Annotated in this window: 51 protein-coding genes, 1 pseudogene and 1 riboswitch; of the genes and pseudogenes, 37 read left to right on the forward strand and 15 right to left on the reverse strand. The window is 46.7% G+C overall.

What is annotated here, in order from left to right:
• Positions 1 to 285 precede the first annotated feature (285 nt).
• The 4 genes and pseudogenes from ACIFQM_RS17775 (at position 286) to ACIFQM_RS17790 (ending at position 4,927) form a co-directional block, all read left to right on the forward strand.
• On the forward strand, positions 286 to 1,209 hold the full coding sequence (locus ACIFQM_RS17775) for a carbohydrate ABC transporter permease (protein ID WP_430038999.1): 924 nt from the start codon (positions 286 to 288) through the stop codon (positions 1,207 to 1,209).
• A 67-nt stretch (positions 1,210 to 1,276) separates the two neighbouring features.
• Complete coding sequence (locus ACIFQM_RS17780; RefSeq protein ID WP_430038997.1) at positions 1,277 to 3,409, forward strand: endo-1,4-beta-xylanase; 2,133 nt, start codon at positions 1,277 to 1,279, stop codon at positions 3,407 to 3,409.
• A gap of 30 nt (positions 3,410 to 3,439) precedes the next feature.
• A pseudogene (locus ACIFQM_RS17785) lies at positions 3,440 to 3,610 on the forward strand (family 43 glycosylhydrolase); the annotation flags it as partial.
• A gap of 489 nt (positions 3,611 to 4,099) precedes the next feature.
• Complete coding sequence (locus tag ACIFQM_RS17790; protein ID WP_430038996.1) at positions 4,100 to 4,927, forward strand: copper amine oxidase N-terminal domain-containing protein; 828 nt, start codon at positions 4,100 to 4,102, stop codon at positions 4,925 to 4,927.
• Between the two features lie 160 nt (positions 4,928 to 5,087).
• Here ACIFQM_RS17790 and hxlB read toward each other — a convergent pair whose 3' ends face one another.
• Positions 5,088 to 5,645, reverse strand: coding sequence for a 6-phospho-3-hexuloisomerase (hxlB, locus tag ACIFQM_RS17795; RefSeq protein WP_430038994.1), 558 nt, complete (start codon positions 5,643 to 5,645; stop codon positions 5,088 to 5,090).
• Positions 5,646 to 5,650: 5 nt separating this feature from the next.
• The gene (gene hxlA / locus ACIFQM_RS17800; protein WP_430038992.1) at positions 5,651 to 6,286 is read right to left on the reverse strand and encodes a 3-hexulose-6-phosphate synthase; all 636 of its coding nucleotides are present in this window, start codon (positions 6,284 to 6,286) and stop codon (positions 5,651 to 5,653) included.
• Between the two features lie 432 nt (positions 6,287 to 6,718).
• Here hxlA and ACIFQM_RS17805 point away from each other — a divergent pair, with 432 nt between their 5' ends.
• Entirely contained in the window at positions 6,719 to 7,594 is an 876-nt protein-coding gene (locus ACIFQM_RS17805; RefSeq protein ID WP_430038990.1) for a DNA-binding protein, read from the forward strand.
• 219 nt (positions 7,595 to 7,813) lie between these two features.
• On the opposite strand, the gene ACIFQM_RS17810 is transcribed toward ACIFQM_RS17805, so the two are convergent.
• Positions 7,814 to 8,650, reverse strand: coding sequence for a methyl-accepting chemotaxis protein (locus ACIFQM_RS17810; RefSeq protein ID WP_430047626.1), 837 nt, complete (start codon positions 8,648 to 8,650; stop codon positions 7,814 to 7,816).
• Between the two features lie 198 nt (positions 8,651 to 8,848).
• On the reverse strand, positions 8,849 to 10,084 hold the full coding sequence (gene pepT / locus ACIFQM_RS17815) for a peptidase T (protein WP_430047623.1): 1,236 nt from the start codon (positions 10,082 to 10,084) through the stop codon (positions 8,849 to 8,851).
• 177 nt (positions 10,085 to 10,261) lie between these two features.
• Here pepT and ACIFQM_RS17820 point away from each other — a divergent pair, with 177 nt between their 5' ends.
• From ACIFQM_RS17820 to ACIFQM_RS17835, 4 genes are all read left to right on the forward strand, one after another.
• Positions 10,262 to 11,326, forward strand: coding sequence for a LacI family DNA-binding transcriptional regulator (locus ACIFQM_RS17820; protein WP_430038984.1), 1,065 nt, complete (start codon positions 10,262 to 10,264; stop codon positions 11,324 to 11,326).
• A gap of 211 nt (positions 11,327 to 11,537) precedes the next feature.
• Complete coding sequence (locus ACIFQM_RS17825; RefSeq protein WP_430038982.1) at positions 11,538 to 13,832, forward strand: glycoside hydrolase family 2 protein; 2,295 nt, start codon at positions 11,538 to 11,540, stop codon at positions 13,830 to 13,832.
• A gap of 236 nt (positions 13,833 to 14,068) precedes the next feature.
• A complete protein-coding gene (locus tag ACIFQM_RS17830; RefSeq protein ID WP_430038980.1) occupies positions 14,069 to 14,356 on the forward strand; it encodes a hypothetical protein in 288 nt (95 codons plus the stop codon).
• A 151-nt stretch (positions 14,357 to 14,507) separates the two neighbouring features.
• Entirely contained in the window at positions 14,508 to 15,248 is a 741-nt protein-coding gene (locus ACIFQM_RS17835; RefSeq protein ID WP_430038979.1) for a Bax inhibitor-1/YccA family protein, read from the forward strand.
• Positions 15,249 to 15,271: 23 nt separating this feature from the next.
• Here ACIFQM_RS17835 and ACIFQM_RS17840 read toward each other — a convergent pair whose 3' ends face one another.
• Positions 15,272 to 15,442, reverse strand: a complete 171-nt coding sequence (locus ACIFQM_RS17840) for a hypothetical protein (protein ID WP_430038977.1) — start codon at positions 15,440 to 15,442, stop codon at positions 15,272 to 15,274.
• A gap of 165 nt (positions 15,443 to 15,607) precedes the next feature.
• On the opposite strand from ACIFQM_RS17840, the gene ACIFQM_RS17845 reads away from it, so the two are divergent.
• Complete coding sequence (locus ACIFQM_RS17845; protein WP_430038975.1) at positions 15,608 to 15,859, forward strand: Spo0E family sporulation regulatory protein-aspartic acid phosphatase; 252 nt, start codon at positions 15,608 to 15,610, stop codon at positions 15,857 to 15,859.
• A 132-nt stretch (positions 15,860 to 15,991) separates the two neighbouring features.
• Here ACIFQM_RS17845 and ACIFQM_RS17850 read toward each other — a convergent pair whose 3' ends face one another.
• Positions 15,992 to 16,486, reverse strand: a complete 495-nt coding sequence (locus ACIFQM_RS17850; RefSeq protein WP_430065910.1) for a hypothetical protein — start codon at positions 16,484 to 16,486, stop codon at positions 15,992 to 15,994.
• Between the two features lie 339 nt (positions 16,487 to 16,825).
• Here ACIFQM_RS17850 and gpmA point away from each other — a divergent pair, with 339 nt between their 5' ends.
• Entirely contained in the window at positions 16,826 to 17,575 is a 750-nt protein-coding gene (gpmA, locus tag ACIFQM_RS17855; RefSeq protein WP_430038971.1) for a 2,3-diphosphoglycerate-dependent phosphoglycerate mutase, read from the forward strand.
• 64 nt (positions 17,576 to 17,639) lie between these two features.
• Here the strand turns inward: gpmA and ACIFQM_RS17860 are convergent, their stop codons facing one another.
• Positions 17,640 to 19,136: an alpha-amylase gene (locus ACIFQM_RS17860; protein WP_430038969.1), complete on the reverse strand. Its 1,497-nt coding sequence runs from the start codon at positions 19,134 to 19,136 to the stop codon at positions 17,640 to 17,642.
• A gap of 261 nt (positions 19,137 to 19,397) precedes the next feature.
• Between ACIFQM_RS17860 and ACIFQM_RS17865 the strand changes: the two genes are divergently transcribed.
• From ACIFQM_RS17865 to ACIFQM_RS17890, 6 genes are all read left to right on the forward strand, one after another.
• Positions 19,398 to 20,216: an HNH endonuclease gene (locus tag ACIFQM_RS17865; RefSeq protein ID WP_430038967.1), complete on the forward strand. Its 819-nt coding sequence runs from the start codon at positions 19,398 to 19,400 to the stop codon at positions 20,214 to 20,216.
• Positions 20,217 to 20,699: 483 nt separating this feature from the next.
• Complete coding sequence (locus ACIFQM_RS17870; RefSeq protein ID WP_430038965.1) at positions 20,700 to 21,134, forward strand: DUF1641 domain-containing protein; 435 nt, start codon at positions 20,700 to 20,702, stop codon at positions 21,132 to 21,134.
• A 27-nt stretch (positions 21,135 to 21,161) separates the two neighbouring features.
• The gene (locus ACIFQM_RS17875) at positions 21,162 to 22,343 is read left to right on the forward strand and encodes an NAD(P)/FAD-dependent oxidoreductase (protein WP_430065912.1); all 1,182 of its coding nucleotides are present in this window, start codon (positions 21,162 to 21,164) and stop codon (positions 22,341 to 22,343) included.
• 211 nt (positions 22,344 to 22,554) lie between these two features.
• Positions 22,555 to 22,827, forward strand: coding sequence for a hypothetical protein (locus tag ACIFQM_RS17880; protein ID WP_430065914.1), 273 nt, complete (start codon positions 22,555 to 22,557; stop codon positions 22,825 to 22,827).
• A 67-nt stretch (positions 22,828 to 22,894) separates the two neighbouring features.
• Positions 22,895 to 23,659: a hypothetical protein gene (locus tag ACIFQM_RS17885; RefSeq protein ID WP_430065916.1), complete on the forward strand. Its 765-nt coding sequence runs from the start codon at positions 22,895 to 22,897 to the stop codon at positions 23,657 to 23,659.
• Between the two features lie 183 nt (positions 23,660 to 23,842).
• Positions 23,843 to 24,646, forward strand: coding sequence for a copper amine oxidase N-terminal domain-containing protein (locus ACIFQM_RS17890; protein WP_430065918.1), 804 nt, complete (start codon positions 23,843 to 23,845; stop codon positions 24,644 to 24,646).
• Between the two features lie 79 nt (positions 24,647 to 24,725).
• On the opposite strand, the gene ACIFQM_RS17895 is transcribed toward ACIFQM_RS17890, so the two are convergent.
• Positions 24,726 to 25,769: a stalk domain-containing protein gene (locus tag ACIFQM_RS17895; protein WP_430065920.1), complete on the reverse strand. Its 1,044-nt coding sequence runs from the start codon at positions 25,767 to 25,769 to the stop codon at positions 24,726 to 24,728.
• A gap of 405 nt (positions 25,770 to 26,174) precedes the next feature.
• Between ACIFQM_RS17895 and ACIFQM_RS17900 the strand changes: the two genes are divergently transcribed.
• From ACIFQM_RS17900 to ACIFQM_RS17910, 3 genes are all read left to right on the forward strand, one after another.
• Complete coding sequence (locus tag ACIFQM_RS17900) at positions 26,175 to 26,690, forward strand: DUF2179 domain-containing protein (protein ID WP_025683910.1); 516 nt, start codon at positions 26,175 to 26,177, stop codon at positions 26,688 to 26,690.
• A 72-nt stretch (positions 26,691 to 26,762) separates the two neighbouring features.
• Positions 26,763 to 26,963 carry a cold-shock protein gene (locus tag ACIFQM_RS17905; RefSeq protein ID WP_044644292.1) on the forward strand — a complete coding sequence of 67 codons (201 nt, stop codon included), beginning with the start codon at positions 26,763 to 26,765 and terminating at the stop codon, positions 26,961 to 26,963.
• A 105-nt stretch (positions 26,964 to 27,068) separates the two neighbouring features.
• Positions 27,069 to 27,281, forward strand: a complete 213-nt coding sequence (locus tag ACIFQM_RS17910) for a cold-shock protein (RefSeq protein ID WP_044644293.1) — start codon at positions 27,069 to 27,071, stop codon at positions 27,279 to 27,281.
• 127 nt (positions 27,282 to 27,408) lie between these two features.
• Here the strand turns inward: ACIFQM_RS17910 and ACIFQM_RS17915 are convergent, their stop codons facing one another.
• The 3 genes from ACIFQM_RS17915 to ACIFQM_RS17925 form a co-directional block, all read right to left on the reverse strand.
• On the reverse strand, positions 27,409 to 28,422 hold the full coding sequence (locus ACIFQM_RS17915; protein ID WP_430038954.1) for a substrate-binding domain-containing protein: 1,014 nt from the start codon (positions 28,420 to 28,422) through the stop codon (positions 27,409 to 27,411).
• Positions 28,423 to 28,566: 144 nt separating this feature from the next.
• Complete coding sequence (locus ACIFQM_RS17920; RefSeq protein ID WP_430065954.1) at positions 28,567 to 29,757, reverse strand: glycoside hydrolase family 130 protein; 1,191 nt, start codon at positions 29,755 to 29,757, stop codon at positions 28,567 to 28,569.
• Positions 29,754 to 30,929: an AGE family epimerase/isomerase gene (locus tag ACIFQM_RS17925; protein WP_430038952.1), complete on the reverse strand. Its 1,176-nt coding sequence runs from the start codon at positions 30,927 to 30,929 to the stop codon at positions 29,754 to 29,756. The genes ACIFQM_RS17920 and ACIFQM_RS17925 overlap by 4 nt, the downstream gene beginning before the upstream one ends.
• 319 nt (positions 30,930 to 31,248) lie before the next feature.
• Here ACIFQM_RS17925 and ACIFQM_RS17930 point away from each other — a divergent pair, with 319 nt between their 5' ends.
• From ACIFQM_RS17930 to ACIFQM_RS17995, 14 genes are all read left to right on the forward strand, one after another.
• Positions 31,249 to 32,571 carry an ABC transporter substrate-binding protein gene (locus ACIFQM_RS17930; protein WP_430038950.1) on the forward strand — a complete coding sequence of 441 codons (1,323 nt, stop codon included), beginning with the start codon at positions 31,249 to 31,251 and terminating at the stop codon, positions 32,569 to 32,571.
• 66 nt (positions 32,572 to 32,637) lie between these two features.
• Positions 32,638 to 33,522, forward strand: coding sequence for a carbohydrate ABC transporter permease (locus ACIFQM_RS17935; RefSeq protein WP_430038948.1), 885 nt, complete (start codon positions 32,638 to 32,640; stop codon positions 33,520 to 33,522).
• Between the two features lie 2 nt (positions 33,523 to 33,524).
• Positions 33,525 to 34,358 (forward strand): carbohydrate ABC transporter permease, encoded by an 834-nt coding sequence (locus ACIFQM_RS17940; RefSeq protein WP_430038946.1) that lies wholly within the window; start codon positions 33,525 to 33,527, stop codon positions 34,356 to 34,358.
• A 45-nt stretch (positions 34,359 to 34,403) separates the two neighbouring features.
• On the forward strand, positions 34,404 to 35,453 hold the full coding sequence (locus ACIFQM_RS17945) for a glycoside hydrolase family 130 protein (protein WP_430065922.1): 1,050 nt from the start codon (positions 34,404 to 34,406) through the stop codon (positions 35,451 to 35,453).
• Positions 35,454 to 35,465: 12 nt separating this feature from the next.
• On the forward strand, positions 35,466 to 36,425 hold the full coding sequence (locus ACIFQM_RS17950) for an acetylxylan esterase (protein WP_430038942.1): 960 nt from the start codon (positions 35,466 to 35,468) through the stop codon (positions 36,423 to 36,425).
• 56 nt (positions 36,426 to 36,481) lie between these two features.
• Positions 36,482 to 36,581: riboswitch (purine riboswitch) on the forward strand.
• Positions 36,582 to 36,650: 69 nt separating this feature from the next.
• The gene (locus tag ACIFQM_RS17955; RefSeq protein WP_430065924.1) at positions 36,651 to 37,835 is read left to right on the forward strand and encodes an MFS transporter; all 1,185 of its coding nucleotides are present in this window, start codon (positions 36,651 to 36,653) and stop codon (positions 37,833 to 37,835) included.
• 80 nt (positions 37,836 to 37,915) lie between these two features.
• Positions 37,916 to 38,059 (forward strand): RAxF-45 family protein, encoded by a 144-nt coding sequence (locus ACIFQM_RS17960; protein WP_430038938.1) that lies wholly within the window; start codon positions 37,916 to 37,918, stop codon positions 38,057 to 38,059.
• Positions 38,060 to 38,165: 106 nt separating this feature from the next.
• Positions 38,166 to 40,250: a ribosomal protection-like ABC-F family protein gene (abc-f, locus tag ACIFQM_RS17965; protein WP_430038936.1), complete on the forward strand. Its 2,085-nt coding sequence runs from the start codon at positions 38,166 to 38,168 to the stop codon at positions 40,248 to 40,250.
• Positions 40,251 to 40,685: 435 nt separating this feature from the next.
• Entirely contained in the window at positions 40,686 to 40,865 is a 180-nt protein-coding gene (locus ACIFQM_RS17970; RefSeq protein WP_430038934.1) for an FDLD family class I lanthipeptide, read from the forward strand.
• 170 nt (positions 40,866 to 41,035) lie between these two features.
• Positions 41,036 to 41,764 (forward strand): ABC transporter ATP-binding protein, encoded by a 729-nt coding sequence (locus tag ACIFQM_RS17975; RefSeq protein WP_430038932.1) that lies wholly within the window; start codon positions 41,036 to 41,038, stop codon positions 41,762 to 41,764.
• A complete protein-coding gene (locus tag ACIFQM_RS17980) occupies positions 41,761 to 42,561 on the forward strand; it encodes an ABC transporter permease (protein WP_430038930.1) in 801 nt (266 codons plus the stop codon). The genes ACIFQM_RS17975 and ACIFQM_RS17980 overlap by 4 nt, the downstream gene beginning before the upstream one ends.
• Positions 42,562 to 43,368: 807 nt before the next feature.
• Positions 43,369 to 46,557 (forward strand): lantibiotic dehydratase, encoded by a 3,189-nt coding sequence (locus tag ACIFQM_RS17985; RefSeq protein WP_430046913.1) that lies wholly within the window; start codon positions 43,369 to 43,371, stop codon positions 46,555 to 46,557.
• Positions 46,554 to 48,437, forward strand: a complete 1,884-nt coding sequence (locus ACIFQM_RS17990; RefSeq protein ID WP_430038926.1) for an ABC transporter ATP-binding protein — start codon at positions 46,554 to 46,556, stop codon at positions 48,435 to 48,437. The genes ACIFQM_RS17985 and ACIFQM_RS17990 overlap by 4 nt, the downstream gene beginning before the upstream one ends.
• Positions 48,434 to 49,816: a lanthionine synthetase C family protein gene (locus tag ACIFQM_RS17995; RefSeq protein ID WP_430046911.1), complete on the forward strand. Its 1,383-nt coding sequence runs from the start codon at positions 48,434 to 48,436 to the stop codon at positions 49,814 to 49,816. Before ACIFQM_RS17990 ends, ACIFQM_RS17995 begins: the two co-directional genes overlap by 4 nt.
• Before the next feature lie 107 nt (positions 49,817 to 49,923).
• Here ACIFQM_RS17995 and ACIFQM_RS18000 read toward each other — a convergent pair whose 3' ends face one another.
• Positions 49,924 to 50,928 carry a cellulase family glycosylhydrolase gene (locus ACIFQM_RS18000; protein WP_430046909.1) on the reverse strand — a complete coding sequence of 335 codons (1,005 nt, stop codon included), beginning with the start codon at positions 50,926 to 50,928 and terminating at the stop codon, positions 49,924 to 49,926.
• 166 nt (positions 50,929 to 51,094) lie between these two features.
• Between ACIFQM_RS18000 and ACIFQM_RS18005 the strand changes: the two genes are divergently transcribed.
• Genes ACIFQM_RS18005 through ACIFQM_RS18015 form a run of 3 tightly spaced genes read left to right on the forward strand, consistent with a single transcriptional unit; the run spans position 51,095 to position 54,034 of the window.
• A complete protein-coding gene (locus ACIFQM_RS18005) occupies positions 51,095 to 52,327 on the forward strand; it encodes an ABC transporter substrate-binding protein (protein WP_430038920.1) in 1,233 nt (410 codons plus the stop codon).
• A 16-nt stretch (positions 52,328 to 52,343) separates the two neighbouring features.
• The gene (locus ACIFQM_RS18010) at positions 52,344 to 53,210 is read left to right on the forward strand and encodes a carbohydrate ABC transporter permease (RefSeq protein ID WP_430038918.1); all 867 of its coding nucleotides are present in this window, start codon (positions 52,344 to 52,346) and stop codon (positions 53,208 to 53,210) included.
• On the forward strand, positions 53,210 to 54,034 hold the full coding sequence (locus ACIFQM_RS18015) for a carbohydrate ABC transporter permease (protein WP_430038916.1): 825 nt from the start codon (positions 53,210 to 53,212) through the stop codon (positions 54,032 to 54,034). The genes ACIFQM_RS18010 and ACIFQM_RS18015 overlap by 1 nt, the downstream gene beginning before the upstream one ends.
• Before the next feature lie 108 nt (positions 54,035 to 54,142).
• Here ACIFQM_RS18015 and ACIFQM_RS18020 read toward each other — a convergent pair whose 3' ends face one another.
• From ACIFQM_RS18020 to ACIFQM_RS18030, 3 genes are all read right to left on the reverse strand, one after another.
• Positions 54,143 to 55,828, reverse strand: a complete 1,686-nt coding sequence (locus tag ACIFQM_RS18020; protein WP_430038914.1) for a DUF4179 domain-containing protein — start codon at positions 55,826 to 55,828, stop codon at positions 54,143 to 54,145.
• On the reverse strand, positions 55,797 to 56,348 hold the full coding sequence (locus ACIFQM_RS18025; protein WP_430065926.1) for an RNA polymerase sigma factor: 552 nt from the start codon (positions 56,346 to 56,348) through the stop codon (positions 55,797 to 55,799). The genes ACIFQM_RS18020 and ACIFQM_RS18025 overlap by 32 nt, the downstream gene beginning before the upstream one ends.
• A 203-nt stretch (positions 56,349 to 56,551) precedes the next feature.
• Entirely contained in the window at positions 56,552 to 57,559 is a 1,008-nt protein-coding gene (locus ACIFQM_RS18030; protein ID WP_430038911.1) for an acryloyl-CoA reductase, read from the reverse strand.
• Between the last annotated feature and the right edge of the window lie 112 nt (positions 57,560 to 57,671).

Below are 57,671 nucleotides of genomic sequence, written 5' to 3' on the forward strand. Positions count from 1 at the left end.
TTTTAGGATTAAGCTAGTGGTGGTGATAGCAGAAGGTGCGTGTTCATGCATACTATAGGTGCAAGTCAGTGGATTTTTAGCAGGCCGCTTTGCTGACCTTATCAAAACCTTATGGATGAACTAAATCACAGCTTCTAATAGGGATAATAATCCACTAAATTAACATTAATTCATATAACAATACAAATATAACACTCTAAAATATAAGACCAATATCTCCACCAGCAACTGTCCTGATCATCGAACTAGAATGATTAAGCTATTTTTTAGAAAGGAGAGGGCGCTATGGGCAAAGGGAAGGCCTTGCACGGGCGGTTTCGGGCGCCATCGGATCGGATTTTTGATGCGTGCAATATTGTATTTATGCTGTGTCTGATGGTGTTCACGCTGTATCCATTTTTGAATACGCTGGCGGTTTCGCTGAATGAAGCGAATGATTCGATTCGGGGTGGGATTTATTTGTGGCCGCGTGAGTTTACGTGGAGCAATTATGAATTTGTGTTTAAGGAAGCAACGATTTTTCATGCCACGTTGATTTCTGTGCTGCGTACGGTGGTGGGTACGGTGACCTCGGTGTTTTGTTGTGCGATGGTGGCGTATACGATCAGTCGGCCGGAGTATGTGCTGCGTAAATTTGTCTCGATTGCTTTTATTTTGACGATGTATTTTAACGGTGGATTGATTCCAAATTTTCTCTTGATTCGTGAGTTGGGGATGCTGGGAAGCTTCTGGGTGTATATCGTGCCTGGGCTGATCGGGGTGTTCAATGTGATTGTGATTCGCTCCTTTATTGAAGGCTTGCCGGAAGGGATTTTGGAGTCGGCACGTATAGATGGGGCGGGGGAGTTTGCGACTTTTATGCGTATTGTTTTGCCGCTGTGTGTCCCGGTGCTGGCAACGGTGTCGCTGTTCACGGCGGTGGCGCAATGGAACTCCTGGTTCGATGTATTTTTGTACAATTCGTCGTATGAGCAGTGGAGCACCCTCCAGTATGAGCTGATGAAAATATTGCAAAATTCCAACACGTCCGTGAACGCTCAGGATTATGCCAGCCAATTCGCAGGCTCGGAAAATCTGGCGAAGTCGGTCACTCCTACTTCCATTCGTGCCACGATGACGATTGTGGCGTCTGTACCTATTATTTTGGTTTATCCTTTTTTACAAAAATATTTTGTGAAGGGCATGACTCTGGGCGGTGTCAAGGGATAAGCAAGGACCGGAAATGTGTAAAACTCACTTTCTTATATTTCAAAAATATGGGTATGGAGGGATTGCGTTGAGGTCGTTTTGGTACAAATCTTTTGGTCTGGTGCTGGTCGGGGTGCTGCTATTGCCCGTGTGGTGGTGGGGCCCGTCTGTCGCAGAGGCGATTCCAGCTGTGGAACATTCCCCGCCAGTTGCAGATACGGTTCTGGCGACTGGAGGTGTGAATAAGGCCATCGGGACGTATGGATTTGAGCAAGGCAACGGTGAGGGCTGGAAGCCTCGAGGGACTTATACCCAAATTGCATCCGTCTCGGAGGACGCATACGGGGGTACGCACAGTCTCAAGGTAACTGCCCGTACGGCTACCTGGAACGGGGCGGAGCTGGATGTGAAGCCACTATTGCAGCCGGGAGTGGAATATCAGATTAGCGGCTATGTGAAGCTGGACGGCCATTCTGCGGTTCCGAGCTTGATTAAGTTTACGGTGGAGCAGCAGCAGGCAGGCGGGGCTACGACATGGAAGACGGTTGCGCAGACGGAGACGATGGATACATTGTGGGTCAAACTTCAAGGGACATATACGTTCACCGGGGGGATGGATGCATTGAAGCTGTATGTGGAAAGCTCGAATCCCGCACAGGCCTATTATCTGGATGAGGTGCAAATCAGGCAGGTATCCGAAACGCCAACGGAGCCGACCAATGGTATCGTATCCGGTTTCGAGGACGGTACGGCTCAAGGCTGGGTATCCCGTATGGGTGCCGAGACGGTGCAGGTGTCGAATGTCGATGCACGAACCGGATCGTACAGTCTGTTGACGACAGGCAGACAACAAACATACGCCGGGCCAAAGCTGGACGTGACTGCTGCGGTGCAAAAAGGCAGCCGTTACACGGTCAGCGCTTGGGTAAAGCTGGCACCGAGCGAGCAGCAGCCTGCTAAGGTACGGCTTAGCGTACAGCGCGATCATCAAGGTGAAAGTACGTATGAAACGGTGGTAGGCAACACGGCTATCACGACTGGGGGATGGACGCATTTATCCGGAACGTATACTCTTGCGCGTGATGAGGATACCGTCTCTATGTACTTTGAAACGGCAGAAGGTACGGCTTCCTTTTACATGGATGATTTCGAGCTGTCGCTTGTGCCGCCGCTGGCGATTGAGAAGGACATTCCCTCTTTGCATGGATTGTATCAAGGACAGTTCAGCCTCGGTACGGCTATTGAAGCTTTCCAGACAGAAGGGGCTTACGGGGAACTGGTGCAGAAGCATTTTAACAGCGTCGTTGCCGGAAATGCGATGAAGCCGATCTCCTTGCAGCCTTCCGAAGGACAGTTCCATTGGAAAGAAGCAGACCGGATTGTACAATTTGCACAGCAGCATGGGATTGCTATCCGTTTCCATACACTGGTGTGGCATAACCAGACCGGGGATTGGATGTTTAAGGATAAGGATGGACAGCCGATGACACCGACCTCGGAAAATAAAAAGCTTTTGCTGGATCGGCTGGAGACGCATATTCGTGCTGTTGCCGCTCGTTATAAAAATGTAATCACCGACTGGGATGTGGTGAATGAAGTCATTGATCCCGACCAGCCGGACGGTATGCGCCGCAGCAAGTGGTATCAGATTACCGGCACGGATTATATTGACAAAGCATTCCGTATCATGCGGGAAGCGGCGGGTCCGAACGCCCGACTGTTCATTAACGATTACAACACGCATGAACCGAAGAAACGGGATTTTCTATACAATTTGGTGCGTGATTTGCTCGCTAAAGGAGTACCGATTGATGGCGTAGGTCACCAATCACATATCCGACTGGAGTTTCCTGCTATTGGCGAGATTGAGCAGTCCATTGAAAAATTTGCTTCGCTCGGTCTGGATAATCAGATTACGGAGCTGGATATGGGCCTGTATTCTAATGATACAGATCGGTACGAAACGATACCTGAAGCCATGCTGATCCGACAGGCTCACCGCTATCGGGCGTTGTTCGATATGTTTTCAAGGCAGCAGGAGCATATCAGTAATGTGACGATTTGGGGTACGGATGATGGAAATACGTGGCTCAGTATGTTCCCGATTGCCCGGCTGGATAAGCCGCTGCTGTTCGACGAACGGTTAAAGGCCAAATATGCCTATTGGGCGCTTGTCGACCCGTCCAAAGTACCGCCGCTGCCAGCAGGGAGCAACGAATAAATAGCTTGAATCAGATCAATCAATAGAGCTGTGCAACAGGAGAGCTGGAGCTATGGCTACCTTACGATAGACGAATCCGCGGTTGTCCCCGGATTTTATCCTGATCCGAGCGCGATACGTGCCGGAGAGGATTACTACATGGCGGCAAGCTCGTTTGAATATATGCCGGGCTTGCCGATTTTTCAAAGCCGTAACCTGGTCTGACGCGATCCGTATTCCCTACGGAAACATAGATCTGTCCCTGCTGTTTGATGATAACGGTAAGGTGTATGTGACGGTACATTTAAAGCATTAATTATGAGAAATAGAGCTTTGGAAGTTGTGAGCAAACAGCAGGTGTTGGCCTGAATAGATTACATTTTAGATATTCACTTATGCTTATTGTAAAAATGGTAAGATATATAATCTTAATCTTGATTTAATGTATAGATTTGTACATAATAGATTTGTGTTGTGATTGGTAAAAAAGGATTCTAGTGGTTTTTATGTAATTTTGATAACGAAAATTTTAGGGAGATGAATGAACTTTGAAGTTCAAGAGTGTATCTTCGTTGTTTGTTGTAGGCACGTCACAAGTTCATTTACCGGAAAAAAATATATTTATGAGAATCCGTCTATTCGATTGATATTATTTTAGATTAAATTTTATCGGATGGGGCTTTGCCCCTCTTGTTTTAAGGAGGATATTTTGTGAGAAAGCTGCTATTCAAGATTATGATTTTAAGTGTGATGATTTTTTGTTTTTCTCAAGAAGCTTTTACTGGAAAATTATTAGCTCAGAGTCTAGCTCCAAGCACGCCATTTTTGAAAATCAACAATTACTATGTCTTATTTACGACGCCCAAAGCCCCTTATATTGATAAGAACAATCGCTTCATGGTGCCTTTGAGATCTATTAACGATTTATTGGGGGGACACACGACGTATGACCCGACTTCCAAAACGGCCATCATTCAGTTTGGGTCGCATCAGGTTAAGTTTAAAATGGACTCAACTGAGATTATTACGGATTCAAACACGTCCGTGATGGATACCGTCCCGGTTCTTTACAAAAATTCGATATTTGTTCCTTTAGGAATACTTACGACGCAACTAAATATACATCAGGAATGGGATCAACAAAATAAACTGTACTCCCTCTCAGGGAAGGAATTAATGAAGACACCTATGATGGAGAATGTTGAAGATTTGGATAGAGTACCGGTAGACAATGAGAATGCTTTCCATTTGTTATCGTACAAATTGACCATGGGGAGGGAAAAGATTCATCTAACTATTACAGCTAAGAATATAACCGGGAAGAAACTTGATGAGGGTATTGAAGATTTGAATACCACTTTTATCTTTAATAATAGTACGACAACAGAAAATAGAAATCGTAAACGGCCAAGTATAGATAAGGATGAAATCGTTACACGTAGCCTGGACATGCCATATCCAGGCACGATAGAAAACAAAAAAATCATGAAAGGTGAACTGGAGTATATCCTTTTTAAAGGAAGAACTCTAAAGTGGTAAACTGTTATACCCAGACGATATTGTTTTTCTTGCAGAAGGTCCATGGTCTATATAATGGGTAAAAGTACAGCTGATCCGAAAAGAAATTTGGATCAGCTGTACTTTTTAATTTTTTAGTTTTTGTGTATTGCAAATTCAAAATATCAAAAAGTAATAAAACTTACTCCAGATTGGCGTGTTGACCAAACATAGATTCAGAGGTCAGTCTGCGTAGCTCCATCGTTCTGAGCACCAATGCATCGCCATACAGCAGCAAGGTTTGTTCAAATAGTGAACCCATGGGCTGAATGGTTTGATAATCCTTGTTGGATGGGTCCTTGGGTGCGCCTGGAAGCTTGACGATCATATCAGCCAGCTTGCCAATGGTCGATCCAGGGGAAGTGGTCAGAAGTGCCAGAGAAGCCCCCAGCTTTTTCGCCTTTTCTGCCATCGAGGTCAGACTTTTGGTTTCACCAGAGCCTGAACCGATAATCAACAAGTCGCCTTCGCCCAAGCCGGGAGTTACCGTTTCCCCGACTACATAAGCCTGAACACCCATATGCATTAGCCGCATCGCCAGCGAACGGATCATGAACCCGGAACGGCCTGCGCCTGCCACGAACACCTTATTCGCTGAGGCAATGGACTGGATCAGTTGCTCTGATTCCTCATCACTGATGAGCTGTGGAACCCCTTGCAGCTCCTTGATCACCTCGGATAAATATTGAGAGGTTTCCATTGAAATTAACCTTGTTTAATGAGCTGCTGCATTTGGGAAGCAACGGCTTTTTTGTCGTCCTCGCCAGTGATTCCGCCGCCCACAATAACCAGATCCGGTTGAGCCTTAACGACCTCAGCCAGTGTGCTCAGCTTAATGCCGCCAGCAACCGCTGTTTTGGAGTTTTTCACGACTTTTTTAACCGTTTGCAGCGCTTCGAACGGGCTTTGTCCTTCAGCTTGCAGATCGTAGCCTGTATGCACGCAGATGTAGTCTACGCCGAGAGCGTCGATTTCTGTCGCACGTTGCTCCAGGTTTTTAACACCGATCATGTCCACCAGGATTCTTTTGCCGCCTTGTTTTTTCGCTTCTTCTACCGCACCTTTGATCGTTGCATCTTCAGCTACAGCCAGAATCGTAACGATATCTGCGCCAGCTTCGGAAGCTTTCATCACTTCGTAACCGCCTGCATCCATAACTTTCAGGTCAGCCAGCACTTTCAGATTCGGGAATGCTTCTTTCATTGCTTTTACCGCATGAAGTCCCTCATTAATGACAATCGGCGTACCGATTTCTACGATGTCAATATACGATTCTACTTCTTTTACCAATGCAATGCCTTGCGGGATATCTACTAAGTCTAAAGCCAATTGAAGTTCCATGTTATTAACTTCACTCCTTTAGTGAATTTGTATTGGATGAACAGGTACATGTTCTGTTGAGTGCTGTGAATACTTTGGTTTCATGCACAGGTTTGATTGTAACCCCCCGGTATCCGATTGAAAAGTACGCACTATTTCGTAACGTAGTTACCCTGACGATACTATGACTTCTTTTTGGCCGCCTTTGGAGGGCCTGATTCACATCTTTGTTATGGATTATTTCTATAGCATGAGTCATTTATTCATCGGCTATAAACCATACACGATAATGTTAGGTTGCAAAAGAAACTGCATATCTATGTTTGAATTGACTTCAAGTTAGCTTTTGTCTATATTTGTAATATACTGGTATGCTAGAGGAATGACAAAGCGGATGCTCCTGATGAGAATACATGGGTAAAAGTCATTTTCAGGATAGGGAGGCGGGTTTTAGTGGAAGAGGTCCTGAATCAAAGGGAAGCTATTTATTTGTTGTCGGACAGCCACGAACTCGATAAGGCTTGTGAGTTGTTTAGAATCAGCTACACACACAATGATTGGGATGAAGCGAGCAAGGTTGCAGACTATCTGCATGCTTTGGCTGAAAGCCTGTATCACATCCAACTGAGAAATGCTGCGGACGGCAAGCACGAGACATTGAATACCAAACATCCATTGGTATTTTATTATGCATACAGTTATTTGGCTAAATCTATTTATTTTCAGAATAAGGGTAAGTATCAAGAAGCCAGAGAGTATATTATGAAGTATGGCGAAATGGGTTGGTTTATGGGGCTGGATGAGAGCGGCCATGAGGAAGTAGAAAGATTTCGTCTTCTCGCCAAAGCCAACCTGTACACGATTGAATTGCTTTCGGGAAAACGGGAGCTTCTGCCCGAATATGTTCAATTTCTTCACGCCAATGATGAGGAACTGCTTCCAGGATTGGTCGGAATTGCCGAAGCAGCTAATTTGAATAATTGGAATATTGACGATCTGCTGAATGATTTTGCCCAAGATATTGAGATATTTGAAGGTTATGAAGATAGAGGAAACCGCGTATATTATGTAAAGCTGGTTAACCAATTAGCCATTTATTATTTCAAGCAGGAGCAGTACACGGTTGCGTTAGATTATGTCCTTGCTTCTCTGCAATTCTCTGTTAGTGTAGAAGCAGATGCCGATTTCAGGACACTGGTCGCTTTGTTTGAGGTTTATCGAGATTTGGCAACATCGCCACAACAAGAGCTATATCAAACCATTTTATTAAGGGGGCTTCATAATGAAAAAGGCTTTAATCTCGGTAACTATGGTCTTGGTGTTTCTTAGTACTGTGATTCCGGCGGGAACTGTACTGGGTGAGCTAGACCCCGTGAATCCTGCCAATCATGGGGTGTTCTCTGCTACTGTTTAAACTTGATTGGATTGATAATTCCCGGCAGGGATTTTGTAAATAAAAGGAGCGTACTTTAACGCATGTGAAATGATGCGATAAGTCGCTCCCTTTTTTATGTCAGGATTTTGCAAATTTCTCATGTGTAAACTATGTTATTTTACAATATAGGAAGTCAAGTTCTTCGCCAGATGCTGCATCGTTTCACTCGCCTGTTGCATACGCTCCATTATTTCGGTAAAAGAGTTTACGAGAGTCGCTTGCTCCTGTGAAGAAGCAACAATTTGCTTAATTTCCTCTTCCATCTGACGAACGGAGTTTTGTACATCCTTGAGAGCCGCTTCAATGTCAACCGTCGCTTTTTTGGATTCTACCGAGAGCTTGCGGACTTCTTGAGCGACGATACCAAAGCCTGCTCCTGCTTCTCCGACACGTGCCGCTTCAATGGCAGCATTTAATCCCAGCAGGTTGGTTTGGTCGGAGATTTCTTTGATGAATACAGCGACCTGATTGATTTTACCCGAGTTTTGTACGGCAATTTGGGTGTTCTTCAAAATCTGCTCACTGGTAGCCTGTAGCTCCTCGGAATGCGCTGCTACATGCTGAACCATGTCAATGAGATGCTCGGTGATGGAAAGGTTCTCAGTGACGATTTGATCCAACTGATTCTTGTTAGTCAAATTATAGGAAGCAGCAAATGCTGCAACGACCTCGCCATTTTCGTCAAACACAGGAATACTGACCATATCAAGAGGATACCCCAGCAGTTCAGCAGGAACGTGGGTCAGGTTGGGCTCACGCCCATTTTTAAGCATCGCAAAATTTTTGTAGCCCTCGAGCAGCTCTGAGCCAGTTTCAAAGCCGAGCTCCATCCCCTCCGACTCGCTATAAGCCAGAACATGAGTACGGTCTAAGAGGCAAAGGGTTACCTTCTCACGCATAATCTGTTGTATGTAGGGGATGGATGCAATTAATGCATCTACTGTATTCAAATAGATTACCTACCTTTCTTTACTAAATATACTTTTTATAGCTTTGTACCCATTATCGGTCTTTAGAGTGATAAAAGTAATAATAGCATTGAAAATTTTAATGAGTTATGAGAATTTCAGAAAAAGGTACACCGTTTCCAGCAAAGAAATGATGTGCCCTTTCGTTTTATGATGATGCAAAAGCTTCTTGCAATCGTTTCACTTGCCGCGCTGTTCGAACAATTGTACGATTTCGACAATGACCTTGGTTGCAAGCACCATGTTGTCCACAGACACATACTCGAATTTGCCGTGGTAGTTCTCCCCACCTGTAAAAATATTCGGTGTAGGCAGTCCCATATAGGACAGCTGTGAACCATCTGTACCGCCGCGAATCGGCTTGATGATCGGATCAATTCCCAGCTTTGTCATCGCTTCATGGGCAACATCCACGATGTGCTTGACGGGCTCGATTTTCTCCTTCATGTTGTAATACTGATCTCTCAGCTCCAGAACGATACGATTTTCTCCATATGCGGCTTGCAGCCCTTTCACCACGTTCGTTAAGTAAGCCTTCCGGTTTTCAAAGCTCTCACGATCAAAATCACGGATGATGTAGTACAGTTTGGCTTGTTCTACCGTACCCTCAAATTCCAGCAAATGATAAAAGCCATCGTATCCGTCTGTGTATTCCGGAGCTTCATTCGCAGGCAATCGTCCGTTCAGCTCCATAGCAATTTTGACGGCGTTAATCATTTTGTTTTTGGCTGTACCGGGATGGACATTGACACCGTGAATGGTAATATGGGCGGCTGCGGCGTTGAAGCTTTCGTATTCCAGTTCTCCGAGCGGCCCGCCATCGACTGTGTACGCATATTCAGCACCAAAAGCAGCTACATCAAACCGTTCCGGTCCTCTTCCAATCTCCTCGTCCGGTGTAAATGCGACGCGAATCTTGCCGTGCGGGATCTCCGGGTGATCCAGCAGATAATGTATGGCTGTCATAATTTCTGCAATCCCGGCTTTGTTATCTGCACCAAGCAATGTAGTACCGTCCGTTGTGATCAGGGTATGACCTTTATATTGGGGCAGCTCGGGGAACTCGCGCGGAGAAAGGTTCACACCCAGCGATGCATTCAGCGTAATATCGCCCCCATCATAATTTTCCGTCAGTTGGGGCTTTACCCCTGCGCCGGTCATTTCGGTAGCGGTGTCGAGATGGGCCAAAAATCCGATAACCGGAACTTCTTTATCCGTATTGGAAGGAAGAGTCGCCATGACATAACCGTTGTCATCCATGGTTACGTTTGTCATACCAATGGCTTTCAGTTCGTCGACCAGCAGGTTGCCCAGTGTGAGCTGTCCGGGTGTAGTCGGGCAAGTATTGCTGCTTTCATCGGCTTGGGTATCTATCTGAACATAAGTGGTCAGGCGTTCAATCAGTTCCTGTTTCATACGTATATCCTCCTTGGTGTCATTTCTGATATAAACCATATTTTATCATGATTGGACTTGTTATATAAAAAATTTGGCTTAACCTTCTAAAATGACAGCTTGTGTTGTACAGAAACGACGAGTAAGATAACAGTAAAAGAACGTAAAAATGGAGTAAAACCATCAAAGGAGTATGCAATGCCTACGTTAAAAGATATTGCTCAGGAGGCGGAAGTTTCCATATCAACAGTCTCTCGGGTATTGAATTATGATGAAACACTGTCAGTGTCAGAGGAAACGCGGCGTAAAATTTTTGAGGTTGCCGAACGGATGAAATATACGACTGTTAAACGTAAAAATGGAGGTATCGGGCGTCAGTCTCGTAAAAAGGCCGAGGGGCCGATAAGGGTCGGTATGGTGCGTTGGTTTAGCGCGTATGAAGAACTGGAGGACCCGTATTATTTGTCCATCCGGTTTGGGGTGGAAAAAGAATGCCGCCAAAGCGGGGCGCATCTGGAGCGCATTTTTCGAGGGGAAGACCTGTCCGCACTAAAGACACTGTCCGAAGGGTTGCACGGGCTGATCGTGCTCGGGCACTTTAGCAGCAAGGAAGTGGAACGTATGCTGGAGCTGCCTGTTCCTTGTGTTTTTCTGGATCACCCAGTAGAGCGTACAGGTGCGGATTATGTCGTCATTGACCTCGCTCGTGCTACGGCGGAAGCGCTGGATTATTTGCTGGACGCTGGCCATCGTCACATCGGTTATGTGGGCATGGGTAAGGATGAGCAGGCCCATGATTCCGACCAGAAGGAGCTGGATGCCCGCTATGAGACCTTTTTACGGTATAAAAGGCAACATGCGCTATGCTCATCGAATGATGTTCATGTGTGCGGCGGGACGGCGGCAGACGGCTTTCGTGCGATGGAAGCGGCCATTCTGGCAGGGCCAGAGAATCTGCCTACAGCCTTCTTTGTTGCGAGCGATTCGGTGGCGATTGGCGTGTTAAAGGCGCTGGAGCAGCATCAAATCGCCGTCCCTGAACGTATTTCAATCGTCGGCTTCAATGATATTCCGACAGCGGAATATTTGACACCGTCGCTAACGACGGTCAAGACGTATACTGAATTGATGGGAGAAACGGGCGTTCAGCTCTTGCTGCATACGGTGCGCAACGGTCCGAATGAGGTCGGTCGCAAGGTCACCATTCCGACCGAGCTGATGATTCGTAACAGCAGTGGACCGCCGTTTACCGACTCGATATAGAAATGTACTCCATTGTGTATTTCATGATCTTTACAGCTCCGGATGACGGGGCTGTTTTTTTGTATGGACAGATGAAAAAACGGAATTGACAAATGCTTTGTAAATGCTTACATTAAAAATATATTTATTTTACTAAGTTTTACTCGTTATTTTTACTTAAATATTTTACTATGGTATCAGATTGAAAAATAAAAGGTTGAGGTGACTTCTTATGCGTACCATTTTGCCGTTGAATGACCAGTGGTTTTACCGTCCTGAATATGTTGAGAGCGAAATAAACACAGGAATTGATGCGAGTCGGTATGAGCCCATTCTGCTGCCACACACCAATGTAGAGCTGCCGTATAACTATTTTGACGACAAGGCGTTTCAGTTTGTTTCCACGTATAAAAGGGAGTTGGACATACCGGCGGATGCCAAGGGGAAACGGGTGTACGTCGATTTTGAAGGGGTCATGACTTACGCGCAGGTATATCTGAACGGGGTAAAAGCGGGGGAGCATAAAGGTGGCTACACGCCGTTTAGTATTGAATTGACCGGACTTGCCGAATACGGTGGCTCCAACGTGCTAACGGTCATCGTCGATTCCACGGAGCGGGACGACATCCCTCCTTTTGGGGCAGTCATTGACTATCTGACCTACGGTGGTATTTACCGCGAAGTGCAGCTGCGAGTTGTCGAGCCTGTGCATCTTGGCACGGTATTCGTGCAGACACCGGAGCCGCTTGCGGCAAGCAAGGCGGTGCGCGTGGTTGTGGAGCTGGAGGGGATTGGCGATCAGGAGAACGATTTGACAGTCGCCCTGCGACTGCTGGACGGAGCGAACGTGAAGGCGGAGACCGGGCCGACAGCAGTGACGGCGGCGGAAGTGACGCTGGAGCTGAAAGAACTGAACGGCTTGCAGCTATGGGATCTAGATGATCCCAAGCTGTATGAAGCAGAACTAACGTTGCTGCGAAACGGGGCTGAGCTGGATCTTCTGACTGTGCGTTTTGGCTTCCGTGAAGCCGAATTCCAGCCTGACGGGTTTTACCTGAACGGGCGGAAGCTCAAGCTGCTGGGCTTGAATCGCCACCAGTCCTACCCGTACGTCGGGTATGCGATGCCCAAAAGAGCGCAGCGCCGTGATGCGGATGTACTCAAAGAGGAATTGGGCTTGAATATGGTGCGGACATCACATTATCCGCAGTCCCGTCATTTTCTGGACCGTTGCGATGAGATTGGATTGCTCGTTTTTGAGGAAATTCCGGGTTGGCAGCATATTGGCGGCGAAGCGTGGAAGGAGCAGGCGGTCAGGGACGTGGAGGATATGATTATCCGTGACCGTAATCATCCGTCTATTGTGATCTGGGGCGTGCGGATTAATGAATCGCAGGATGATCATGAGCTGTACGCACGTACCAATGAGCTTGCACGCAAGCTTGATCCGACTCGTGCGACTGGTGGCGTGCGCTATATTGTAGGCAGCGAATTGCTGGAAGATGTGTATACGATGAACGATTTTGTTCATGACGGTGGGCATCAAAAATATTTAGTGAAGGAAATCCGCAATTTCGATACGTATGACGATACAGAAGGTGTAGATGGCGAAACGACAGGTCTGCGCGAGCCGTCCATCGTCACCAAGCTGGATCATCCGGTCCCTTATCTGGTGACGGAATATAACGGGCATATGTACCCGACCAAGCGCTTTGATCAGGAGGAACGGGTGATGGAGCATGCGCTGCGCCATACGCGGGTCCAGAACGCTTCCTATGCCGATAAAGGCATTGCCGGGGCGATTGGCTGGTGCGCTTTTGACTACAATACGCATGCGGATTTTGGCTCTGGCGATAAAATCTGCTACCACGGTGTCATGGATATGTTCCGCTTGCCCAAATTCGCAGCGAACGTGTATCGCAGTCAGAAGCGGGTCGAGCAGGAAATCATTCTGGAGCCAGTCACTTATTGGTCACGTGGTGAACGGAACATCGGGGGCGTTGTGCCGCTGGTTGTGTTCACCAATTGTGATGAGGTGGAATTCATTTATGGTGACGAGCGCAAGGGCGTCTATCGTCCGAACCAGGAAAAGTATCCGGCGCTTCCACATCCTCCAGTCGTTATCGACGAACTGACAGGCCACTGGGGTATGAAGTGGGAAGATGCTGTGTTCATCGGGTACGTGGACGGTCAAGAGGTCGTTCGCAGACGCTATTCCCGTAATCCCGTACCCACGGAGCTGCGTGTAGCTGCCGACGATACAGTGCTGGAGGCGGGAGATTGGGATGTCACGCGAGTTGTGGTGGACGCTTTGGACGAATACGGCAACGTCTTGCCGTTCTATGCTGATCCAGTTTCGGTGGAGGTCGAGGGAGCGGGTGAATTAATCGGTCCGTCCAGCCTATCGCTAATTGGTGGGCGTATTGCGTTCTGGATTCGTACGAAGGGTGAGGCTGGCAATATCGGCGTGAAGGTTTCCGCGCCATCTCGTTTTAGTCCGCAGGAAGTGAGTATTCATGTGCAGTAAAGTTAAAATGAACAACATTTAACAATATATGATGCAGGTTATTTCTTCGTTTATTTAAGAAGGGGTTGTCGATCAGGTTCTGCAAAGGATCTGAGAAGGCAACCCTTTTTTGGCCTGTGTATAGGGACTCTAATCTATGAGTCTGTTAATTTGTGTATTATTGCTGAGTCAGTTGACGTTGCGTTGATAGATTGGAAGCATAGAATACACTATCAATCACAAGGGAGGTGAATCCTATGGCGATTCTATTACCTCAACAAAACTTCACTATTGCGGCTAGTATCGGTAAATCGTATTATGAAAATTTACGCGGTGGCGCGAATGCTGCAATTACCGTTAATAATAACGGTCTGGCTCCGATCAATCTTGTCGTTACTCGTGTCAACGCACCTGTAATCACGTATATTATCCCTGCATTCACTAGCCTTACCCTGGAAGTTGCCTTATTGCTGGTAGCAGGTCTGTTGACTACCGCAGCCGGAGGCACATTTGGTACGATCCAGATTGCGACGGCTGATCTTTAATCCGGCATGACCTGACCCTCTATCCCTGACTTTACCGCAAGGTAAGGTCAGGTTCTTTTTTGTTTTGAAAATTTTCTGAAATTTTTTTTAGGTTGTGCCGATATATACATATGGCATAGCAAATAACACATCGAAAAGGAGTATGTCCTTTATGAGCTTTAGCAATCCGGTTTTACGTGATGACATCTTCGTGCGTGAAGATGAAAGAGAAGCAAGCGAACAACGCATGACCATCGGGGGCACGATTAACAAAACGCTGCTCCTGCTGGTTCTGCTGATTATTGCGGGCAGTATCACCTGGTATATGACCTACCAAGGTACAGTAGAGGTATTATCCTTGATCACCGCAGGCTCACTTGGCATGGTCGGCGTAGCGGTGGCTATTTCCTTTTTTCCAAAATCGGCCCCGTTTCTATCGCCTGTGTATGCAATTCTGAGCGGTTTAGCATTAGGCGGAATTTCAGCTTTCATGGAATATGACTATCCCGGCATCGTGGCGAATGCGATTTTGCTGACGGTGGGTATTTTGTTTTTGATGCTCTTTATGTATACACAGCGAATCATTAAGGTTACCCGGGGCTTTATCTCCTTCGTTGTCTTATGTACGTTGGCGATTGTTCTGGTGACGCTGGTCGACTTCGTTTTGAACTTTTTCGGGATGAATGTTCCGTATATTCATGAGACAGGCTGGCTTGGTATCGGTATCAGTCTGTTTATCGTTGTGATAGCGGCTTTGAATCTGCTACTGGATTTTAATTTCATCGAGGAGCAAGCGGATCAAGGCGCACCGAAATATATGGAGTGGTATGGTGCGTTTGCATTGCTGGTGACTTTAGTGTGGCTGTATGTGCGGATTTTGGAGCTGTTGTCCAAATTCAGCAAAAAGGACTAAGCGCCTGCGGTTCATGGATAGGTTCACTTCATATACAGATAGGTGCAGGATAAGGAATTGAGGACAGGCTGAGGGTCACCTGCTGATGCAAGTGGCCTTTGCTGTAACCCGTTAACACCGTGATTGAAAGGAACAGGATACACGTGTTCAGACAATAAATAGATTTCTTCCTCTGTATTCAAATGATTCTCCATCACTAACGCCTCCATAATTGCTATGAGGATCGAATCCATAAGAATTATTATCTTGTCCAGCCCTTAGGCTAGCTTTTTTTGTTTATTTTGTTGTTTTGGCTAAAAAATGATTATAATGTATTTGTTCATTACCTGCTAAAATGAGATTTATCAGGGGGAATGAACATGAACATAGATGAAAATTTAACGTTAAATCAACAGCTGGAAAGTTCCAGACAACGATTGCATGATCTTTATGAACAGTATGGTTTTGGACATGCTTGCGTACTTGAGCAGGCTATGATTTTGGACGAGCTAATTAACCAGTACAATCATATGTATCAGACTAAGAAGCTACATCACCACAATGTTCAGTCAGAAACCTCAGAAACCTCATCCTTTGTATGCAAAAATACTCCTCTTCCCAATCCCACATAACGCTCATAATCATGCTATAAAATGAATTATTTGAGAAAAAAATAAAAATGCCCCTTACTACATAACATTAAACTATGCAGCAGGGGCATACATTTCAATACTAAATCAGTTTACAACACTTGCATTTTTAAATTACAGCTCACTTCTTGTCGAAGCTAATTTACCATAAGCTTGACCTGACATTTTAGTATTACTTGTGTTAAAAGTAGCATAGAATCTTCCAGTAGGCCAAGCTGAACTGCTAATCCAACTAAAAGTATCTCCCGGGGTTATCCTTACCTCAGTTCCACTCATAACCGAACCACTAGATGAGTCTTTGTGTACGGCGAATTTAATCGTTTCGGTACCTGTATTCCTCACCCATAACTTAACATAACCCATTCCCGCAGGGATAGAGAAAGACGCTTCTGATTGTTGACCGCCCAATGTTGTATCAAACGCGGGCTGTGTGGATTGAGGAGTAATGACGTGATCCCTTGTTGTTGATGTGTTTGCAGATTGGGAAACTGCTGCTGAATCAGTTGTAGCTGGTGTAACTTCCGTAGTGGCTGCGGCAGAAGCAGTTAGTGGAATGGCAACAGCTAAAGACAAAACAGATAATAATGAAGCCTTTTTAATGTTTTTCATACTCATAAGCCCACTTTCTTTGATTTTTTCCTGCACGCTTTATCAATCAAACCAGTATGTATAGAAACTATTAGAGTATCATATCAATAAAGTTTTTTACAGGTAGTTATACTAATTTACATTATAAGTCTTTTATTGTAATTATTCAACAATAAAATGGATTCCCATTCCATATAAAAGGCACGTTGCGGAATTGAACCGCGCAAGGGTTCTGACCAGGCTATGGAGAAGCCTCCTATTTTTGCGAGTAGTAAAAGAACCTGTTTAAAAACTGTATTTTACGTTAAATACATAGAAGTTAGGTAAAACATAACGACAGTAAGTAAAGGAGTGGGGCCTATGTATCAAGTGGTGCTGGTGAGGCATGGAGAAAGCGTATATAACCGTCGAAACCTGTTCACAGGCTGGACAGATGTGGACCTGACCGAGCAGGGAACCCATGAAGCCATGGAGGCGGGTCGTATTCTCAAGGAGGCCGGGTATACGTTTGATCTGGCGTTCGCTTCGGTGCTAAAACGATCCATTCGTACGCTGTATCACATTTTGGACGAGCTGGATCATTTGTGGATACCCGTACAGAAGTCGTGGAAGCTGAACGAACGCCATTATGGTGCTCTTCAGGGACTGAGCAAGCTGGATTCCGCCGTCCAATACGGTGAGGAGCAGGTTCATATCTGGCGGCGTAGCCTGACGGTGCGGCCTCCTATGTTGGATGAACAGGATGAACGCAGTCCTCACAGGGAGGAACGATACCGTAACATTAAGCCGGAAGAGTTGCCGCTTGGGGAAAGTTTGGAGGATACCGTGCATCGGGTCGGTGAGTTTTGGAAGCAGCGGATTGTGCCCTTGGTGCAAAAAAAGGAACGGGTCATTATTTCCGCGCATGGCAACACCCTGCGTGCATTGATCAAGTACATGGAGAATTTGGACGAAACCGCACTGCTGGATTTGAATATTCCGACAGGCATTCCGCTGGTATATGAGCTGGACGAGCATATAGATCCCATTCGGCGCTTCTATCTTGGTGATCCGAGTCATGTGGAGGCGAAAAAACAGGTTGTGGCCAACCAAAGCAAGGTGACGGAGTGATTTTCGATAAAAAAAGAGGACAGGGCGCATCCTCGCATCCTGTCCTCTTTGGGTTGGGTATAAGTTAAGCGTCCACGTTGTCTTCTGCTTTCTCCAGGCTGTCGTCCTCGCCGGGAAGCGCCCATACCGATACACTTCCGGCACGAACCGGGAATACGCCGTAGCCATCCTGTTCAATCTGTACGATATGGTCGTGACGGCCCGTCAGATCGGTCCATTGCTCTCCTGCGCGGTGTTTTCCCACAAACATACGCTTCTGCCCTTCGTCTGCGTTGGTGACCACCACGGCGCAGCCGGAGCCTTTCAGTTCAGGCATGCCCTGACGAACCCATCCAATCGTATGGGGATCATCCAAATAATCCTTTTGCTCACCATAGGCTTTATGATAACGGGCGTACAGGAGCGGGTCGAGCGCGGCCTGCTTGCCTTTCACGGGCGTTTGCCCTTGAATGCCGTAGTAATCGCCATAGAATACGCAGGGGTAACCGTCCTTGCGCAGCAGGATCAGCGCGTAGGCGCTGGGCTTAAACCAGTCCTCCACCCACGATTCCAGAGCTTCGTGCGGCTGGGAATCATGATTATCGACAAAAGTAACGGAGTTCAGTGGATGAGTCTGGACCAGCGTATCCTCAAAAATGGTGCTTAAATCAAAATCCCTTCCACCCAAGGAAGCACTATGTAGCTTGTAGTGGAGGGATACGTCAAACAGGTCGATTTTATAATCAATGGTGTCCAGAAATTTTTGGCATGATTCCAGATCCGGTTTCCAAAACTCGCCTACCATATAAAAGTCCTGTCCGCGCTTTTTGATCATTTCCGTCGCGAACTCCCGTACAAATTCATGGTTGATATGCTTGATCGCATCCAGACGGAATCCGTTGCATTGCAGCGTATCCACCAGCCATTTGCCCCAGCGGATCATTTCCTTGCGCACTTCCTGATGATTATAGTCAATATTGGCGAACATCAAATAATCATAATTGCCGAATTCATCATCTACATGCTCGCTCCAGCTTTTATTTTTGCCTAAAATACGATAAATTCCCGTTCGGTCCTGACTTGCATCGTAATCCGTTCCGTTAAAATGCTCAAAATTCCACTGAAATGTGGAATACTGACCCTGACGACCGGGGAACGTAAATTTAGTCCAGCCTTCGATATCGAACGGCTCGGAAATGACCTCATTGCGGTTATCCGGGTTGACCTCGACGACCTTGAATATTTCCGTTTTATCCGCGCCAGCTTTATGGTTCATGACCAGATCGACATAGACGGCTACACCGTGACGCACGCAGGCAGCAATAGCCTCCAGCAGAGCTTCCCTTGTACCGTATTTGGTGCGTACCGCACCTTTTTGATCAAATTCACCCAGATCGTAAAGGTCATAGACGCCGTATCCCGTATCCTCGGGGGATTGACCCTTGGTGACAGGTGGAATCCATATCGCGTCAATTCCTTTGGCCTTCAGTTCCGGTGCCAGGCGGGCAAGTTTCTTCCAGTGGGAGCCGTCAGCCTCGACGTTCCACTCGAAAAACTGCATCATCGTATGGTTCCTTTTCATCATGCGTCCCTCCTTCATATATAACAAGTTACCCACCAAGCAAGGGGGGCTAAACGTCAGGCGGTCAATAAGCTGCCGAATGGAGAACAGGGATCGCTGTATAACGTATGCCCAATGCTTAAAATTTGTTATACCTTGAGGGTGTATATATTCGAGTGGCTAGAAAAGGGGACGTGAAAACGGTAGAATGAATTTAACCTAACAAAAGTTCGGGTTTCAGGTATTCAGTAAACGTGAGCAACGAGGAAAGGAGGGGCGGACATGACGGAATCGCAGTCCATCAGGAACGAAGCGGGTGAACCGCTGATGAAAAAATGTATGTATTGTCAGGAACTGAAGCCTTTAACGGAATTTCAGCGCAGAACCGGTCGCCGGGCTGGTCCTTATTCGCGGCGTGGTCCTTGCCGTTCCTGCCGGGGGTTAGTGGCGCAAGAACGCGCGTCTGCGTCCGCTCCTTCTTCCGTCGAGGGCACACAGACCCTCACGGCTTGCCTGGCATCGCATGGCGATGGGGATGAGGCAGTCGTGCAAAGCATGGAGGCATCCACACAGCCTGATGTGCAGCCTCAGCCGCCCCGCAGGAAGCCAGTCCCAGTCACGGATAAAGCCCGCGAGCGTCATCGACAACGGGTTCGGCATTTGCTCAGCAGGCTGAAGCCTGTGGATACCAAGGCCCTGCGGCTCAACCGTAACGGTATGATTCGGCTAAGGGGCAAAACCGATCAGGGGAGACGTTGGCATCAGGAGATTGAATTTGATTTGGCGGTTACCCTGGTCAGAGAGCGCATGGCAGTAGTTGTTAATCCGTATACCATCCGCAGACTCTACAGCAATAAGGAATTCCGTCAATATGTGCTCAAGCGTGATCGCTATACCTGCTTTTTCTGCGGGGGTTACGGCGATACTATTGATCATTTGCTGCCCCGTGCCAAAGGGGGACACACGACGCCTGTCAATTGCGTATGTGCTTGCAACGAATGCAATCAATTCAAGGCGGCCCGTGATGTCGATGAATTCATTCAATCTGGTGTGCCGTTGCCATCTCCTGGGGATACAGATGCTCCAGAGGACTCCTTATGATACATATTTTGTAGTGATTTTCATTTAATAGCGACATGAAATTCACTCCCTTTATTAGCCTTCCATGCTATGAAATGACTCTTTTTTTGCGGTAAATTGGACAAAATCTAATTTTATTCTATTTTTTATCTAAAATAACAATAAAAATTTTGTAGAATTTTGTGCAAATTTAAAATTTCTTCGACGATTGTGTTGTGAAAGGTGTAATATAGAGGCATAGGGTTCCGTTTCGGCCTGTTGTTGTCACGGAGAAGCGCTTCGTGGAATATTCCGCAGCAGTAACAACAGAATACCGTCTGAACATTCACAATTGGCGTTTGCGATGAATCAGTCTTGCCCCATTGGGTATAGGCCGGTTTTAGCTGTGCTTCTTGTATGTCCGAGGGCGTGAATTCATTGAACGTTTTATTGCTAGAGTTTATGGATACAGGTTACGAGAAAGGAATGGACTTCTATTTTCACAGTAAAGGAGGACGTTCACGCATGTCTGAAAACCAACAAGAGGTGGCCGTAACACAAGAAGCTACCAAAGAGTCTCGGGATGTATTGGACCAATTGATGAAACCGGAGGTTCAGCAATCGCTGACCGTGCTGGTTGAGAATCTGCCTAAGTTGACTGAGATGGTTACTTTGATGACCGACGCTTATGATGTAGCCCGCAGTTTGGCAACTGACCCTGTATTTATCGGCGATATGAAAAGCTCCATGGGGGAGTTTGTGAAGCCTGTTACAGATTCGGCTAAAGGCTTGGCTTCTGCTGCTATCGAAGCGAATGACCGTGTGCAAACCACAGAGACTGGCAGCGTAGGTCTGTTTGGCTTGCTCAAAATGCTTAAAGATCCAAATGTACAAAAAACGCTGCGTTTCAGCCAGGCTTTCCTGGAAATTCTGAATGAGCGCCAACGCGAGAGCAAATAATTACCTGATCAAGAACGGAGGATGGACATGTCGAAGCAAATTTTGATCTTGGGCGGCGGATACGGCGGCTTGCTGGCCGCACTGACAGCACGCCAGCATCTGGACGCTAGCCAAGCAACCATTACAGTGGTAAACCGCTTTGCGTCGCACCAAATTATTACGGAGCTGCACCGTTTGGCGGCAGGTACAATTGCCGAGAAAGCTGTTGCGCTTCCTTTGGAGAAACTGCTGCGTAACAAAGAAATTATCCTGAAAGTGGATACGGTTTCGGAAATCAAACCGGATGATAAAAAAGTAACTCTGGCCAGTGGCGCTACGTTGAGCTATGATGCTCTCGTTATTTCCCTGGGCAGCGAAACGGCTTACTTCGGTATTCCGGGGCTGCAAGAACACAGCTTCACGCTGAAATCAGTGGCAGAAGCAAACCGCATTCGCGCACACGTAGAAGCTCGTCTGGATGCTTACAAGCAATCCGGCAACCAAGCGGACGCTACAATCGTTATCGGTGGTGGCGGTCTGACTGGTGTCGAGCTGGTGGGCGAATATGCTGACAAGCTACCTGCGGTTTGTCGTGAAAAAGGCATTAACTACGAAGATATTAACCTGTATTGCGTAGAAGCTGGACCCTCTATTTTGGCAGGCTTCCCTCAAGCACTGGTTGATCGTGCAGTAACAAGCCTTGAAAAACGTGGCGTTCAAATCGTAGCTGGTGTTCCCATTACGGAAATGAAAGCCGACGAAGTTCTGCTCAAAGACGGACGTTCGATCCAAACGAACACCCTGATCTGGACAGGCGGCGTACAAGGCAACGCACTGGTTGGCGCATCCGGTATCGAAGTGAACCGTGGCCGCGCAACCGTGAACGGTGCACTGCAATCCACTTCCCATGAAGACATCTTCCTCGCTGGTGACAGCGCAGTGGTGTTCCCTGGGGAAGGCGAGCGTCCATACCCTCCAACTGCTCAGTTGGCTTGGCAAATGGGCGAAACCGTTGGTTATAACATTTTTGCTTACTTCAACGGAGCGAAAATGGAAAGCTTTAACCCCGTATTCTCCGGTACACTGGGCAGCTTGGGCAGAACAGACGCGATCGGTACGGTTGGTGCGAATGGCACCCAACTGAAAGGCGCTGTAGCCACTTTGATGAAGGAAGGCAGTAACATCCGTTACCTGTCCCACATCAAAGGACTTTTTGCATTGGCCTATTAATATTCCTTACATTTTATATGCTTGATTGGAAGAGAGCGCTGTTCTGCGCTCTCTTTTTTGTTGCATCTTTTTTGATATGTAATTCAACCTTCTATATGTCATGATGTGTAAAAAGACATGTTCTTTATTTAGTCATCAATTGTAAATTATGGTTGAAAATACGCATTTGTAGAGGTATGCTAGTTTTGAAAAATAACTAGGAGGTTTGTGTATGTTTAGGAAAAAAAAGTTTTTAGGCATGGGATTAGCAACTATTCTCATGTGCTCCTCACTTTCGGGAAGCCTCGCCTATGCGGAATCGAAATCTAGTACGTACGATGCTTCATTTTTTGAAAATCTCAAACAGCGGGCCATAGTCCATGAGCTTCAAGAACACAAGATCGCTGTTAATCCGAAAGCATCTATTGCTGAACTGCTGAATACAGCGGATAGTACATCACTAAAGGGTAAAAATAAATCTACAACAAAATCTGGAGAGGCTTAACAAATCGGAATACATATATCTTACGCTCGATGGAGAAGTATACAGCTCAGAAAAAGGTTATGTAGGTATGGCGGATAAGGTTGAATCGAAAGAAGATAGTGTTACGGATGCTACTTATACGGAAACAAACTCTTTGAGTGAATCAAGCAACAATCATGATGTTTCCATATCAAGTAAATATAATCCCACTCCATCACAAGTAAGTGGAGGGACAACTGGAACCTTCTCAAGGGTTCAATTGAATTATGATGGTTTTGATGGGGTTAATGCACGTGTTATTCTACCAAGGGCTGAGGACATAAGAACAGGGGAACAGCCATGGATGTATTACGGTTTTGATGCGAAGAATGGACGGGGAATTGAGGGGGGATTTTCCTTTCAAACGGGTCAACAAAGATGGAAAGGATACATTAAAGATGAAAAGGATTATAAATATACTATAGAGACGTGGGTAAATCACGAGGGATATAATTCAGTTAAATTTTATATTGATAATAGTACCTATAACGCGTATCTATTAGCCTACTACAATCAAATTGTCGTTATGCAAACCTCTTTTGGCTCTTCAGACCTACCATCCATGTCTGTTAAGAGAGTGACGGCAATAGCGAAGGATAACTTTGATGGCAGTAATATTTATGGAAGTGCTATCAATGGAGAGTTTTCAGATTTGGTGGTCTCGAAATTCAATTCGGATTATTATTATCCATGGGATGACTATCGGGATTACTCTTATTGGGATGGAAGTAAGTGGTTTGGTACGATTGATTGGCCTACCGATTATATTACTCATTTTGACACAAGTGTGTGGATTAGAAATCCAAACCGATAAGAACAATTAGTTAAACAATGGCTCAAGCTAAAATATACTGAATAGCATCTGTCATTTCCTTTGTTGTTGGGTGAGACTTACAACAATGTGGTCTGGCAGATGTTTTTCCATGTTAACCTTACTTAACTGGAATCCTTCAATAGAATTTTGGTTTTGAGCCTAAAAAATAACTGGGAGGACATTATGAAAATCAGGTTATTAATCTGCTTTATAATTTTATTGAGTTTGGGTGCTACTAACACGAATTTGACATCAGCGCAAGCTCAAGGACAAACGCACGTACACCTGAAGGTCAATGATCATTACGTTTTATACACCTACCCTGCATCACCCTTTGTGGATAAGAAGGGCAGACTGCTTATACCGCTCCAAGCGGCTAAGGATATATTGGGTGGTAAAGTAACTTACAATGCAGCGAGCAAAACCGCTTCTGTTGATCTGTTGGGCCGTAATGTAACGGCAACGATCGGATCACCCGAAATATCGGTTAACGGCGAACCCATGACAATGGACACAGTCCCCATCATGAAAAGCAATGCGATGTTTTTGCCGGTATCCGTCCTGTTGAAAGATACAGATGCGAAGATGGAGTGGGATTCCAAGCGGGGCTTATTGAAACTAAGGCATGATAGCTTTACGGAAAGTCCAGTTCTTATGAATTTTAAGGGACAAGACTTGGCTCAGGTCATTGACGCGAATGCATTTGATCTTACTTCCTTTGATTGGGATCGCAAGAAAGGCATACTGGATATTTATGCTATGTACGAGGGCGGCTTATCACCTGCTTCCAGGCAAATCGACTTTAATCCTATGATTGTTTATAGCAAAGGGACCTATAGTGTAAATCCTTATTCTAAATTCAATATGAATTATAAAGTTAAAATCACCAGCCATGGTAATTTGATTTATACCCAAAATATTGATACAACCGATGCGGATAAAGATTATATAAAATATATTACTTCTGTAGGCAGATTGATTCAATAATGGAATTCATGACGCTTGTACATCATAAAAAAGCGACAAGGCCTTTGAAGCCTTTGTCGCTTTTTTTGAAAGATTAATCTTAGAAGGTAATGATTTGACTGCTGTTCCCTTTATTACGGATGTACCCTTCCACTCTGTCAATGGATTCTCTATCTTTTAGCTGATCAATAATGCCATCTGTCAGGGTACTTCTTTGATTGTTCGAAAGTTTATTCCAATCATCCGAATTTACATACACATCCACCGTAGCTTTACTGCTGTCGCCTCTTACGCTGAAATCAAAGCCGTACCCGGCGTAGTTGCTGTATCTATCAAACAAAGAACGTTGGATCGTGCTTGCGTCGAAAGATGTACCTATTTTTTTAATCGTAACATCGCCTCTACTATTGGTTGTAAAGCTCGCTAATTTATCTCTATTACTGGAATTCTTAACCGTACCGTCAACATCGGCATTTTTATACTCTTTCAAAATATCTTCAACGATGTCCTCCAGGTAGCTCTTTTGTTTACTGCTGGATAGGTCAGTCCATCTGGATTTCGTCATTTCGATGGTCACGGTAATAGAGTTTTTATTGCCACTGAGCGAGATATCTGAGTTGGTGTTGTAGTCATCGCTGTGATCATCGTTCAGTTCCTTTTGAAGATCCTTCAAGGAGCTAGAACTGCTTTTGCTTGCGTCATCTTTTAGCGTCTGATTGTCTTTTTGCAACTGAGCGATGGTAGCGTCTTTGGTTGTGTTCGCTGCTTTCGCCGTGTTCAGCTCCTGAGTTAGCGTCGTAATCTGGTTGTTCAATGCCGTAACTGTAGATTGATCAATCGGGACTCCGTTGTCAGCAATGACTACGCGTTTGTTCGTGCCGTCCCAATCTACTTTTTTATCCAAAGCTGTACCTGCCAGACGAAGCGGGAGATAAGTCACGCCATCCAGCATAAATGGTTCTGTTTTTGCATCATAAGGAACCTCAGTTCCGTTGTAGATGATTTTGATATTGTTATAAACTGCTTGGATCGGCTTAGTCACTTGCGCGGCATATGTGGATTGGCTGAAAAGAGCCCCCGATATAGCCAAGGCGGATACGGCAGTGATAATGACAGGCTTTTTCATAGATTTCAATGATTTCATTCGTTAGTCTACCCCTTTATTTAAGAATTATAGCCTAGTTTATAGACTAGAGTAACATTAATGCCTACAAAATCCAACACGTTTGGAGGGATATTAGCAGATGTGCTTATATTGGTTAGACGCAACAGCAACAGTAAAAGTTGCCCTGTTTTCGTAAAAGTTTTTTGAAAAGTCGTCAAACAAAACAAGTCAAATAAAATAAGCCCGCTGTACAAGACAGCGAGGCTTGATGGGACAATATTGCGTCAAAGCTCATATCCAAAGCGCGGAATTATTTGCCGTCCTTCAGCATGCTGTAGTTAGTCTTTACCCGAGCGAGGGTGATGCGAAACGGAAAGCTGTGCGACATACAAGGGTATAATGATGGATACAGGCCAATCAGAACGTGAAATGAGGAGTGGACGTATGCTTAAAATTTTGTTATTTATTTTTGTTATTCAAATTATTTACGTATCTGCGTATACACTGCGTATGATTTTGACGCTGAAAGGACAGAAGTACGTTGCTGCCCTCATAAGCACTGTAGAGGTTACGATCTATGTGCTGGGCCTGAACATGGTGCTAAAGTATTTGGATCAGGTGGCAAGCCTGGCGGTTTATGCCATCGGCTATGCGCTCGGTATTCTCATTGGAGCATGGATTGAGGAAAAAATAGCGCTCGGCTACGTAACCGTCAAGGTGATCAGCAATGAGGTAAACGGAGGTATCGCCAATGCGCTGCGTGATAAAGGGTACGGTGTTACAGCCTGGCTGGGCAGCGGGCGGGATGGAGATCGGCTGGTAATGGAAATTTTGGCTAAGCGAAAAAATCAGAACAAGCTGTACCAATCCATTCTGGATATTGATCCCAAGGCCTTTGTCATTACAGTGGAGCCGAAACAGTTTCATGGCGGCTTCTGGACCAAGGCGATCCGCAAATAACATTTTGGGAAAATACGCATATTTTTCAGAGGATGGAGCATATTAATACCCGCACAGGAGGGATTTAACAATATGCCAACAGGAACAGTGAAATGGTTCAATGCAGATAAGGGCTTCGGCTTTATCGAGACAGAGGGCCAGGATATTTTTGTCCACTACAGCGCAATCGACGGCGAAGGCTTCAAGACGCTGGACGAAGGCCAGCATGTGGAATTTAATGTGGTGGAAAGCCAGCGCGGGCCGCAGGCGGAGCATGTCACCAAGACCAGCTAAACACGGTCAGGACGAGCTGGATCAGAGGAGCCTCGTTGTCGCTTCGTTGGGCGGGGCTCCCTTCTAATGTAGGGGATTACCCCATAAAACCGAGGGGGAATGTAGATGTACAGACGCCAGGCTCCGGAGATTATCCCAGAGGAAGATACGGCGATTTGGTCGTGTACCAGCGAGGGTTGCAATGGCTGGATGCGAACGGATTTCACCTTTTTAAGCGAACCGGTTTGTCCGTTCTGCCAAGCCTCCATGGGACAGGAAACGCGGATGCTCCCGATTCTCAATCGAACGGGCAACTCTTTTGTAGCCCAACGCTCCTGAGTAAAGGCGAGTATGTTGACCACGTGTGTAGAATCTATGAACACCAAAAGCCGCTCCAGCAACATGCTGAGCGGCTTTTGGTTGTGAAGCTTTGAGAATAGGGCCAATTGTCCAAGGCATACATCCATCACGGCTGCTCCATGCGCTGCACGGAATCACGATACACGATGTGACCGTGTACAAGGACCCGGCCAAAACGACTGCCGGGATGGCTTATTTTTTTCATTATGGATTCAATGGCAGTACGTGCCATCTGTTCAATGTCCACTCCAACGGTGGTCAGCTGCGGAACAATAAGGGTGGCATATACATCGTTGTCGAAGCCAACCACAGAGCAATCTTCAGGCACGCGGTATCCCAGAGCAATGAGCTTTTGCACCAGGTTGTACGCGACCTGGTCACAGTTGCATACGAAGGCGGTCGGCAGTGGCTGAGGCAGCTCCATATCAACGTATACCCCCTCGTCGTCCCGGTCGCTGAGTACCCACTCGTTACGCAGAGGCAGCCTGTGCTCCAGCAGGGATTTATAGTAGCCGAGGAAACGGTCCTGAATGCTACTGGTGGAGTAGAGATTACCCACATATGCAATGTCCCGGTGTCCCTGGGCGATCAAATAGTTGGTCAGCTCGTAGGCTCCGTAAAAATTATCGGTTACTACGGAGTCGATATCTGCATGCTCATCATAAAAATCAAGAAACATTTTGGGCAGGTCCATGGACTGCACTAGCTCAATATATGGCTTACTCACTTGTCCCAGAAGAATGAAGCCATCCACCTTGCGATCGTAATAGATCCGTGGCAGATGAAGCTGTTCTTCGTCCTCGCGATGGAGGATGTGAAGAATGCCGTAGTAGCCGTATTGCTCGAGTTCCCGCGAAATTTGCTGATAGATGTACAGATAGAACGATTGGCCGGGGCCGGTAAAACGCTCGGGAATGACTACACCAATGTTATAGGTGAGGCCCTCCTTCATGGACTTGGCAGCGGTATTGAAACGGTAGCCCATTTCGCCCGCAAGCGTCTTGATGCGCTCCTTTAGCTCATCGCTAACTCCATCCTTGTCATTGAGCGCCTTCGACACGGTCACGCTGCTAACCCCCAGCTTTTCTGCAATATCCCGCATCGTTACGTTGCTCTTCATTTCCTGTTCCGCCTTCCAATTTAAAAAAGATCAACATCAGCAGCGTAGCTGCCCAGAGGACAACCATTAGCCTGCGGATAACAGTTGTTCTCTGGATAGTATACATGGTTCCGCAGGCAGGATAAAGCTTGCGGCTTATGACCGCTACGAAGAATGAGGGCTTGCTTGCAATAGCGCTTCATTGCGCTGAATCAGTTCACGTCGGACAGCGGCGCTGCCGAGTGAACGCCGTGGGTCAGGCGGTGTGTTGAACGTGTAGTCCTCCAAGCGGGCGACGGTCGTTGTTGCCACGTGGATACGGGTATCACTGGAGGCGTAGTAAATAAAGACTTCATTTTGCTCGTTAACCAATGCTCCATTGCAAAAGATAACGTTCGAGACATCCCCGACACGCTCTTCATCATAGGGGGCTATAAAATGCCCGCCGGGCTTAGCGATGACGCGCAAAGGGTCCTCCAGGCTGGTGGCAAAGGTGTACAGCACATATCGCAAACCAGCGGCGGTATTGCGTACGCCATGAGCGATATGAATCCAGCCGCGGCTGGTCTTGATCGGAGCGGGCCCTTGTCCGTTCTTGGCTTCGTACACCGTATGATAGCAGCGCTCGTCAATCACTGTTTCGCTCTCAATCACAGGCTGTGTAATATCCTCGCACAGACCGAAGGCAATGCCGCCGCCCGAGCCGGTGGAAATAAATCCATCCTGCGGACGAGTGTAAAAGGCGTATTGGCCGTTCACGAATTCGGGGTGCAGGACAACGTTACGCTGTTGCGGTGATCGGGTGGAGATATTCGGTAGACGGGTCCATGTGCGAAGATCGCGGGTGCGGACCAGTCCGGCCTGAGCGACAGCGCTGGAGGTGTCGTGTGCTGGTGCGTCAGGATCCTTTTTCTCTGAGCAATAAATGCCGTAGATCCAGCCGTCCTCATGCTTCACCAGCCGCATATCGTACATGTTCGTTTCGTCCGGGTCGATATCGTCCCATACCAATGGGGCATCAATGAACCGGAACTGGTCAATACCGTTATCGCTCTCGGCCAGGGCAAAAAATGATTTCCGATCCAGCCCCTCGGTGCGGGAAACCAGAATATATTTGCCCTCATGATAGATCGCGCCCGGGTTTAACGCTGCATTCACGCCCAGACGCTCCATGAAAAACGGGTTCGTCTGCTCGTTCAAATCAAACCGCCAGTGCAGCGGGACGTGATGACGTGTGAGTACAGGGTAACGGTAACGTTCGTAGATGCCATTGTAAAAGGTGGTGTTGACCTCATTCGGGCGTGTAATCAGTTCCTCTTGCTGCGCAAGCAGCTTATTGTATTGGGTATGAATCATTTCGTTCCCGTCCTTTCCAGCATTTCGATGCAAAATCGGCTGTTGTGATAAGGGCATTTCCAAGGTCCTGCAACTTCTTTTGGATCAGGCTTGCCATCCGCTTGAACGGACCAGAACCATTCACCTCCAGGTCGTGGATCTACGATATACTGCCGAGTGTAGGCCCACAAATCCCGTACAATCTGTAAGAAACGTTCGTCCTGAGTTCGTTGATACGCATTGTAAAAGCCAACGATTCCTTCTGCCTGTACCCACCATATGCGCGAGGTGTCTACCCGATCGCCTTCCCGTTCGTTGATCAGTGAACCATCTGGCTGAACAGCACGTTCGGCTACCGCATGGGAGATATCCACCACCATCTCTACATATTCCGGGGGATGGTGCCCCAGTACGTTCATAGCTTCCTCAATCAGCCAACTGGCTTCAATGTCGTGACCGTACGAGGTCAGGTCGAGCAGAGAGCGCCAGTCACTGTCGAAAAATACCCCCAACCGCCGGGCGGAAGCATCGTAAACACGACTGTATAAAATGTCCAGTACATTCGCCAGTGCATCGCGCACGCTTTTATCCGGCCATACGCGCAGTAATTGGGTATACGCTTCCAGAACATGAATATGTGTATTCATGGTGATATACGCGGTAACCCCGTTTTCGCTGAGTAGCTCATTGGGCTGTATGTTCCACATACGGTCAAATTGTTCACCATATGCTTGGCGGGTGCGATCATATCCTTTTTGCTCCAGCAGGTGAAACAGCTCCTTAGCTAGTGGCAGTGCATCGGGGTCGCCCGTTGCCTGCGCATATTCGGACAAGGCATAAATGGCGAATGCCTGCGCATAGACGTGCTTGCACGTGTCGTCAGGACGGCCCGTATGATCTGCCATCCAGTACATTCCTCCATATACCGGGTCTATCAGGTGCTGTTGCAGGAACAGGAAAGCGTGTCGTGCGGCATCCTTATAGATGCGTTCCCCGGTCACACGGGCTGCCGCCGAGAATGACCAGAGTAACCGTGCAGTGGCAATCCCGCCCTTGTCCGCCTTCGTATGGATGTGCAGATCGACATCCACCTCACCATAAAATCCACCGTGCGCTTCATCCTTCAACCTTAGCCAGAACGGGAGTATATGATCCTTCCATTCCTGTCTGATCTCATGTAGCAACGTGTCCAAGAGGCAAAATCCTCCTTTGTAATTTATATTAGGTTATCGTTAACTTTATTTAAAATCATAATCACGTATTTAAAAGCTGTCAACTCTCCTGAAACATAACCGTTACCCCAAGGCTAATGGTTATGTTTCAGGGCAGCTATGCTGCTGTCGTTATTACTCTGGTTGGGAATATATGTCCGAAATATATTGAAATTATGAAACTTTTGTAGCTCTGATTATATTCACAAAATAATAAAATTGACATAGTAAGCGTTATCATAATAAAATGATTTTGTTAGTTTAACGATAACCTTATTTTAAAAGAAGGAGGGGTCGTTTTATGAAGTTGTCCAAGGTTTTGGTGCCGTTACTATCGGTGCTATTGTTAGCGGGGTTGTTTGCAGGGTGTGCCCCAAAAGGATCAGATACGCCAGCAGCCAGCTCTGATCCGAAGGATGTGGAGGGCGAAATCACGATCATCACACAGCGGACAGACATTGTGGATACGGTGTTTCAGGACTACGCCAAGGCATTTAACAAGCTTTATCCAAAGGTGAAGGTCAATTTTCAGGCATTAGCCGATTATGAGAGCCAAATTAAAATTCGGATGGGGACACGAGATTACGGAGATGTTTTGCTTATTCCTACCAGCATTCCCATTGCAGAGCTACCTGAATTTTTCGAACCACTAGGCACTTATGAGGAGATGAAGAGCAAGTATACCGGCATTGAAGAACGTATGGTGGACAATAATGTCTACGGTATTCCAGTAGCAATGACGTATTCCGGTGTGATTTATAACAAAAATGTGTTCAAGGATGCGGGAATCACGCAACTTCCTAAAACCCCGGATCAATTTTTGAAAGCGCTACAGCAGATTAAGGACAAAACCAAGGCGGTGCCGCTGTTTACGAACTATGCCTCCGGTTGGGCACTGACCCAGTGGGAAGCCGATTTGGCTACAGTGGCAGGTACGAAGGAATATGTGAATGTCACACAGCCGAGTACAGACGACAATTTCACGAAGGGTCAGCCTCACTATGAGCTGTATAAGATCATGTACGATGCCGCTAAAAATGGCCTGATCGAAAAAGACCCGACCACCACGGATTGGGAAACCTCCAAGGCGGATATGGCTCAAGGCAAAATCGGTACGATGGTACTCGGCTCCTGGGCGATTGACCAGATCAAAAGCACAGCGACCAACAAGGATGATATCGGCTTTATGCCTTTTCCGACCAATACCTCCAAGGTGCTTGTGCTGTTGGCAGGGGATTACAACCTCGGCATTAACGTAAACAGTGAAAATAAAGCAGCAGCCCGTGCCTGGGTGAATTGGTTTACCGAGAAGTCCAATTATGCCGTAGAGCAGTCGGGCAGCATTAGTCCGCTGAAGGGTGCGGAATTGCCTGACATTTTGAAGCAATACGAGGATCAAGGAGTTGTCTTTGAAACGCTCACTCCTTCTCCAAAAGGGCAGGAAGGGATTGTCAATAAAATCGACACAAAGGGAGAAATCGGTTTGTGGCAGCCGGACTTCAAGAAACGCATTATTGAGGCAGCGCTCGGTAACCGCCCGGAATCGTATGACACCATTATGAAGGATCTGAACGACGCATGGGTGAAGGCGCGTGCAGAAGTGGCTGCGAAGGAAGCCAAATAGTCATCTGAACTGACGATAGAAAGGATCGACGTAGCAGTCGATGGACGGATAGCCAGGAGGTGCAGCATGTTTAAATTTTCGAATCTTAGCTACTCCAAACAAAGAATGGCGATTATTGCAGCCTTTTCATTTATTCCGCTGGCGCTGCTGGTCACTTTTGCGTACTTGCCGGTGATCAACATGTTCAAATACAGCTTTTCGGACTGGAACGGCTACAGTAAGCGTCTGGAATATGTGGGCTTTGAAAACTATATCAAAATCTTTACCGACCCTGAGTATTTCTCGGTGTTTAAGGTCAGTCTATATTACTTTGTCGCTACGTTTGTACAGATGGGATTGGCCCTTTATTTTGCAACCATTCTCAGCTTTCAAACCTGGTTTAAAAATGTGTTTAAGGGCATTTTATTTTTCCCTTCCCTGATGAACGGGGTGGCGATTGGTTTTATTTTTCTATTCTTCTTCAAGCCGGATGGCACACTGGATACACTACTTCAGGCATTGGGGTTGGAATCGTATATCAAGCTATGGCTGGGCAACCCGGAGATTATCAATATTTCGCTGGCTGGCACGTCGATTTGGAGATACATGGGCTTTAACTTTATTGTGTTTCTCGGTGCGATTTCCTCCATATCAAGTGATCTGTATGAAGCGTCTGATATGGACGGGGCCAACCGCTGGCATCAGTTTCGGTACATTATTTTGCCAAGTATCAAGCGGATTTTGCAGCTGAATCTCATCCTGGCGATTAGTGGTGCGATCAGTGCATTCGATATTCCGTATATTATGACCGGCGGCTCCAATGGCAGTAAAACGTTTGTCATTCAGACGATTGACGTGGCGTTCAAGTACAGCAAGGTCGGTCTGGCCTCGGCGATGGCGGTTATTTTGCTGCTGATCGTGATTGTAGTTACGCTGCTGCAACGTTTGCTGATTCGGGGAGAGGAGGATTAACCGTGTATATGCTGAAAAGAACGCTGGCGAACGGCATTAAGTATGCCGCACTGTTGCTGAGTGCGTTCGTCGCTCTATTGCCGATTATCGTGATATTATTTGCTTCCTTGAAGACAAAGGCTGAATATGCGGCAACCAGTCCTCTGACTCCTCCGAACAATTGGTTCAATTGGGCGAACTATGCCAAAGCCTTTGTGAACGGCAACATGCTGACCGGATTTGTGAACACGGCCTTTATTCTGATCATTTCGATCATCGGCGCGACGTTGACCGGCTCTATGATCGCGTATATTTTGAATCGTTTTAAATTTAAAGGCAAAAGTCTCATGCTGGGTGCGTTTTTGCTCGCAACCCTCATTCCGGGGGTAACGACACAGGTATCGACATTCCAGATTATCAACAAGCTGGAGCTGTTTAACACGCCTTGGGCAGCTATTTTGCTGTATTTGGGAACCGATATTATTGCGGTGTATATTTTTCTGCAATTTCTGGATTCCATCGCGGTGGCGCTGGATGAATCAGCCATGCTGGATGGGGCCTCTTATCTGACCATCTACTGGCGCATTATTTTGCCCCTGCTCAAGCCCGCCATTGTGACGGTCATTATTATCAAAGGGGTTAATATTTACAACGATTTTTACACCCCGTTTCTGTATATGCCCAAAACAAGCCTTCAGGTCATTTCGACGGCGTTGTTCAAGTTTAAAGGGCCGTATGGCTCGCAATGGGAAGTGATCAGCGCGGGTATAATCATTGCTATTATTCCGACGTTAATTGCATTTTTGGCATTACAAAAATATATCTATAACGGATTTGCACAGGGTTCAGTGAAATAGAAAAAACGATAAAATCAAGTGTCTCGGTGAGAGGAGAGCATATGTATGAGTAAATTGAATGTGGATTTGGATGTAGGTAACGTACGAATTGTGGGAGACAGTCTGCCGGAAATGCCGTGGCAAGATAAGCCTGAAGGCAGTGAGGCTCCGGTATGGAGACATAGTGAGAATCCGGTCATTGGACGGAATCCGGTGCCGGGCATTGCCCGTATTTTCAACAGTGCAGTAGCTCCGTATGAGGGGCGGTTTGTGGGAGTGTTTCGGGCGGAAACGATTAATGGACGCCCGCATTTGCATCTGGGCTGGAGTGACGACGGGTTGGCTTGGGACATTGAAGCGGAGCGGCTGCATTTGGTCGATGAGGAAGGAAATGATTACCAGCCTAATTATGCTTATGATCCGCGTCTGGTTCGAGTGGAGGATACGTATTATATCATCTGGTGTACAGATTTTTACGGTGCGGCGTTGGGTATGGCACAAACGAAGGATTTTAAAAGCTTTGTACGATTGGAAAATCCGTTCCTGCCGTTTAATCGCAACGGTGTGCTGCTCCCCCGCAAATTAAACGGAAACTATGTGTTGCTATCCCGTCCGAGCGATAGCGGTCATACGCCGTTTGGTGATATTTTTCTCAGTGAAAGCCCGGATCTGGTGTATTGGGGCAAGCATCGCCATGTGATGAGCAAGGGCGGGCAGGGCTGGTGGCAATCGGTGAAGATTGGCGGCGGGCCAGCTCCGATTGAGACGACCGATGGCTGGCTGATGTTCTACCACGGGGTGACGGGCACGTGTAATGGGCTGGTATACAGCATGGGAGTAGCCGTTCTTGACCTGGATGATCCATCTAAGGTTAAATATCGTTCCTCCAATTTCGTGTTGACCCCAGAGGAATGGTACGAGGAAAGGGGCTTTGTGCCGAATGTGGTATTCCCGTGTGCTACGCTGCATGATGCGGACACCGGACGGATTGCAATTTACTATGGAGCCGCCGATACGTATGTAGGTGTCGCATACACGACAGTATCCGACATGATGAAGTATGTCATCGCAACGGATGAAGTGGTCGCAGACGACCATGAGTCGGGCCGAATGTAGGAGGGAACTTGAATGCCGGAGGATATGTCTTTACAGCAATTGCAGTCGTATACGGGCAGTAGTCCGAAGCCGCCGGATTTTGATGCGTACTGGGAACGGGCGCTACAGGAGCTGGAGCGGCAGCCGCTGGATATTACGCTGGAGCCAGCCGATTTTGTCTCTCCGCTGGTGGAGTGCTTTCATTTGTATTTTACAGGAGTAGGCGGAGCGAAGGTTCATGGAAAGCTCGTCCGACCCAAGCATTTTACAGAAAAAGGTCCGGCTTTGGCGATGTTTCATGGATATTCCTCTGACAGTGGCGACTGGTTCGACAAGGTGAGCTATGCGGCACATGGATTTACCGTACTGGCTCTGGATTGTCGGGGGCAAGGCGGTTTGTCTGAGGACAACTTGCAGATTCAGGGAACGACGATTCGCGGGCATATTATCCGGGGAATCGACGACCCAGACCCGGATCGGCTCTATTACCGCAATGTATTTCTGGATACCGTGCAGACGGTGCGCATTCTGATGTCGATGGAGCAGGTAGACCCTGATCGAATCGGCGCATTCGGCTGCTCCCAAGGGGGAGCATTGACGGTTGCCTGCGCAGCATTGGAGCCACGTGTGCGTGTAGCGGTTCCGGTATATCCGTTCCTGTCGGACTATAAAAGAGCTTGGGCGCTGGATGCCACCACGTCTGCATATGAGGAACTGGTGTATTATTTTCGATTGTTTGATCCGAATCATGTGCGCGAGGAGGAGCTGTTTCACCGATTAGGCTACATTGACATTCAACATTTGGCAGATCGTATTCGCGGTCGGGTGCTATTTGTGACGGGGCTGTCGGATACGGTTTGTCCGCCCTCCACACAGTATGCGGTGTACAATAAAATCGCGTCGGACAAGGAAATGCTCCTGTATCACGAATACGGCCATGAATACTTACCGTATCTATCGGATCGCGCCATGAGTGAATTTTTACAGCTTTAGGGGGTTGAACTTCGGGTTCGGCTCCTTTATAGTAATATCTATAACCTTCGTGATGCGTGATCAATGAATGTCCCATTTGTATAACCTCAATAATATGGTTTGAGGGTCTCTACCAGGAACCGATAAATCCTGATTACAAAAAATGTGCGTCTTTGTACATTTCTTGTGGTCAGGATTTTTTTGCGTATATCGAGGGATTTACATGATAGCAAAGGAGCTTATGTAATGAACTTTAAAGTAGTTATCTTAACGATTGCGACCTTTACGGTCGGGCTGGTGGAGTTAATTATCGGTGGCGTCCTGCCCCAGATTGCGCAGGATTTGAATGTCTCCGTAAGCACGGCGGGACAGCTTATTATGATCTATGCGCTTGTCTATGCTATCGCCGGGCCGACATTATTGGCGCTGACCGCCAGAATTGAACGAAAACGGCTGTATTTATGGTCGATGTTTATTTTTATTCTGGGAAGCCTGTTGGCCTTCTGGAGTCCGAATTATGCGGTTTTATTTATATCCCGTATCGTTACCGCCGCAAGTGGATCATTGATTGTGACGTTATCGCTGACGATTGCCGTCAAGGTGGTGTCCAAGGCTTATCAGGCCCGGGTTCTCGGTGTGATCTCCATGGGGGTTAGCTCGTCCATCGTGCTTGGTATTCCAGCCGGGGTACTGATTGGAAATGCATTTGGCTGGCGGGTGCTGTTCCTGATTATCGCCGTGTTGACAGTGGTTGCTATGATCGTCATCAGTTTGTTTATGGAGCGGATTCCGACGGAGCAGGCTGTACCTATGCGCGAGCAATTGAAATCCTTGAAAAATGTTAAAGTCATCAGTGCTCATCTGGTTACTGCGCTGACATTGGCAGGGCATTACACGCTGTATGCGTATTTCACTCCATTTATGGAGAATATGATGGGCTTGAACGCATCGTGGATTAGTGTCGCTTATTTTGTATTTGGACTTTCGGCCGTTGGGGGCGGTTTTATTGGCGGCTCTTTGGCGGATCGTTTTGGCACAGCGAAAAGTATTTTGATTATTGTGGGCGTATTTATCGCCGTGATGTTCTTGCTGCCATTCTCGGTTCACTCGATGTATGTATTTGTGCCGTTGCTGATTATTTGGGGAATATTGAGCTGGGCCTTGTCCCCGCCGATGCAGAGCTATCTTATCGAAAATGCCCCCGAATCGGGTAGTATTCAGCAAAGCTTCAATTTCTCCGCTCTCCAGATCGGGATTGCCCTCGGCTCAGCCCTGGGAGGTGCGGTAATTGAGAATAGTGAATCGGTTGCCACGAATGCCTGGGTAGGCGGGGTTTTTGTGATTGTTGCTTTTGTATGCGGCGTATTTTCGATTACCAGAACTGGGACATCGGAGGCCATCAGAGGGCACGGGCACCAATCCATATTATAGCTTGATCCGGCATTCCCCTCTTTTATTATGCAAAAAACTATGTTATGCTACACGCAATTATGAAGAAGGAGGTGAGGTAGGTGAATCACGAGATGCTGAACAACCGTATTAGCCAGCTGCCGATTGCTATGGCTGGCATTATGCATGCTTTTCCATACAACGGGAGAAGTCTGTCCAATTTTAATCATACGGTTGTAAACATCGCGAGAAGACGCCTACCTTAACTCGAACGGATTGCTATATCATCCAAAGAGTCGCGGGCTACTAGCTCCTGCGGCTCTTTTTGTGTTGCGCGGGTAAGGGTCTTCCTAAATAAAGGAGAGCCTAGACATGTATATTGTGAACGGTCAACAATTGAAAAAATACCACGGTGCCAATCTGATTCTGGACGGTGCATCGTTTGATATTCATACGGGGGAAAAGGTGGGGCTCATCGGTCGCAACGGAAGCGGCAAAACCACCCTGTTACGCCTCATTGCGCGTTTATCTCGACCGGATGAAGGGCAGCTCGTCATCGCCAAGAATACGAAAATTGGCTATTTGCCGCAAATCCCGGCGGAGTTTGAACACTTGAGTGTGTATGAAACGCTGGCTTACGCCTATCGTGAGTTGAAGGATTGCCGTAATCAGATGAGTGAGTTGGAGTGTGAAATGTCCGATCCGGTTGTAGCTGCGAATGCGGATTGTTTGGAAAAGCTGCTGCAATCGTATGCAGCCTTGCAAGAACGGTTTGAGCGAAGCGGCGGCTATGAAATGGACGCGAATATCGACCAGGTAGCCGACGGGCTGCGTATTCCCAAAGCCATGTATACGCGCAGCTTCGGTTTGCTCTCCGGCGGTGAGAAAACGAAAATTGCACTCGCGTCCCAACTCATCGGACGACCGGATCTGCTGCTGCTGGATGAGCCGACCAACCATTTGGATTTAAAAGGTTTGGAATGGCTGGAGCAATTTTTGCAAGGCTATACGGGCGCGTGTGTGGTTGTATCCCATGATCGTTATTTTCTGGATCGCGTTGCCGTCAAGATGATTGAGCTGGAGGATGGCGAGGCGTTTACGTATTATGCAAACTACAGTGGCTACGTCAAGGAGAAGGAAGAACGGCTGCTGCTGCAATTCGAGGACTACAAGGAACAACAAAAGCGGATCAAGAAGATGAAAGAGGCCATTCGGCGTCTTGAAGAGTGGGGACGCAATGGGGATAACGAAAAGTTTTTTAAAAAAGCGAACTCGATTCGTAAGGCGCTGGAGCGTATGGAGCTGGTGAAGCGGCCTGTACTGGACCCGCAAGGGGCTGAGTTTAATTTGAGACTGGAGGACCGTTCGGGCCGGCGCGTGCTGCATTTCGAAGAAATGGCCAAAGCCTACGGGGAGCGCCAGATATTAAAAGGGGCTACGGGCAGTCTGGAATTTGGCGAAAAGGTGGCTTTGTTAGGAGATAACGGTTCTGGAAAAACGACGCTGCTCAAGCTGCTGCTTGGTCAGGAGAGTGCGGATGCAGGCATGGTGCAATGGGGCGCACGCGTGGAGTATGGATATTTGGCGCAGCAGGAAGGAGAGCGGGACAGTCGTGCGACCGTGCTTGTGTACTTTAAGGAAGAAGCGGGTGTGGAGGAAGGCGAGGCACGCGGACTGCTGGCGAAGTATTTGTTCTACGGAGCAGATGTGTTTAAGCCTGTTAGCATGCTGTCCGGTGGAGAATGGTCCCGCTTGCGGTTGGCGTTGCTGGTCATGAAAAAGCCGAATTTGCTGGTGCTGGATGAGCCGACCAACCACTTGGACATCGACTCACGCGAGGCGCTGGAGGAAGCGCTGGAAAGCTACACGGGAACCGTGCTGGCGATTTCGCACGACCGTTATTTTGTGAACAAGCTGGCCGGGCGCGTCTGGGAGCTGGAGGACGGAAAGCTGGCCTCTTATCTGGGCGGCTTCGATGAATACCGGGTGAAGAAGCGGGAACTGGAACACGCCCGCCTCCTGAGCGCAGGAGATGTCGGGGCACGCAGCATGGCATCCGGAAGCAGAGCCGCTGTAGGTGGCTGCTCTGGCTTGGACGGGGCTGCATCTGCCAGAGCAGCCGGCAACGGAACGGCTTCGGCTGTGCGGACAGGAGCGCCTGCCGGGGCCGATGCGAGCCGCTTGGACTCGCCCGCCGCAGGTGGCGGGTCATCCGCTGGCACGGGGGCAGACGGAGCGAGGGCCGCCGCGAAGTCGTCCCGTACGCCCGCCATATCCAGCGAGCGGCTGGAGCGGGCGATTGCCGCCAAGGAAGCGGAATTGGCGGCGGCGGATGCCGAACTGGAGCAGCTCGGTACAAGCAGCGACACGATGCGCATGGCGGAGCTGTGGGACGCGCGTGAACGACTGCAAGCGGAGCTGGACACGCTGCTCGGCGAGTGGATTGAACTGGAGTAGGTGGCGGGATGGTCACTGGATGAGCATTGCTAGAACAACAAAGGTATAATTTTATACAAAGCATAGCCCTGAGGTAGAACGTTCACCGAGGGGCTATGCTTTGTATGGTTAAAGAGATCGTTAGTGAAAATTAATAGCCAATATATTAACATAAATGAATATTTATAAATTATATTCATGCTTTTGGTATATACCTTTTTCATTTTGCAACATGTGATATCTTTGTGTCTGTAGAAATAAATCCAATAATTGTTATAAGAAGTTTTGGTTTCCAACAAAGAACATACATACAGATTGTCCACGTAGTATATGGCAATATTTCGAGTGGGTGACGATCTGGTCGGGGTGTTGTTCATATAAATCCTTCGACGGGCGAGTTTTTGGCAGCTCGTTGAAAATGAAGGGTACGTCTAAAAACGAAAGGGGGAGAATGCAATGGCTGACAATTTATTTGATCTGGATGTTCAAGTAAACAAATCTCAAGGTTCTGTGGAACCTCAACTTACTAGTGTTGCTAGATGCTCTGGTGGATGTGGTGATGATAAAACCGATAATACTAAATGCGTAGCTACTTGTGGAAAAAATTGCTACACCAATATAGGGGCTTTTTGCTAGTCACTATATTTTATAGTTTCATCGTTTTCTTAATGTATGAATTTTATAATTAAAAATAGGAAGTGGAACGTCTAGATAGTTCCTCTTCCTGTTAAAAAAAGCGGACGATCAAAGTATAAATGATCGTTTTCAGAATGATCTTATACTTTGTTTGTGGATGGAGGGAAAGTATGTCGGATGCCTTATTGGAGGTCAGTCAGGTAACGAAAAAAATGGGGAAAAGAAAGTTATTGAATGACATTTCCTTCGAGCTTGAAAAAGGGAAAATATACGGATTCATCGGTCCGAATGGAGCCGGAAAAACGACGATGATGCGAATCATGACCGGATTGATGCAGCCAACCAGCGGCTCCGTAAGGATTGCTTCATACGATGTACAAACGGATCGGGAAAAGGCGTTGTCTAAGGTAGGAGCTATTATTGAATCTCCAATATTTTTTGACTATATGACAGGCAGGCAGGTTTTGCGTAATTTGTCACGGTTGCACTCCGAAATTACCCCTTCAGGTCGAGAGATACATATTGAAGAGTTGCTTACAAAGGTGAGGCTTGAAACACGGGCGGATGACAAGGTGAAAACCTATTCCCTGGGTATGAAGCAAAGGCTCGGGATTGCGCAGTCTATGCTGGGGGCTCCAGAGCTTCTTTTGCTAGATGAACCGTCAAACGGCCTTGACCCTATGGGGATGCGGGAGCTGAGAGATATTGTGCTTCGTCTGCGTGAATCGTCAAATTATGCCTTTTTTATTTCAAGTCACTTGCTGGATGAGTTGCAGCAAATGTGTGACGAACTGATTGTAATTAAAGAAGGGACACTAGTTTGGAAGGGGCCAGCTGATCAACTGGTGGAGGACGGCCAACGTCTGGAGGATGCTTTTATGGGATTGATGGGACTATGAAGCTATTAATATACAGCGAGTTCGAGCGATTATGGAGACGAAAGTGGTTCTGGCTCATGGTTTTATGTACACCGGTGCTAGCTTGTTCGACAGGAGTATATTTTTTGCGCACCATGAAGGTTCCTGTAGAGGTATTATCCTTAAACTTTGTCGTTACTGGTCTGCGTGAGAATTTGTTTTTAGCATGCAACATGGCTGTGGCTGCTTTAGCTGCTGCTGTATACACAGAGGAGTTTCGAAGCGGGCAACTGCGTTTGTTATTTATACGCCGATATACCCGCGGTCAGATTTTCTGGAGTAAGCTGCTGGTTTTGAATACTTCTATCTTGCTCCTTCTCATTGCGTTTGCAGTATCCTCGCAGGTGATCGTTGAAGTATGGAGGCTTTCATATGATGTAAGTGACGCGGGTCTGTCTGGATCTCAAGGACTGCAGATGCTTGAATACTATGGTTGGGCGCTTGCCTCATTATTAGCAATAAGCTCCTTCTACTGCTTTGTCGCTATGTACAGCAAGAGTGTAACGTATGCCATCGGTGTTTGTATGGTATACAATCTGGGCTCTCTGTTGTTTGATTCGTTGTACTTAAAATTGGCCTCTTTTGTTTCTCATGTCCCATACGTATACAACATAATCACATTTATGTTTATTCCGTATATGCAGCATACAGGCTTAGATAGATCTTTAATGGGGAATTTGTCCGTGAATGGAGCGATTGCTACTGCTGTTAGTTTATATCTTATCTTTTTTACTTGGGGGGCATACCGCCGCTTTGTGGCCGATGATTATTTGTGTTAGGGGGATCTCTTTATGCTGGGAATCTGGCGAAGTGAGATGGAACGGATCTGGAATCGCAAGTCCACTCTTTGGTTGTATATAGCCTATATATTCATAGTTATTGCAACTATATGGAGTCATAAAGTAACTGGCACGAAGGTCTTACGTTTTGGTGAAGGGACCGTAACCGTAAATAATCTAAACTTGCCATGGCTGATGATGAGTGAGGTTGCTCTATTTCTAACTACAGCGATGCTGCCTATCCTGTATGTGGATCAGTTAAGTGGTGATCTTTACTCGGGGGCGTACAGGTTATACATGTTACGGCCGTACCGCCGTTTTCAGTTTTGGCTTGCTAAGTTGTGTGCACTATCAGTTACGACGGTCATTTTTATAGGGACAAGTTTGCTTATAAGTATATTTGCGGGATGGTTGCTTTTTCCGCATAGTTCTACTTTTTTAAAATATGGTTCATCAGTGATGTCTACCTCATCAGATGCCATCCCATACATACTTGGATTCTATCTTATATTAACGATGGTTTGCTTGGTGAAGCTTATGTTGAGTAGCGCAATATGTTTGTATGTATCCCGACCCTTGTTTGCCTATATAGTTATTCTGTTTTTATCTGTATTCCTCTTTGAGTTGTTTAGGCCACTTATTATATTGATGGACCCATTTCAACAAATAATGCTTGCTCTAAGGGTGGACAATTCCTTTAAGTTTTGGATGTGTGTAGGAGGTGTGATTGTGGCATGTATGTTTATTAGTTTTACTCGATGGCAAAAAAAAATTGTTTAGAAGTTCTGTCTGGAACGGAGGCTTCTCATGAAAAAAACAGGAAATCTGTATAAAACTTTAGATTTTTTTATGTTGCGTACTCCTGTGCTACCTATGGAGGAGTTTGCAAAATGCTTCCCAAACTGCGTTGAAGAGGGCGAAGACGTCAGGGGGGTGGCTTTACGTTATCTTTCCGAATTGTCTCACAATTCGTTCATTCGTGAAGCAATGGCCGCTTCCAGCCCCACTTTGCTTGATTCTTTAGTACATATCAGCAATTCAGACAATCCGCGCAAACAGGGACAGGTCATCAAGGCCTTCATGCGCTATATCCTAAGAATGATCACACGACCCACGCCATTTGGTTTGTTGGCCGGAGTAACCTATGGACAATTCGGAGAACAAGCGCGGCTCTGTTTGCAAGGCCCTGATACCTATCAAAAGCGCGCAAGACCTGACATGGAATGGTTGTTAAAGATAGTGGAGTTAATCGAAAGCCATCCTGAGGTCGTGCGACAGCTCAAAGTTCAGCGTAATACATTGATCTATCGCCAGGGTAGCCGGGCTAAAATTCCCTACACGACAAGGCATGGCAGTATGACTAAAGGTGAAGATCAGAGCGTATCTGTGCGTGCAACCCATGTATTTGATTGTATGATAGATGCAAGCTCAAGCCCCATTCCTTATACTGAATTGATTCATCAGCTTCAGCAGAAATTCATGGATGCTGCTCCTGAAACGATTGAGCGTTATGTGTGGCAGCTATTTGAGCAAGAGTTTTTGATTTCGGAAATCATTCCCCCTACCACAACCACTGACCCGCTTAATCATATCCTGTCTGTTCTGAAATCAGTAACGGGTATGGATGAACTCAAAGAAAAACTGGTTCACATCACAGATGCTGTTCATAAATATAATCGTCTTCCTATAGGCCAGGGTGAGGACTTGCTGAGACAATTAAGACAGAACATGGAAGACATATTTCATGTGAAATCAAGTCTGCAAATTGACCTTTCTCTGGAGAATCGAAGTATGACCCTACCTCAGTCTATTCGTAGCGATGTAGAGCGTATAGCTGAATTGCTGACTAGGCTTTCGACACGTGAGAACAGATCGCTGGATGAGTTTAGCGTGGAATTCCTTGAGAAGTATGGTCCATATCGGGAGGTTCCATTACTGGAGCTGTTGGATGAGGACACGGGATTAGGAGCACCGATGGGTTACAAACATCCCACCAGTCGTAGGGGACGTTTGCAGAACACGTCACGGTCCAAGTTCAGGTTACACTATGAAAAACTCCTATTTCAATGGTTTGTGTCCTGTATCCGCGACGGAAAAGATGAAATTGTATTAACAGATGTGATGATTGATGAAATTATGAAGGGGCAAGAACAGGATGAATGGGTCGCCTTGCCATCCATGGAACTGATATTTCAGCTTGTAGCATCTACCGAAATAGATGTGACTCGCGGGGAGTACACTCTTTTGTTGGGACCCAATCAGGGCTCTGATGGAGCAGGAAAAACGTTTGGAAGATTTTTGGATCTGTTTGGGGAGGATTTTGGAGCTATATTTTCCGTGATTCAGTCAGAAGAGCAGCAGCTACAACCTGATAAGCTATTGGCCGAAATATCCTATTTGCCCAGCGCGGGAAGAGTGGCCAATGTAGTATTAACCAAGCCTACCCGGCCTTATGAAATAGCGATAGGAACCAATCATGTAGTGCATGAGGAAGGGCAAATTCATGTATCGGATCTCGTTGTTGGCGTGCGTAATGAGCGGTTCTATTTGAAATCTATTAGCCGTAATCACGAGGTTATTGCCAAAGCTGGGCATATGCTCAATACAGAAATGACACCCAACATATATCGTTTCATCCTTGAGGTTGGCGACAGCGGTTACCACCAATGGTCACCTATGGATTGGGGATTCGCGGAACAGTCTCCATTTACCCCGCGTCTCAGATATGAGCATATCATTCTCCATCCTGCTACGTGGAGAATCGTAAATGACCTGCCAACTAGCCAGTCCAAGGATATAGGAATGATTGAAGAGCAGGTATGCCAATTCCGAAGGGAATGGCGTGTACCGCGTTATGTATACATGATTGAATCGGATAACCGCATCTTGCTGGATCTGGATCACCCGTTACATATGGAACAAGTTTGCAGGGACCTTCAATCCAAAGGGAAAGTCACTTTAATTGAGCATATAGGTGATGTCGAAGAAACGCCAGTCTCCCGTAGAGATGGTCATTTAGCGGCCGAGTTTGTGTTCCCGCTCGTAAGGAATCAGGCTATTAATACACACCTTTTTGGGGAAGAGGTTGCTGTTTCCCTAGATATAGTTTATGAGGATGCAAGTCAAGGTTCTGTAGAAGCAGCCTGTATCTATCTACCTGGAGGGCGTTGGCTTTATGCTAAATTATACGGTCTAAACAGCCGACAGGATGAGTTTATAGGGAAATACTGGGACGAATTTGTGCAGACGCATCAACACAGTGGAGATATCCTTCAAGGATACTTTATCCGATATGCAGATCCTGATAAACATCTTCGTGTCAGGTTTGAATTATCGAGGGATTGTGAAACGAATGTGTTTCTCTCTTTGTTCCATCACTGGACTGAAATGCTTGTGGGTGAAGGTTTGGTGTCCAGAGTTGTGATCGATACGTACGAGCCTGAAATAGAGCGTTACGGTGGAAGTGGACTTATGATATGGGCTGAGCGAGTGTTTTCGTCTGACAGTGAGGTGACAGCCAAGCTTGTACGCCTTATCAGATTCAATCAAACGTCCTTGCAACAGGAGATTATAGCCACACTAAGTGTCATTAACTTGCTGAGGCAGTTTGGATACCATGCGGAGGATGCTTGTGTATTACTGAATCAACACTTTAATGTTAAAGAGTATTTGGAAGACTTCCGTAAGGAAAGGAAGTTCTTTTTACAATGGATGACATCTAATCAGGAAAATCCAACTTCAACCCAATCCAGCCGGAACTCCATAGAGAATATTTTTAACCTGAGAAAAGAAGCTGTAGAGCAGTATAGTCGTGTGCTCTATGAGCAGGAACAGGAAGGAGTGTCCACCAACACAAGAGAGGATATTGTATATAGTGTGGTTCATATGCATTTGAATCGATTGCTCGGGATAGACAGGAAACGGGAACGTAAGGTGATGATTATTGCCAGACATGCTATGAACAGTCTAGTTCAATATCGGGGGAATCGCCAATGAGCCGTACGCAAACAACTACGAATCGCAAAAATTCCTCCATCTGGAAGAGTTTAATTCAAGGATTAAAGCTGTTTGCATTGGTATTTCGTATGAATAAGCCTTATATGGTTTTCAGCGTTTTTTTGCATATTGTTCAGGGTTTGATGCCTGTTCTTACATTAATTATTATGAAAAATCTGCTTAATAGTATTGTTTATTCCGATACCCAAGGCATTTCTTTAATAATGTTACAGTTTGGGTTGTTCATAGCAATTTACGTACTGAAAAATGTAGTTACAATGAGCCAAACCTATGTTGAAGGTACGCTTGAAGCAGTGTTGTCCAAGTCATTAAATATGATGATAGGGGAGAAATCAAGCTCTTTGGGATTAGCAGATTATGAAAATTCAGAAATAAATGATCAGCTAAAGCGTGCAACCCAGGAAGCCTCTTATCGACCATACCAGTTGTATACCCAAATGGCGGGCATTTTATCGAGTCTTGTCACTATGCTTTCCTCCGCAGCTTTACTTTTTTTGTGGAAATGGTGGGTGGTCGTCATTTTATTTATGATCTCTCTGGTGTCCGTATATTCTATTTTTAAGTTAAATAAAGAACAATTTGAAATTTATATGAATCGGACCCCGTTATATCGGCAGTCTTGGTATATGACCTTTCTACTAACCAATGACCGTGCGGTCAAGGAAGTAAAAATTTTTAATATAAGTTCATATTTGCTTAAAAGATATGGGGAATTATTGCAAAAATTTTTTGTGGAAGACCGGCGAATATTAGGCAAGCGGGTCACCATTACTTTTATGTACAGCCTGTTGGAGCTTGCTGTGTTGTTTGGAGTAGTGTGGCTGGCTATCAGGGAGACCTTCGAGAAAAAATTATTAATAGGTAGCTTATACGGCTATATTCAGGCGATTATGCTGACCCAAAGCCAGATGCAGGCCTTGATTCAGGGGATTGTCCAATTTTCGCAAAATAATTTGTATATGGAGCAGTTATTTTTATTTTTACAGTTGCCCACATCGGATCCGATCCACCGTCAAAAGGAACAGGCGCCGCCACTTAATCCAGAATACAGCAAGAAGTTTTGTATAGAGAAGGTATCCGTTGAGGGAGTTTCTTTTACCTACTCTGGTCAAACAGCTCCTTCCATTCGGGATATTCATTTGACCATGAATAAAGGCCAGACAATAGCCATAGTAGGAAAGAACGGCTCAGGGAAATCGACGCTCATGAAGGTGCTGATGCAGCTATACTCCGATTATGAAGGTACGGTTAAAATAAATGGTCGTCCCGTTCAGGATTACGACTTGCAGAAGGTTCAGGACAAAATTGGCGTAGTATTTCAGGATTTTATGCATTATGAAATGTCAGCACGTCATAATATCGGTTTTGGATCGTTAGAGCGTATGGAGCAGGATGAGGAGCTCATCCATGCGGCTCAATACGCGGCTATAGACCAGATTATAACCAAGCTTCCGCAAGGATTGGACACGCAGCTTGGGAAATGGTTTGAAGAAGGCTATCAGCTCTCAGGCGGACAATGGCAGAGAATGGCAATTGCACGGGCATTTTTGCGGAAGGCGGATGTTTATATTTTGGATGAGCCGAATTCCTTTTTGGACCCGGTCGCGGAAAGGGATTTGCTCGTCCTGTTTCTTGAGTTGATGAAGGATAGCATCGGTATTTTTGTTACACACCGGACTTCTTCGGCACGTCTGGCTCAAAAAATCGTGGTCATGGATAATGGGGTAATTGTCGAGCAGGGAACCCATCGGGAGCTGATGCTACTGGATGGATTATATGCAGAGATGTACAGTATTCAAGCTAGTTCGTTCAATGAAGAAGAAGCTGTGGTCGAAACCGGAGGGAGAGTTTCAGGATGACGACGATTTCATATACATGCGACAACTGGATACCCGTCAAGGGAGAAATGAAGGATAAGATATCCGCAGTATTGCAGGAGATTGCCAAGCGTTACAGGGACCCGGATCAGGTACGTTTATGCATGCAAAAGGTGCCTCAAATAGAAGCTGACGGAACGAAAATAGATCGTTGGTCGGACGAGAGTTTAGCCAGTGGATTCCCAGGCATATGTTTATTTATGAGTGAGTTGGATCGATTGTATCCTGATGATGGATGGGATAGGGTAGGTCATCAATATCTGGAGCGGATTCGCATCATTCTGGAACAGCAGGGTATCCATAATGCATCCTTGTATAGTGGCTTATCAGGGATTTTGCTGGCCATTCATTCCTTATCCAGAAAAGGAATACGTTACCAAGGTATGTTGGACTCGCTCGCCTCCTGGTATGAAGAGATTGTTTCGCATAAACTGACTCAATATCGAGAAGAGTGGGAAAATGGACGGTTGCAAATGAGTCAATATGACACGATATCAGGCTTTGCGGGAATTGGGCGTATTACTATGCTATTCCTGAATCGTCCAGGTATGCATTTGATATGGGAGCAGACAATTGAGTTGTTCCAGATCATGTGCGGTGAGAAAAATACGAGTGGTTACACATTACCTGCTTGGCACATTTCACCGGAATATCAGTTTCAGGAGGGTGAAAAGCTACAATATCCTCAAGGGAATTTTAATTTAGGAATTTCACATGGCGTTGCAGGCCCGTTAGCTTTCCTGAGCTTGTCTGCTCTTCACGGAGCTGGCGCCCCCCTATTGAAAAATGACATTCATAGCTTGGCTCAATTTATAAACCATTGGCGTATTGAGGAAAAGGAAGGTATGATCTGGCCCGGTCGGGTTTCTTTTGAAGAATGGATGGGTGACTGTTTATTGCCTGACAGCACACAGCGTTATCGTGATTCCTGGTGTTACGGTGTACCAGGCATTGCACGTTCGATCTGGCTGGCAGGACAAGCAGTTCACAATGAAGAATGGATTGAAACGGGACTTCGCGCCTATTTGGATATAGAAAAACGGCTTTATCGCAACGGGGGACTAACCTCTGCCACATTGTGTCATGGTGTCGGAGGATTGCTGCAATTGGTTCAGCGTATGTATTCAGATACCGGACATGAGCAGCTAGGTGTGATACGGGACAGGCTACTGGAAGATGTATTAAATATGTTCGATTCTGAATCGCTGTTTGGTTTTTATGATCATAGCCTACTGGATGGAAGGCTTGTAGAAGTGGATGAGGCTGGTTTTCTGAATGGAAGTGCAGGTGTTGCTTTGGTGTTGGCTTCATTAATCGGGGAAGAAAATCCGGAGTGGGACGCTGCTTTTTTAATTCGCTAAAACGGAGATAAAAGCTTTAATCAATACAAAGGAAGATCCATTCGACCATTAGCGGGTCGTGGATCTTCTTTTATTAAATATCAATACCTTGGAACCTTAGTCAGACCTCAGTACACCGAAGCTGTTTTTGAAGTGTTCTTGATGCCGTTGGCATCGTTCAATATGATATTGCCCCATGCCGTCGGCGTTTTCCAGTCGCTGCTGTTCACAAGGTCAAGCCATGCGTTTTCGCTGTTGTTGCCCGTCCAGGACCAGGCCAGATAGCCGATGCCTTTGGCTTGGGATTGCTTCATGACCTCATAAGGGTTCACGGTGGAGCCCAGATTGTTGTTGCCATTGTTGTAGTTGTAGCCAAACTCGCCCACGATGACAGCCAGCCCCTTGTCCTTAATGGCTTGCAGCTCGGAGCCGATCTTGCTGGAATCATTGTAGTTGGCGTACATATGGACGGAGAACAGCAAATTATGGTTGGGATCATGCTGTAATAGCTCAATGCCATGGGCTTTAATCGGGGAAGCATATTGTCCCCAACCGGAGCCGTCGATCACAATCGTATTCGGCAAGCCTGCGTTGCGCAGGGTGGTGATCGCCGTTTTGTAAGCGTCCCGCCATGCGGCATCAGACAGGTTGTGGTCGCCCCATTCATTCGCGATATTCACGAGGACATACTTTTGGTTATCGGCCAGTACCTTTTTCACCGCTGGTTGAGCGAAATAACGGGCCATATCGTTCAAACGATTGGCATCATTGCTGCCCGTAACATCGTGCAGCTCAACGACGGAAATCAGCTTGAGCTGTTTGGCGTGGTTGATAATTTCCTCCAGTCTTTGTGCCGATCCATTCGTCTGCCACACAATGCGAACGGTGTTGGACTTCGTCGCCGCAATGGTATCCAATGCCTGATAGGCTTGTGTATCAAACCAGATATGAGGGTTATTCACTCCACGCATGACAAAGGTATTTCCGTTCGCATCCTTCAGACTGGTTCCGCTTACATAAAACCCCGAGGCTGCAAACGATGTACCTCCATTCAACAAACCCATGCCGCAACAAAGCAGAAATACTACAGCGAATACCCATACTTTTTTGGCATATAACCGCCAATCTCTCACAAACCAACGCCTCCTCTTCTATAGTCAAATTAATCCTATGTTGAAAATGGATACATATTACACCTATTGTGATGTTGGAATGACATATCGTTCCTTTTACATAGAGTTCGGGTATTAATTGTCTAGTCACGCAATAGATTGACATAGGGGAAAAGGAGGTATGAGTATGTGGAAATGGGGCAAGAGGCTGTCATTACTAGCTTTGATACTTCTAATGGCGATTATTGTAAGCGCATGCAATAAGGATGATGCGTCAGGCAAGGTGAAGATTGAATTTTTCCAGAACAAGCCGGAGGCCAAGGGTTCCTTCGATAAGCTGATCTCCCGATTCAATCAGGAGCATCTCGGCATTGAAGTGACACAGGTCAACCCGCCGGAGGCAGAGACGGTGCTGCTGACCCGAGTGGTCAAAAATGATGTACCTGACATTGTAGGGCTTGGGGCTACCGACACCTATTCCATTTTGGCGCAGAGCGGTATTTTTACGGATCTAGCGAATACAGAATTGCCACGTACAGTAGACCCGATTTACCTCAACATGCTCAAGGATGTGACTGGGGCCGATCCGGTGTTTGGAATTCCTTACGCTTCCAATGCGAATGGTGTGATGTACAACAAAACACTTTTTAAAGAAATGGGATTACAGGTGCCCAAAACGTGGGATGAGCTGATCCTAACGGCACAAAAGATCAAGGCTGCCGGCAAAATCCCGTTCTATTTTACATATAAAGATGATTGGCAGACGAACCTTCCCTTCAATGCACTTGGCCCGAATCTAGTGGGCATTGATTTTTTCCTGCAACGACGTGAAAATCAGGTCACCTTTCAGGACAAGTACCGCGAGGTGGCGGAAAAGCAGCTAAAGCTGCTGAAATACGGACATGGCGATAATTTTGGCAAAAACTATGCGGACGGGAACCGTGCCTTTGCTAATGGACAGGGGTTTATGTATATCCAGGGCTCATGGGCGATATCTGAAATCCGCAAGGCGAATCCGAAGGTGGAGCTTGGATTCTTCCCGTTACCGACAGGGAACGATGAACAGGCGGTCAAGCTGGTGTCCGGTATAGATACACTGTTAGCCGTTTCGGAGAGCACTCCGCATAAAAAAGAGGCTGAGGAGTTCATTGCCTTTCTGCTGAAGCCGGAGAACAGCAAGCAGTATATTACGGAGCAAACGCTGTTTTCAGCGGTGAAGGGAGTCACGCAGGATGACCCGAGTGTAGCGGGGCTGCTGCCGTATTTTAAATCCGGGCGTGTCATTGATTTTGCCGATCATTATATTCCGAAAGCCGTACAGTTAAACTCCATTGTGCAGGCCTTCCTGCAAAACGGAGACATCGACGCTTATTTGGCGAAGCTGGACAGTGAATGGGATAAGGTAGCTAACCGCCGATAAGGGAGGAGGATAAGACATGAACAAGCGACTAATGGCTTTCTATGGGATGACCGTGCCGGCTGTCCTGTTGTTTTTTATATTTTTGACATTGCCTGCTTTTCAGGGCTTTTATTATTCGCTCACGAACTGGAACGGCTTTGGTCATCAATATCACTTTGTCGGGTTCAAAAACTATGTCAACCTGTTTCAGGACGATAATGTGGGGAACGCATACTGGTTTACCTTCAAATTTGCTATTGTGGTTACGGTTGCGATTAACGTTCTCAGCTTGCTAATTGCGCTGGGGCTGAATGCTAAAATTCGGTTCCGTAACTTTTTCCGGGGTATTTATTTTTTGCCTAATATTTTGAGTGTGCTGATTGTCGGATACATATTCAATTACCTGTTTTCGAACGTGTTTACGATTTGGGGGCAAAATGTAGGCATTACCTCTTTATCGACCAACATTTTGGGCAGCGAACAGTTGGCTTGGGTGGGGGTTGTAGTTGTAGCCGTATGGCAGGGGATTGCCTTCAATACGATTCTGTATCTGGCCGGGCTGCAAACCATTCCAACCAGTCTGTATGAGGCATCCAATTTGGACGGTGCAGGCAAATGGCGTGAATTCTGGAGTATTACGTTTCCGCTGATTGCCCCGTTTTTTACGATCAATATGGTATTGGCGATGAAAAATTCTCTCATGGTGTTCGACCAAATCGTGGCCTTGACGAACGGTGGACCGGGGCGGGCAACACAGTCGATATCACACTTGATCTATACAGGGGGCTTTAGAGGCGGGGAATTTGCTTATCAGTCGGCGAACTCTGTCATTTATTTTATTGTGATTGCGATGATTTCCATCTTGCAGCTACGATTCCTCCAGAGAAGGGAGATGGATAACTGATGAGAACGAGCAGACTTACCAACTGGCCTGTACTGCTTTTGGTGGCGTTGGGAACGATATTTATCCTGTTTCCCCTCTATATGACGGTGACGATTGCGCTTAAAAATCCTGAGCAGATGGCGCATTCTGCCTTTGCTTTTCCAACGGAGCTGCATTGGGAAAATTTTAGTCGTGCGGTGGACATGACCAACTTTTTCAGCGCTTTTCAGAATAGTGTAGTGGTCACGACATCAACGGTAGTGCTGACGCTGTTGACCAATTCCATGGTCGCTTATGCCATTTCGCGTAATATGCAGCGGCGCTTTTTTAAGGGGTTATATTTTTATTTTGTGAGCGCGATGTTCATTCCGTTCCCGATCATTATGCTGCCGATTGTCAAATTGGCCTCGGGACTTCACATGACCAATCTGTTTGGTCTGATTATGCTGCATACGGTATACGGGCTGGCGTTTAATGTGTTCGTCTATGTCGGCTATATCCGTTCCATTCCGGTTGCGCTGGAAGAAGCGGCTACGGTGGACGGGGCGACAACATGGGGCACATTCTGGCGAATTATTTTTCCATTGATGGCACCGATCAGTGCTACCGTGGGGATTCTCACCTGCCTGTCCACCTATAACGATTTTCTGCTGCCGCTCATTATAATCAGCGACCCGGAGCAGTACACGCTGCCGCTCGTTCAGTATGTGTTCCAGGGGCAGTTTAATACAGACTTCAATCTGGCCTTTGCCTCGTACCTGATGGCCTTGCTGCCAATGATTATCGTCTATTTGATGGCACAAAAATGGATCATCAACGGTGTTACGCAAGGCTCTGTGAAGTAAGTGAGAATAGAATAACTCCAACCACATCGCAGCTTACTGGAAAAAATAAAGGTGTCCCATATACCGCAGCTCACACAGGTATATGGGACACCCTTTTTTATAGGATTACTATTTGGATGCTTCGCTTTGGGTCGTCAGAGGCTGTATGGGTACAGTAATCTCTGCTTCTGGTTCGTCCGTTGTATAGAAGAACATGTAGATAGAAGCCTCGGTTCCCTTGAAATTCTTATAGACATCAACCGCTTTGTTATTGCTGTCCCCTGTAAAATTAGCAGAGATCGGTTTGCCCAAAATCCGTTCTTTACCCAGGCCAATATGAGTCTGGTTGATCCCGCCAAAACGAGCGTCCTCGCTTTCAGTTTCTACGAACAAGTCCGCCCCTTGCTTGTAGTAGGTCCACTTCACAGGATAACCGCCGATTTGTGTAGTTAGCGTCTGTTTTTGTTCAGAAATATCCGTTAAACGCTGCGGCGTTTTGTCATCCGAATGGATCGTAACCTTATATTTACCCGTAAAAGTACTCGGTGTGTCCTTGGTAATCACAAGATCAGAGGGTCGTTCAAAACGGATGGTGGTCAGATCAGGAGTGCTACTGGGTGATGACCATTTGTTACCCTCTAACGTTTTACCGTTCACGGAAAGGAAGTATTTTTGATAAGGTATATCGGCGAATTTCTTCTTGCCTCTGATCGTGAGACGGATTTGCGTAGGTGTGACAACCATCTGTTCCATTGCGAAATTCGGATTTCCTTTCTCCAGCGGGATATTCAGTGCTGACTTGATTGTTCCGCTTTCCATCCGCTTTTTGCTTAATTGCAGTTCAAAATTCATCGGTTCGGCTATACTTTTCTCGGTTTTGGCATATTGCAGCTTGTAAGTAATTTGTCCTTCCGGTATATGTTCCCGCATAAAATATTGCTGTGCTGTATACTCCCCGTTATCTCCGGGTGTGCCAAAAGCCCCTCCAGGCTGCGCCATCACAGGCTCTCCGCCTTTGTAGGCAATGATTTGCGGATTATCCCATCTCTTGGGTATCGACGAATCGAAGGTAATCGCCGAGGACAGCATCAGTTTATCCTTCCCTTGTTCAAATGCTTGTACCTTTATGTCGTGCATTCCGTCACGATCCAGTGTGAAAGTTTGTATTTTGGGAGATGGGGTATCAAGCGGTAAATCCAACTCCTGTATGCTGTCAAGCTCTACATGTTCTACGGTCAGCCGCATGTTCTCTGTGTCCTGCTGCGGTGTCCAGTCACTTTCAAAGTACCCGTTGTACCGTTGATTTTTTGGGTCCCATTGCTGAAAGTTATACTCCCCTTCACTGTTTTTCCCCGTGGCGTTTTTAAGTGATATGCCTTTGACATTCCAAAACTCGTTGTCTGCCCGTTTTCCGACCTCCAGGCTGTACAGGATCACGGTCCGGTTCTCATCGACAATAGCTGTATGTAGCGTTAGCTTCACACCGTCTCTGGTCACAGACTGCTCCAGCGGTTGCCCAAGGTCTTGATTTAGAGCCGTCTGAATGCCGCTTCTTCCGTGTAGCAAATTGTCCCAATTATAATGGATGGCGGCATAGACGGGAACTGCAACCAGAAGTGCGCTCAGAGAAGCAGTTATCGTTATTTTACGCCAATTTTTGTGTCGGCGTGGAGTAACGGCTTCGGAATGGTCCGTCGTGGTAGGCGCAGTATACCCTGCCTGTTCCATACGGCTCCACATGTTCTCAAAATCGGGATAGGGAACTCCCGCATCATCATTTAGTTTATGCTTCAAGGTTTCTTCTATTTTGCTCATAGCTGTCTCCTTCCAACTCGGAAATCTGTACGCCTGCATCCCGCAGTATTCGCTCCATTAACCGAAGTCCTTTGTGCGTCCTTGATTTGACAGTCCCTAGTGGGATTTCCAACAGCTCGGATATTTCCCCTAAAGTAAAATCATGCATATAGCGAAGTGTCAGCACAGCGCGGATTTTGGCCGGAAGACGATTCATATAAACAGCCCATTCCTCTGCGGCTTCGCGCTCCTCCACCAGCCTGTCTACAGGCTTGCTTTCGATCCCGGCAAATAAATGAGGATTAGCTGACACCTTCATATGCAAGCTGTTCCGGCGTTTAAGGTAATTCAGACAATGGTTTACTGTAATTTTCATAATCCAGGCTTTTAGGTGTTCGATGTGTTCACGATTGCTGCGAAATAGGGTGATAAACACTTCTTGAGTTAAATCTTCTGCATCCGACGGGTCATGAACCATATAGTAGCAGGTTCGATATACATCCCGTTGATACCTATCAAACAACTCTCGATTGCTTTCCAATATTCGCTCTCCTTTCCTGTGCAGGTTATCTGTATAACAACTGCCGCTCCAAAAAGGTTCATTTGTTGTGAAAATTAAACGTCTGCGTCGATGTATTTCGCTTTTCTTCAAATGTACCATGTTTTATCGAACGCAAAAGAAGCCTGTAAATCTCAAAAACGGCAGATTTACAGACTTCTTATAGTTTTCAGACAAACTTCCGCTTAGTCAGCCACCCGCACGAGCGTTCTGCCCTGTGAGCGAGCCGCCAGGATGTCCTCCAGCGCGCTTGGCAGGTCAGCCAGCCCGATTTCGCGCTCGACGAGCTGTTCCAGCTGTTTCGGCTTCCAGTCGCTGCCGAGCCGCTTCCAGATCGCTACGCGGGTTTCATAAGGGCAGAAGACGGAGTCTATGCCCAGCAGGCTTACGCCGCGCAAAATAAACGGCAGCACCGTGGTAGGCAGCTTGGTGCCTGCCGTCAGGCCGCTCACGGCAACGGAGCCGTTGTAGGCGATCTGGCTGAGCAACGAAGCGAGCGGCTTGCCGCCTACGGGATCAATAGCCGCTTGCCAGAGCTGCTTGCTCAGCGGGCGGATGCTATCCGCGCCGTCGTAGACCTCATCGCGGGAGATCACCTCAGCTGCTCCAAGCGCCTTGAGGTAGTCGTGCGCCTCGGCTTTGCCGCTGCTGGCTACGACATGGTAGCCCCTCTTGTCCAGCAGGGCAATCGCGGCTCCGCCTACGCCCCCCGTTGCTCCGGTGACGAGCACCTTGCCCTGATCTGGCGTAACGCCGTTTTGCTCCAGCCGATGCAATGACAGGGCTGCGGTAAAGCCGGCTGTCCCATAAATCATGGCCTCTCTTGGTGTAAGTCCGTCCGGAAGCGGAACCACCCAGTCCGCAGGCACACGCGCATATTCGCTGAATCCCCCGAATTGAGACACACCGAATCCGTATCCGGTAACGAGAACGGCTTGTCCTTCGCTGAAACGGCTATCCTCCGAAGAGACGACAGTTCCCGAGCAATCTATGCCCGGCACGAACGGATAGGCTTTGACAATATTGCCATCCTTGCGGGCGGCAAGCCCGTCTTTATAATTGACGCTGGAATAAGCGACACGAATCAATACTTCTCCAGCAGGTAAACAGCCAGCTTCCAAAGAGCGTACCTCTGCTTGAACTTCACCGTCCTGCGTCTGATCGACGACAAGGGCCTGAAATGATTGAGTCATCTGTAAAAGCCTCCTTTATTGCAATATAAGCCTTTGATGGCCGAACATTTTTAGTATACTTCACAAATCGTGCGTTAGCAGTGTACAACCATCCGCGCAGCCTGTCAGCGGC

This window comes from Paenibacillus sp. NRS-1782 (assembly GCF_050467685.1).
Lineage (GTDB): Bacteria > Bacillota > Bacilli > Paenibacillales > Paenibacillaceae > Paenibacillus > Paenibacillus terrae_A.

Coding starts and splice junctions, on each gene's coding strand:
- ACIFQM_RS17840 (WP_430038977.1), bottom strand. CDS start 15,442: ATGGAGAATCATTTGAATACAGAGGAAGAAATCTATTTATTGTCTGAA.
- ACIFQM_RS17875 (WP_430065912.1), top strand. CDS start 21,162: ATGTCGAAGCAAATTTTGATCTTGGGCGGCGGATACGGCGGCTTGCTG.
- ACIFQM_RS17900 (WP_025683910.1), top strand. CDS start 26,175: ATGCTTAAAATTTTGTTATTTATTTTTGTTATTCAAATTATTTACGTA.
- ACIFQM_RS17880 (WP_430065914.1), top strand. CDS start 22,555: ATGTTTAGGAAAAAAAAGTTTTTAGGCATGGGATTAGCAACTATTCTC.
- ACIFQM_RS17990 (WP_430038926.1), top strand. CDS start 46,554: ATGAGCCGTACGCAAACAACTACGAATCGCAAAAATTCCTCCATCTGG.
- ACIFQM_RS17835 (WP_430038979.1), top strand. CDS start 14,508: ATGAGCTTTAGCAATCCGGTTTTACGTGATGACATCTTCGTGCGTGAA.
- ACIFQM_RS17850 (WP_430065910.1), bottom strand. CDS start 16,486: ATGAAAAACATTAAAAAGGCTTCATTATTATCTGTTTTGTCTTTAGCT.
- ACIFQM_RS17910 (WP_044644293.1), top strand. CDS start 27,069: ATGTACAGACGCCAGGCTCCGGAGATTATCCCAGAGGAAGATACGGCG.
- ACIFQM_RS17905 (WP_044644292.1), top strand. CDS start 26,763: ATGCCAACAGGAACAGTGAAATGGTTCAATGCAGATAAGGGCTTCGGC.
- ACIFQM_RS17775 (WP_430038999.1), top strand. CDS start 286: ATGGGCAAAGGGAAGGCCTTGCACGGGCGGTTTCGGGCGCCATCGGAT.
- ACIFQM_RS17975 (WP_430038932.1), top strand. CDS start 41,036: ATGTCGGATGCCTTATTGGAGGTCAGTCAGGTAACGAAAAAAATGGGG.
- hxlB (WP_430038994.1), bottom strand. CDS start 5,645: ATGGAAACCTCTCAATATTTATCCGAGGTGATCAAGGAGCTGCAAGGG.
- ACIFQM_RS17890 (WP_430065918.1), top strand. CDS start 23,843: ATGAAAATCAGGTTATTAATCTGCTTTATAATTTTATTGAGTTTGGGT.
- ACIFQM_RS17970 (WP_430038934.1), top strand. CDS start 40,686: ATGGCTGACAATTTATTTGATCTGGATGTTCAAGTAAACAAATCTCAA.
- ACIFQM_RS17895 (WP_430065920.1), bottom strand. CDS start 25,769: ATGAAATCATTGAAATCTATGAAAAAGCCTGTCATTATCACTGCCGTA.
- pepT (WP_430047623.1), bottom strand. CDS start 10,084: ATGAAACAGGAACTGATTGAACGCCTGACCACTTATGTTCAGATAGAT.
- ACIFQM_RS17830 (WP_430038980.1), top strand. CDS start 14,069: ATGGCGATTCTATTACCTCAACAAAACTTCACTATTGCGGCTAGTATC.
- ACIFQM_RS17915 (WP_430038954.1), bottom strand. CDS start 28,422: ATGAAGAGCAACGTAACGATGCGGGATATTGCAGAAAAGCTGGGGGTT.
- ACIFQM_RS17820 (WP_430038984.1), top strand. CDS start 10,262: ATGCCTACGTTAAAAGATATTGCTCAGGAGGCGGAAGTTTCCATATCA.
- ACIFQM_RS17950 (WP_430038942.1), top strand. CDS start 35,466: ATGCCGGAGGATATGTCTTTACAGCAATTGCAGTCGTATACGGGCAGT.
- ACIFQM_RS17870 (WP_430038965.1), top strand. CDS start 20,700: ATGTCTGAAAACCAACAAGAGGTGGCCGTAACACAAGAAGCTACCAAA.
- ACIFQM_RS17825 (WP_430038982.1), top strand. CDS start 11,538: ATGCGTACCATTTTGCCGTTGAATGACCAGTGGTTTTACCGTCCTGAA.
- ACIFQM_RS17860 (WP_430038969.1), bottom strand. CDS start 19,136: ATGAAAAGGAACCATACGATGATGCAGTTTTTCGAGTGGAACGTCGAG.
- abc-f (WP_430038936.1), top strand. CDS start 38,166: ATGTATATTGTGAACGGTCAACAATTGAAAAAATACCACGGTGCCAAT.
- ACIFQM_RS17885 (WP_430065916.1), top strand. CDS start 22,895: ATGGCGGATAAGGTTGAATCGAAAGAAGATAGTGTTACGGATGCTACT.
- ACIFQM_RS17845 (WP_430038975.1), top strand. CDS start 15,608: ATGAACATAGATGAAAATTTAACGTTAAATCAACAGCTGGAAAGTTCC.
- ACIFQM_RS17930 (WP_430038950.1), top strand. CDS start 31,249: ATGAAGTTGTCCAAGGTTTTGGTGCCGTTACTATCGGTGCTATTGTTA.
- ACIFQM_RS18020 (WP_430038914.1), bottom strand. CDS start 55,828: ATGAGCAAAATAGAAGAAACCTTGAAGCATAAACTAAATGATGATGCG.
- hxlA (WP_430038992.1), bottom strand. CDS start 6,286: ATGGAACTTCAATTGGCTTTAGACTTAGTAGATATCCCGCAAGGCATT.
- ACIFQM_RS17980 (WP_430038930.1), top strand. CDS start 41,761: ATGAAGCTATTAATATACAGCGAGTTCGAGCGATTATGGAGACGAAAG.
- ACIFQM_RS17935 (WP_430038948.1), top strand. CDS start 32,638: ATGTTTAAATTTTCGAATCTTAGCTACTCCAAACAAAGAATGGCGATT.
- ACIFQM_RS17945 (WP_430065922.1), top strand. CDS start 34,404: ATGAGTAAATTGAATGTGGATTTGGATGTAGGTAACGTACGAATTGTG.
- ACIFQM_RS17865 (WP_430038967.1), top strand. CDS start 19,398: ATGACGGAATCGCAGTCCATCAGGAACGAAGCGGGTGAACCGCTGATG.
- ACIFQM_RS17955 (WP_430065924.1), top strand. CDS start 36,651: ATGAACTTTAAAGTAGTTATCTTAACGATTGCGACCTTTACGGTCGGG.
- ACIFQM_RS18030 (WP_430038911.1), bottom strand. CDS start 57,559: ATGACTCAATCATTTCAGGCCCTTGTCGTCGATCAGACGCAGGACGGT.
- ACIFQM_RS17920 (WP_430065954.1), bottom strand. CDS start 29,757: ATGATTCATACCCAATACAATAAGCTGCTTGCGCAGCAAGAGGAACTG.
- gpmA (WP_430038971.1), top strand. CDS start 16,826: ATGTATCAAGTGGTGCTGGTGAGGCATGGAGAAAGCGTATATAACCGT.
- ACIFQM_RS17985 (WP_430046913.1), top strand. CDS start 43,369: ATGAAAAAAACAGGAAATCTGTATAAAACTTTAGATTTTTTTATGTTG.
- ACIFQM_RS18015 (WP_430038916.1), top strand. CDS start 53,210: ATGAGAACGAGCAGACTTACCAACTGGCCTGTACTGCTTTTGGTGGCG.
- ACIFQM_RS18005 (WP_430038920.1), top strand. CDS start 51,095: ATGTGGAAATGGGGCAAGAGGCTGTCATTACTAGCTTTGATACTTCTA.
- ACIFQM_RS18010 (WP_430038918.1), top strand. CDS start 52,344: ATGAACAAGCGACTAATGGCTTTCTATGGGATGACCGTGCCGGCTGTC.
- ACIFQM_RS17995 (WP_430046911.1), top strand. CDS start 48,434: ATGACGACGATTTCATATACATGCGACAACTGGATACCCGTCAAGGGA.